At 27.7% G+C, this 57671-nt stretch carries 56 protein-coding genes (1 of these 56 running past the window's edge); 15 read left to right on the top strand and 41 right to left on the bottom strand.

The window, feature by feature from the left end:
• A protein-coding gene (locus KGF38_RS10030) for a TrkA C-terminal domain-containing protein (protein ID WP_021384134.1) crosses the window boundary here: on the top strand, positions 1-188 show its 3' end. It extends 442 nt beyond the left edge of the window; 188 of the gene's 630 nt are visible here — the last part of the coding sequence; its start codon lies beyond the left edge, outside the window; the stop codon is at positions 186-188.
• A gap of 114 nt (positions 189-302) precedes the next feature.
• Here the strand turns inward: KGF38_RS10030 and glpK are convergent, their stop codons facing one another.
• Positions 303-1817 (bottom strand): glycerol kinase GlpK, encoded by a 1515-nt coding sequence (gene glpK / locus KGF38_RS10025; protein WP_054269864.1) that lies wholly within the window; start codon positions 1815-1817, stop codon positions 303-305.
• Between the two features lie 245 nt (positions 1818-2062).
• Here glpK and KGF38_RS10020 point away from each other — a divergent pair, with 245 nt between their 5' ends.
• The 3 genes from KGF38_RS10020 to KGF38_RS10010 all read left to right on the top strand — a co-directional run bounded on the left by KGF38_RS10020 (position 2063) and on the right by KGF38_RS10010 (position 5951).
• Positions 2063-2605 carry a TetR/AcrR family transcriptional regulator gene (locus tag KGF38_RS10020; protein ID WP_054269863.1) on the top strand — a complete coding sequence of 181 codons (543 nt, stop codon included), beginning with the start codon at positions 2063-2065 and terminating at the stop codon, positions 2603-2605.
• 4 nt (positions 2606-2609) lie between these two features.
• A complete protein-coding gene (locus tag KGF38_RS10015) occupies positions 2610-5117 on the top strand; it encodes an MFS transporter (protein WP_227832326.1) in 2508 nt (835 codons plus the stop codon).
• Positions 5118-5552: 435 nt separating this feature from the next.
• The gene (locus KGF38_RS10010) at positions 5553-5951 is read left to right on the top strand and encodes a helix-turn-helix domain-containing protein (protein ID WP_074178926.1); all 399 of its coding nucleotides are present in this window, start codon (positions 5553-5555) and stop codon (positions 5949-5951) included.
• Between the two features lie 206 nt (positions 5952-6157).
• Here KGF38_RS10010 and KGF38_RS10005 read toward each other — a convergent pair whose 3' ends face one another.
• Complete coding sequence (locus KGF38_RS10005) at positions 6158-6379, bottom strand: hypothetical protein (RefSeq protein WP_074178925.1); 222 nt, start codon at positions 6377-6379, stop codon at positions 6158-6160.
• A 19-nt stretch (positions 6380-6398) separates the two neighbouring features.
• Positions 6399-6608, bottom strand: a complete 210-nt coding sequence (locus KGF38_RS10000) for a helix-turn-helix transcriptional regulator (RefSeq protein ID WP_003428146.1) — start codon at positions 6606-6608, stop codon at positions 6399-6401.
• Positions 6609-6904: 296 nt separating this feature from the next.
• Between KGF38_RS10000 and KGF38_RS09995 the strand changes: the two genes are divergently transcribed.
• Together KGF38_RS09995 and KGF38_RS09990 are read left to right on the top strand one after the other, a co-directional pair.
• The gene (locus tag KGF38_RS09995; protein ID WP_054269859.1) at positions 6905-7321 is read left to right on the top strand and encodes a helix-turn-helix domain-containing protein; all 417 of its coding nucleotides are present in this window, start codon (positions 6905-6907) and stop codon (positions 7319-7321) included.
• A gap of 227 nt (positions 7322-7548) precedes the next feature.
• Entirely contained in the window at positions 7549-8004 is a 456-nt protein-coding gene (locus KGF38_RS09990) for a hypothetical protein (RefSeq protein ID WP_021384080.1), read from the top strand.
• A gap of 66 nt (positions 8005-8070) precedes the next feature.
• On the opposite strand, the gene KGF38_RS09985 is transcribed toward KGF38_RS09990, so the two are convergent.
• The 19 genes from KGF38_RS09985 to KGF38_RS09895 form a co-directional block, all read right to left on the bottom strand.
• Positions 8071-8865 carry an N-acetylmuramoyl-L-alanine amidase gene (locus KGF38_RS09985; RefSeq protein ID WP_074178924.1) on the bottom strand — a complete coding sequence of 265 codons (795 nt, stop codon included), beginning with the start codon at positions 8863-8865 and terminating at the stop codon, positions 8071-8073.
• A 1-nt stretch (position 8866) separates the two neighbouring features.
• On the bottom strand, positions 8867-9130 hold the full coding sequence (locus KGF38_RS09980; protein WP_054269857.1) for a hypothetical protein: 264 nt from the start codon (positions 9128-9130) through the stop codon (positions 8867-8869).
• Between the two features lie 256 nt (positions 9131-9386).
• Positions 9387-9740 carry a CD1375 family protein gene (locus KGF38_RS09975; RefSeq protein ID WP_074178923.1) on the bottom strand — a complete coding sequence of 118 codons (354 nt, stop codon included), beginning with the start codon at positions 9738-9740 and terminating at the stop codon, positions 9387-9389.
• 16 nt (positions 9741-9756) lie between these two features.
• A complete protein-coding gene (locus KGF38_RS09970) occupies positions 9757-14988 on the bottom strand; it encodes an RCC1 domain-containing protein (protein WP_074178922.1) in 5232 nt (1743 codons plus the stop codon).
• A gap of 21 nt (positions 14989-15009) precedes the next feature.
• Positions 15010-15996, bottom strand: a complete 987-nt coding sequence (locus tag KGF38_RS09965) for a phage tail protein (protein WP_054269854.1) — start codon at positions 15994-15996, stop codon at positions 15010-15012.
• A complete protein-coding gene (locus KGF38_RS09960; protein WP_074178921.1) occupies positions 15997-16695 on the bottom strand; it encodes a putative phage tail protein in 699 nt (232 codons plus the stop codon). It lies immediately after the preceding gene.
• Positions 16692-17744 carry a baseplate J/gp47 family protein gene (locus KGF38_RS09955; protein ID WP_074178920.1) on the bottom strand — a complete coding sequence of 351 codons (1053 nt, stop codon included), beginning with the start codon at positions 17742-17744 and terminating at the stop codon, positions 16692-16694. Before KGF38_RS09955 ends, KGF38_RS09960 begins: the two co-directional genes overlap by 4 nt.
• Positions 17737-18165, bottom strand: coding sequence for a DUF2634 domain-containing protein (locus KGF38_RS09950; RefSeq protein ID WP_054276344.1), 429 nt, complete (start codon positions 18163-18165; stop codon positions 17737-17739). The genes KGF38_RS09955 and KGF38_RS09950 overlap by 8 nt, the downstream gene beginning before the upstream one ends.
• Entirely contained in the window at positions 18165-18491 is a 327-nt protein-coding gene (locus tag KGF38_RS09945) for a DUF2577 family protein (RefSeq protein WP_074178919.1), read from the bottom strand. Before KGF38_RS09945 ends, KGF38_RS09950 begins: the two co-directional genes overlap by 1 nt.
• A 15-nt stretch (positions 18492-18506) precedes the next feature.
• A complete protein-coding gene (locus KGF38_RS09940; RefSeq protein WP_074178918.1) occupies positions 18507-20060 on the bottom strand; it encodes an NlpC/P60 family protein in 1554 nt (517 codons plus the stop codon).
• A gap of 281 nt (positions 20061-20341) precedes the next feature.
• On the bottom strand, positions 20342-20764 hold the full coding sequence (locus tag KGF38_RS09935; protein WP_054276341.1) for a phage baseplate protein: 423 nt from the start codon (positions 20762-20764) through the stop codon (positions 20342-20344).
• Positions 20764-23226 (bottom strand): hypothetical protein, encoded by a 2463-nt coding sequence (locus KGF38_RS09930; protein WP_074178917.1) that lies wholly within the window; start codon positions 23224-23226, stop codon positions 20764-20766. The genes KGF38_RS09935 and KGF38_RS09930 overlap by 1 nt, the downstream gene beginning before the upstream one ends.
• Positions 23226-23393: a hypothetical protein gene (locus KGF38_RS09925; protein ID WP_054276339.1), complete on the bottom strand. Its 168-nt coding sequence runs from the start codon at positions 23391-23393 to the stop codon at positions 23226-23228. Before KGF38_RS09925 ends, KGF38_RS09930 begins: the two co-directional genes overlap by 1 nt.
• Before the next feature lie 26 nt (positions 23394-23419).
• Entirely contained in the window at positions 23420-23866 is a 447-nt protein-coding gene (locus KGF38_RS09920; RefSeq protein WP_054269845.1) for a phage tail assembly chaperone, read from the bottom strand.
• A gap of 104 nt (positions 23867-23970) precedes the next feature.
• Entirely contained in the window at positions 23971-24399 is a 429-nt protein-coding gene (locus KGF38_RS09915; RefSeq protein WP_003419646.1) for a phage tail tube protein, read from the bottom strand.
• Between the two features lie 14 nt (positions 24400-24413).
• Complete coding sequence (locus KGF38_RS09910; RefSeq protein WP_074178916.1) at positions 24414-25478, bottom strand: phage tail sheath subtilisin-like domain-containing protein; 1065 nt, start codon at positions 25476-25478, stop codon at positions 24414-24416.
• Between the two features lie 4 nt (positions 25479-25482).
• Positions 25483-25926 carry a DUF6838 family protein gene (locus KGF38_RS09905; RefSeq protein WP_054269843.1) on the bottom strand — a complete coding sequence of 148 codons (444 nt, stop codon included), beginning with the start codon at positions 25924-25926 and terminating at the stop codon, positions 25483-25485.
• Between the two features lie 249 nt (positions 25927-26175).
• Positions 26176-26616 carry a hypothetical protein gene (locus KGF38_RS09900; RefSeq protein WP_054276336.1) on the bottom strand — a complete coding sequence of 147 codons (441 nt, stop codon included), beginning with the start codon at positions 26614-26616 and terminating at the stop codon, positions 26176-26178.
• Positions 26617-26726: 110 nt separating this feature from the next.
• Positions 26727-26963 (bottom strand): helix-turn-helix domain-containing protein, encoded by a 237-nt coding sequence (locus tag KGF38_RS09895; protein ID WP_227832323.1) that lies wholly within the window; start codon positions 26961-26963, stop codon positions 26727-26729.
• A gap of 125 nt (positions 26964-27088) precedes the next feature.
• Between KGF38_RS09895 and KGF38_RS09890 the strand changes: the two genes are divergently transcribed.
• From KGF38_RS09890 to KGF38_RS09880, 3 genes are all read left to right on the top strand, one after another.
• A complete protein-coding gene (locus KGF38_RS09890) occupies positions 27089-27409 on the top strand; it encodes an XRE family transcriptional regulator (protein ID WP_054269840.1) in 321 nt (106 codons plus the stop codon).
• Positions 27410-27490: 81 nt separating this feature from the next.
• A complete protein-coding gene (locus KGF38_RS09885) occupies positions 27491-27997 on the top strand; it encodes an ImmA/IrrE family metallo-endopeptidase (protein WP_054269839.1) in 507 nt (168 codons plus the stop codon).
• A 701-nt stretch (positions 27998-28698) separates the two neighbouring features.
• Complete coding sequence (locus KGF38_RS09880) at positions 28699-29454, top strand: peptidylprolyl isomerase (RefSeq protein ID WP_054269837.1); 756 nt, start codon at positions 28699-28701, stop codon at positions 29452-29454.
• Positions 29455-29598: 144 nt separating this feature from the next.
• Here the strand turns inward: KGF38_RS09880 and KGF38_RS09875 are convergent, their stop codons facing one another.
• From KGF38_RS09875 to KGF38_RS09865, 3 genes are all read right to left on the bottom strand, one after another.
• The gene (locus KGF38_RS09875; protein WP_021384091.1) at positions 29599-30027 is read right to left on the bottom strand and encodes a CBS domain-containing protein; all 429 of its coding nucleotides are present in this window, start codon (positions 30025-30027) and stop codon (positions 29599-29601) included.
• A 423-nt stretch (positions 30028-30450) separates the two neighbouring features.
• Positions 30451-30651: a cold-shock protein gene (locus KGF38_RS09870; protein WP_003419624.1), complete on the bottom strand. Its 201-nt coding sequence runs from the start codon at positions 30649-30651 to the stop codon at positions 30451-30453.
• Between the two features lie 182 nt (positions 30652-30833).
• Positions 30834-31988, bottom strand: a complete 1155-nt coding sequence (locus KGF38_RS09865; protein ID WP_074178915.1) for an amidase domain-containing protein — start codon at positions 31986-31988, stop codon at positions 30834-30836.
• A 250-nt stretch (positions 31989-32238) separates the two neighbouring features.
• Between KGF38_RS09865 and KGF38_RS09860 the strand changes: the two genes are divergently transcribed.
• Complete coding sequence (locus KGF38_RS09860) at positions 32239-33060, top strand: pyridoxamine kinase (protein ID WP_074178914.1); 822 nt, start codon at positions 32239-32241, stop codon at positions 33058-33060.
• A gap of 76 nt (positions 33061-33136) precedes the next feature.
• Here KGF38_RS09860 and KGF38_RS09855 read toward each other — a convergent pair whose 3' ends face one another.
• From KGF38_RS09855 to KGF38_RS09820, 8 genes are all read right to left on the bottom strand, one after another.
• A complete protein-coding gene (locus KGF38_RS09855) occupies positions 33137-34528 on the bottom strand; it encodes a sensor histidine kinase (RefSeq protein WP_074179048.1) in 1392 nt (463 codons plus the stop codon).
• Between the two features lie 126 nt (positions 34529-34654).
• Entirely contained in the window at positions 34655-35425 is a 771-nt protein-coding gene (locus KGF38_RS09850) for a lantibiotic immunity ABC transporter MutG family permease subunit (RefSeq protein WP_054269833.1), read from the bottom strand.
• A 1-nt stretch (position 35426) separates the two neighbouring features.
• Positions 35427-36146 (bottom strand): lantibiotic immunity ABC transporter MutE/EpiE family permease subunit, encoded by a 720-nt coding sequence (locus KGF38_RS09845; RefSeq protein WP_074178913.1) that lies wholly within the window; start codon positions 36144-36146, stop codon positions 35427-35429.
• A 1-nt stretch (position 36147) separates the two neighbouring features.
• A complete protein-coding gene (locus KGF38_RS09840; RefSeq protein ID WP_074178912.1) occupies positions 36148-36855 on the bottom strand; it encodes a lantibiotic protection ABC transporter ATP-binding protein in 708 nt (235 codons plus the stop codon).
• 123 nt (positions 36856-36978) lie between these two features.
• A complete protein-coding gene (locus KGF38_RS09835) occupies positions 36979-37515 on the bottom strand; it encodes a hypothetical protein (RefSeq protein ID WP_054269830.1) in 537 nt (178 codons plus the stop codon).
• Between the two features lie 101 nt (positions 37516-37616).
• On the bottom strand, positions 37617-38693 hold the full coding sequence (locus KGF38_RS09830; RefSeq protein ID WP_074178911.1) for a DUF4097 family beta strand repeat-containing protein: 1077 nt from the start codon (positions 38691-38693) through the stop codon (positions 37617-37619).
• Complete coding sequence (locus KGF38_RS09825) at positions 38686-39612, bottom strand: DUF1700 domain-containing protein (RefSeq protein WP_074178910.1); 927 nt, start codon at positions 39610-39612, stop codon at positions 38686-38688. The genes KGF38_RS09830 and KGF38_RS09825 overlap by 8 nt, the downstream gene beginning before the upstream one ends.
• Positions 39599-39931, bottom strand: a complete 333-nt coding sequence (locus KGF38_RS09820) for a PadR family transcriptional regulator (RefSeq protein WP_009889116.1) — start codon at positions 39929-39931, stop codon at positions 39599-39601. Before KGF38_RS09820 ends, KGF38_RS09825 begins: the two co-directional genes overlap by 14 nt.
• A 189-nt stretch (positions 39932-40120) precedes the next feature.
• Here KGF38_RS09820 and KGF38_RS09815 point away from each other — a divergent pair, with 189 nt between their 5' ends.
• Positions 40121-41251 carry an MGDG synthase family glycosyltransferase gene (locus tag KGF38_RS09815; protein ID WP_054276327.1) on the top strand — a complete coding sequence of 377 codons (1131 nt, stop codon included), beginning with the start codon at positions 40121-40123 and terminating at the stop codon, positions 41249-41251.
• A 132-nt stretch (positions 41252-41383) separates the two neighbouring features.
• Here KGF38_RS09815 and KGF38_RS09810 read toward each other — a convergent pair whose 3' ends face one another.
• Complete coding sequence (locus KGF38_RS09810) at positions 41384-43282, bottom strand: glutamine synthetase (protein WP_054269826.1); 1899 nt, start codon at positions 43280-43282, stop codon at positions 41384-41386.
• A 312-nt stretch (positions 43283-43594) separates the two neighbouring features.
• Between KGF38_RS09810 and KGF38_RS09805 the strand changes: the two genes are divergently transcribed.
• Positions 43595-44371 carry a 3'-5' exonuclease gene (locus KGF38_RS09805; RefSeq protein WP_074178909.1) on the top strand — a complete coding sequence of 259 codons (777 nt, stop codon included), beginning with the start codon at positions 43595-43597 and terminating at the stop codon, positions 44369-44371.
• A 90-nt stretch (positions 44372-44461) separates the two neighbouring features.
• On the opposite strand, the gene KGF38_RS09800 is transcribed toward KGF38_RS09805, so the two are convergent.
• Together KGF38_RS09800 and galT are read right to left on the bottom strand one after the other, a co-directional pair.
• On the bottom strand, positions 44462-45214 hold the full coding sequence (locus KGF38_RS09800) for an exodeoxyribonuclease III (RefSeq protein ID WP_054269824.1): 753 nt from the start codon (positions 45212-45214) through the stop codon (positions 44462-44464).
• A 123-nt stretch (positions 45215-45337) separates the two neighbouring features.
• The gene (galT, locus tag KGF38_RS09795; RefSeq protein WP_074178908.1) at positions 45338-46288 is read right to left on the bottom strand and encodes a galactose-1-phosphate uridylyltransferase; all 951 of its coding nucleotides are present in this window, start codon (positions 46286-46288) and stop codon (positions 45338-45340) included.
• 384 nt (positions 46289-46672) lie between these two features.
• On the opposite strand from galT, the gene KGF38_RS09790 reads away from it, so the two are divergent.
• Positions 46673-47869 carry a pyridoxal phosphate-dependent aminotransferase gene (locus KGF38_RS09790; RefSeq protein ID WP_054269822.1) on the top strand — a complete coding sequence of 399 codons (1197 nt, stop codon included), beginning with the start codon at positions 46673-46675 and terminating at the stop codon, positions 47867-47869.
• An 83-nt stretch (positions 47870-47952) separates the two neighbouring features.
• On the opposite strand, the gene KGF38_RS09785 is transcribed toward KGF38_RS09790, so the two are convergent.
• The 3 genes from KGF38_RS09785 to KGF38_RS09775 all read right to left on the bottom strand — a co-directional run bounded on the left by KGF38_RS09785 (position 47953) and on the right by KGF38_RS09775 (position 51213).
• On the bottom strand, positions 47953-48405 hold the full coding sequence (locus tag KGF38_RS09785) for a MarR family winged helix-turn-helix transcriptional regulator (RefSeq protein ID WP_054269821.1): 453 nt from the start codon (positions 48403-48405) through the stop codon (positions 47953-47955).
• Between the two features lie 311 nt (positions 48406-48716).
• Entirely contained in the window at positions 48717-50162 is a 1446-nt protein-coding gene (gene purB / locus KGF38_RS09780; protein WP_054269820.1) for an adenylosuccinate lyase, read from the bottom strand.
• Positions 50163-50304: 142 nt separating this feature from the next.
• Positions 50305-51213, bottom strand: a complete 909-nt coding sequence (locus KGF38_RS09775) for a tyrosine-type recombinase/integrase (RefSeq protein ID WP_054269819.1) — start codon at positions 51211-51213, stop codon at positions 50305-50307.
• A 256-nt stretch (positions 51214-51469) separates the two neighbouring features.
• Between KGF38_RS09775 and KGF38_RS09770 the strand changes: the two genes are divergently transcribed.
• Both KGF38_RS09770 and lepB read left to right on the top strand, forming a co-directional pair.
• Positions 51470-52294: an undecaprenyl-diphosphate phosphatase gene (locus KGF38_RS09770; protein ID WP_054269818.1), complete on the top strand. Its 825-nt coding sequence runs from the start codon at positions 51470-51472 to the stop codon at positions 52292-52294.
• Positions 52295-52333: 39 nt separating this feature from the next.
• Positions 52334-52864, top strand: coding sequence for a signal peptidase I (lepB, locus tag KGF38_RS09765; RefSeq protein WP_054276324.1), 531 nt, complete (start codon positions 52334-52336; stop codon positions 52862-52864).
• 75 nt (positions 52865-52939) lie between these two features.
• Here the strand turns inward: lepB and KGF38_RS09760 are convergent, their stop codons facing one another.
• Together KGF38_RS09760 and KGF38_RS09755 are read right to left on the bottom strand one after the other, a co-directional pair.
• On the bottom strand, positions 52940-54721 hold the full coding sequence (locus tag KGF38_RS09760) for a UvrD-helicase domain-containing protein (protein WP_054269816.1): 1782 nt from the start codon (positions 54719-54721) through the stop codon (positions 52940-52942).
• A 374-nt stretch (positions 54722-55095) separates the two neighbouring features.
• On the bottom strand, positions 55096-57435 hold the full coding sequence (locus KGF38_RS09755) for a diguanylate cyclase (RefSeq protein WP_054276322.1): 2340 nt from the start codon (positions 57433-57435) through the stop codon (positions 55096-55098).
• Between the last annotated feature and the right edge of the window lie 236 nt (positions 57436-57671).

Raw genomic sequence — 57671 nt, 5'->3', positions numbered from 1 at the left:
AAACAGCCGCTCAAACTAAATTTTGGCAAAACACAGGTGCTACAATAGTTGCAATTAAAAGAGGTGAGGAACTTATAATATCTCCTGGCCCGTATATCGAGTTTTTAGATGGAGATATTCTCTTAGTTGTTGGAGACAAACATATTTACAACTCTATACCAATGTTCTTATATGAAAGTGAAAAATAAATCATACAATTTAGTATGATTGTATAAAAAGTGTAAGTAAACAATAAAAAAAGAGCTTCATATTTTACATAAAGCTCTTTTTAAGTTCAAATAAATTTTGTTTTTGACTACTTTTTAAATATCTACTTCATCTTCTTTTTCCCAACTTAAAGCTCTTGATACAGCCTTCTTCCAACCTTTATATAATTTATTTCTCTTATCTTCATTCATATTTGGATTAAATTCTTTTTCTACTGACCATTTTGATGGGATTTCATTACTTCCAATATAGAAACCAACAGATAATCCTGCCAAATATGCTGCCCCTAAAGCTGTTGTTTCTACTATTTTAGGTCTATCTATATCTACATTTAATATGTCTGACTGAAATTGCATTAAAAAATTATTATTACTTGCTCCACCATCAACTTTTAGTGACTTTAATTTCAATTTTGAATCATTTTGCATTGCTTCTAAGACATCTTTTGTTTGATAAGCAATCGATTCCAATGTAGCTCTTATTATATGTTCTTTTTTTGCACCTCTTGTAAGACCTAAGATTGACCCTCTAGCATACATATCCCAATATGGAGCTCCAAGACCTGTAAATGCTGGTACTACATATACACCATTAGTATCCTCTACTCTATTTGCATACATTTCACTATCTTTCGCAGATTCAATTATCTTTAATTCATCTCTAAGCCATTGAATAGATGCACCTCCTATGAATATACTTCCTTCTAGTGCATATGTCACTTTTCCATCAACACCCCAAGCAATTGTTGTAAGCAGTCCATGTTTAGATTTTACTATCTTACTACCTGTATTCATAAGTAGGAAGCAACCTGTTCCATAAGTGTTTTTTGCAGTACCTTCTTCAACACAGTTTTGACCAAATAATGCTGCTTGTTGGTCTCCTGCACATCCAGCAATAGGTATTTTAGCTCCTGATAGCATACGTTCATCTGTATGGCCATAGACATAACTAGAAGGTTTTACTGATGGTAACATGCTTATTGGTATATCTAACTCTCTTAGTATATCTTTATCCCATTCTAAACTATTTATATTGTACATCATCGTTCTAGATGCATTTGAGTAATCTGTTACATGTACTTTTCCACGTGTCAAATTCCATATTAACCATGTGTCTATAGTCCCAAATAACAACTCTCCTTGTTCTGCTTTTTCTCTAGCACCTTCTACATTATCTAATATCCATTTTACTTTTGTTGCTGAAAAGTATGCATCTATTAAAAGACCAGTTTTTTCTTTTATTAGTTCTTCTAACCCTTTATGTTTAAGCTCATCACATATTTCTGATGTTCTCCTACACTGCCATACTATCGCATTATAAATCGGTTTCCCAGTATACCTACTCCAAATAATTGTAGTCTCTCTTTGATTAGTTATTCCTATTGAAGCAATTTCTTCTGGTCTTATTCCTGCTGTTTCTATAACTTCTCTCATTACTCCACTTTGTGAACCCCATATTTCCATAGGGTCATGTTCTACCCACCCAGCTTTTGGGTAAATTTGTTTGAATTCTTTTTGTGCGATTTTTACTATTTCACCCTTTTTATTAAATAGTATAGCTCTTGAACTAGTTGTTCCTTGGTCTAGTGCCATTACATACTTCTTTTCCATCACAGTATTCTCCTTATCACATAATAATATTTAATTTATTAAAAAGAAAAATCTAATATTACATATTTAAGTAAATAATCATACTTAAGTATAAATTTAATAAATTAGATACTTCTAATAAGACACTTATTTTATATCATATCTATATAATAATATTATACATTATAGCTTACATATTGATTAATAAATTTTAAAGGTTTATAATAAACAGTGTTCATAATAATTTTAATAAAAGAGGTGGTAATATGCCAAAGATTTTAGAAAATGTAAAAGAAGATATACTAAAAGTGGCTCGAGACATGATTCTAGAAGAAGACTACTCCAATATTAGTATCAGGAAAATAGCTCAAAGATGTGGTATAAGTGCAGGCACAGTATATAATTATTTTGATTCAAAACAAGAAATAATAGAATACATAACAAAATCGGAATGGGATTTATTGATAAGGCGAATTGAATACTCCAACAAAAATACTGAAGATTATATTAAAAAATTAGATATTATTTTTACAGAAATAAGAAATTTTATAAACAAGGTTCATAATATTCAATACAATGATTTTTTAAACACTTTTGAGACTAAAAGATTTTTTGAAATGAAAAAACATAAAGATGATTTTCATGAGCAGCTTTCAAATAAAATATATGAGGCTTTAGAAAAAGAAAAGTTTTTTAATAATGATACATTAGTATGCAATATAATTATTAAAATGTTTTTTTCATACTCAACATATACTCATATAGAATTTAAAGATTTAAAACCCTATATTGAAAAATTAATACATTAAGGTGGTGTTTGCCTTGAATTCTAATACTAGTATTCAGAACAAGGATAGTAATCCAAAAATATTTTTAGTACTTATACTTTATCTCTTAGGTATATTTATGGGAGCTATTGATACAGGAATAGTATCACCAGCAAGAACGATTATACAAAATAGTCTTGGAGTAAATGAAAAGACAGGAATTTGGATGATTACCATATATACATTAACATATGCATCTGTAATCCCTATTTCTGGAAAATTAGCAGATAAAATAGGAAGAAAATATGTGTATTTAGTTAGTATATTTCTATTTGGTAGTGGTTCATTAATATGTGGATTATCATCATTATTTTCCAATTTCAATATTTTACTAATTGGTCGTGTTATTCAGGCAATTGGTGGTGGCGGAATTATGCCTATTGCTACAGCAGAGTTTGGAACTACCTTCCCAGAGAATAAAAGAGGTATGGCTTTAGGTTTAGTTGGAGCAACGTATGGTATTGCCAATATTTTAGGTTCAAGTATTGGCAGCACAATTCTAAGTATATTTGGAACTCAAAATTGGAAATGGCTATTTTTTGTAAATCTTCCGATTTGCTTAATCATACTTATTGGTGGAATTTTGTGTATTAAAAATAATAAGTCTACATCTACAGAAAAAATAGATAAACTTGGTACATTAATGTTGATATGTATAATTGTATCATTATTGTATGGTCTTATGAATATAGACTTTTTTAACTTTACAAATTCTATGCAAGATATATCAGTTTATCCTTACTTATTGGCATTTATTATACTTATACCTATTTTTATATTTATTGAAAATAAGGCTAAAGACCCTATTTTAAATTTTGAATATTTTTTAAATCCAAGAATACTGATAGTTCTTATTTTATCTTTAATTGTTGGTATTGGAATGATGGGTATGGTATTTGTTCCACAATATGCTGAAAATGCATTAAAGATAAATGCTGGTTCTGGTGGATATTTTGTTGCTATATTGGGATTATTTGCAGGTGTTGCTGCTCCTTTAAGCGGGAGACTTATTGATAAGTTTGGTGCAAAGAAAATACTATTATTAGGGTTTTCTGTATCCATGATAGGGTCTCTTTATCTGGTATTAATTGCACTAAAAACAAATACAGTATTTAGTGTATGTATAAGTCTAATGTTTATGGGCTTAGGTATGGGATTTACTATGGGAACTCCTCTAAACTATATGATGTTATCAAATACAAGATTAGAAGAATCTAACTCAGCACTTGCTACATTGTCTCTGATACGCTCAATTGGAACTTCAATTTCTCCAGCTATAATGATTGGCTTTATAGCACATGCAGGGTTATCTGTACAAGATAATATTATGGACTTAGTTGGAAAACCATCAACACCTAAAATAGTTCAACTTGAAGAACTTGAAAATATGATAGATGATTTAAAGTCAGACCCTGAAATGGCAAAGAATTTAAAAAATGTTTCTATACCAAATATGGATGATACATCAAATATCAACATGGATATGACAGGTGGAAAACTACCAAAATACTTGTTGGATAAGGTTCAGTCAGCAGATACAACCAACATTACCAATATCACAAAGGAAATATCAACAACCATGTTTGATGAAAAAGTTCCATCTGTAATTAATAAAATCCAGACAAATGTACAAAAAGGAATAGATGGAACACAAAGTGGAATAAATGGTATCGAAGAAGGTGAAAATAAACTAAATAGTGGTATTAAAGGAATTCAAACAGGTATTGACAATATGATAAAAGCTAGGGCTGGCATTAATCAAGGAATAGATGGTATAAAAAAAGGCATTGATGGTGTTAATAAAGGTATTAAAGGTATGGAACAAGGTCTTGTAAAGCAAGATAAAGCCATAAATGAATTGACAATTGCTTACAATAAAATACCTACTATACCACAAGAAAATACTCCTACTAATAACGAAAATAACTCAAATGACCAAGAACAAAATAATACTAGTAATTCTAATCCTGACAGCAATAAAAATAATTCTACAGAAAATAAAAATAATAATTCTGGTGATAATAAACCAGATTTAAACGAAAAAAAGGAAAGTTTAAATGCTCAAATACAACAATTAAAAAAAGCAAGAGCTGAATTAAACACAAAGCTACAGAAAAGTAAAACTCAAAAGAAACAATTGAATAAAAAACTCAAAACAATGGAAAGTCAAAAAAAGGAACTTCAAAGTAAGCTAAATGATTCTATAAATAAAAAGAAAGACATGGAAAAAGGCCTTGGCACTATGGAACAACAAAAAAAATCACTTCAATCAGTTTTAGCAAAGACACAAGAAGTAAAAACTGAAATACCAAAGGCTTTTGATAAATCAAAATTAGATTATATAAATTCTATAGAAAACAATAGAACAAAAATAGAGAATACACTTCAATCTACTCTAAACTCAGGGTTTAAACAGATGTATATAACAGTATTCTGTATAAATTTACTTGCATTCGTAATATTGTTATTCTATAAAGAAAATAAAACTAGATAAAAGAGTGTTATAGTATTATATTGTAGATTTATCTTATATCTTAAATATGTTGTCTTAAATGTTAAATTCATAAATTTTTTTATAATTGATTAACATAAACTACAATATAATACTATTTCTCTTTTACTGTTTGTCATTTTTATAATCAGTTAAAAAATAACATTAGTTTATCAAACCAAATTTATAGATTAATTTACAAACCCTATTCTTAACTCTTTCACCTTTCATACCTAATTACGTCTATCAAAAAATATATACAAATCAAAATAAACCACATCTTTTCAACTATAATATGTTAAAATCATAGTATGAGCATATTAATTTAAGCCAAATGTCAATTAGACTTTATTTTGTTAGTTTTTTACATATAAATTTTGATATCTTTATTTTAAATGTCATTTTGACCTTGACAATAAAAAGAAAGGAGTGTATTTTGTGGATACTTTAGGAAAAAGAATTGCTTATTTAAGAAATTCCAAAAAACTTACTCAGCGTAAACTTATGAATATTTTAAAGTTTGAAAATTTAGGTAAGTATGAAACTGGAGATAGAAAACCTAATTGTGATATATTAATGTCAATAGCTGATTATTTTGATGTTACTACTGACTGGCTTCTATATGGCAAAGAAAAAGTAAACTCTAACAATAGTGTAAAAGAAAATAAGGAAGATTACCTACATGTTACTGATGATGAGATGAAGATATTAAATCTATACAGACAATTAAATGAGCGTGATAAAATAAAAATAGAAGGAATACTTGAACTTAAGATATCTGAATATAAAGACTTAAAAAAGCATTCCTCTAATACTAATGAAGATAAAATGGTTTAAACATACATAATTTGATACGATTTTACATCATCTATTAACTTTCTTTTTTTGTAACAGACTACTAAAATATGGATATTAAGTTATTTAAAAATAAGCATAATCTAATTTCAATAATATTTAGATTACCTATCCATATTTTAGTTTATGTATTTTGAACAGTGTTGTACATTCCTATATATTATTTATGTTCCCAAGAAATGTATTATTCATGTTTTCAACTCTTCCAGCATCTTTTTATATACAATTGTGCATCCTTTGTAATTACCCTCTTTAAGAAGGCTTGAGCATGTACTAGAGTATATAGTTAAGATATCTAATCTTTCCATATTTAAACTTTTTATACCATTGAGAGCCGTAATAAAATCGTCAATCGCTCTACAGCACTCTATTACTCCATCCAAATCTGATTTACACATAAGAATACTCACCTACTTCACACACTATTTGCTAATCATCTTCTGAATATTCTATATTAAGCAATTGATAAATTGATGATTTATACTTTTTACCTGTCCTTCTGCCATTTAGAATGGCTGACAAATAGTTTTCATTAACACCTATTTTCTTTGCTAATTCTCTTTGAGTCATATTTAATTCAATAAGTCTTTGTTTAACTTGTACTCCTAAAAAAGGTATCCATTTTTTTCGAGCATCCATTTATCAAGTTCCTTTCTAAGTGATTTATACTTCCTTTTGTTTTTTAGTTTACACACCTTCCTATATTTAGTATATTTTTTTGATATATACAAATATTAAGTACATAAATTTATTTGATACTAAATAAGATTTTTTGATTACTTTATGCTAAAATTAGGATGTAATTTCGTATCATTAAATTAATTATAAAGTCATTTTGACCTTAAGTCAATGTTTTTCATGTCATTTTGACCTTTATTTTGCAGCTATTTACATTTTAGAAAGTCTTTTTGACATTAATTGAATGGAGAGTGTTTATGAATACTTTAGGAGAAAGAATTGTTTATTTAAGAAAAACAAAAAATCTTAAACAATATGAATTAGAAGAAATGTTAGACTGTGATAATTTAAGTAAATTTGAGAGAAATATTAGAAAGCCAAATTATGAAATATTAAAATCTATAGCTGAGATATTTAATGTTTCAGTGGACTGGCTATTAAATGGAACTTCTTCACAAGAGCCAGATTTAATTTGTGATTTATCCTCAAATTATCCACTTAATAGTATAAACTCTAATGAAATAAATCTTTTAAATAATTTTAGAAAGTTAAGTGATTATGATAAGGCCAAAATAGAAGGTATGATTGAATTAAAACTTCATGAATATGAAAAAGAGAAAGATTTGAAAGAAACTGAATATAATAAAAATAAGGATGAGAAAATAGATAAATAATTTTTATGTTGCTTTTGATACGATTTTACATCATTTCTTAGTTCTAATATTTTTATTTCATTTATTTTCTTTTTTATAGTTTTATGATAAAATAATTAGTATATTTTGCTTTACTTGAATGTAATTATTTATACAAAAGTCAAACATAATATAAATGTGGTAAATTTTTAGTTTCAAGTAATATCTCGTTATTATAACTAAATATTTATTAAAATTAGGAGGATAAAATGGGCTTAAGAGACAAATTCGCGCAATCATTTGCTAGATCAAAAACTATGAGTGGCCCTGAGAAAAAGGCTAATGAAATAATGGGTAAATTGCTTCTTAAGAAAGCTATATTACCTATCGTTTTAATGTTCGTGATAATAATCGCTGGAGCTATGCTTAAAATTAATTCTTGGGTTACACTTGGCATAAATTTAGTTATTGCTGTTGGTGCTTTCTTCTACATAAGAAATTCTAGTAAAAAGTATCAGAACTTCAAACCTTATGTTGGCAATTTGATTAGTTTAGAGAAAAAAGGTAAAAAAGAGTATGTTGCTATTATAAAACAAGGTAAGTTACCAGTTAAGTTACAAATAGCTTATGGTGGTGAGGACCTTGAACATATTAAGAAAAATCAAATGGTTCAAATAAGTTATAATCCAGATGCTAAAATAGCTATTTTGGTTAATAGACAATAATTTAATAAAAAAAGAGGTAGCATAATGCTACCTCTTTTTGTTTTGTCTGTTTATTTTTTATTTATTTTAAATATATCTTCCTAAATATTTTAACACAAGTTCAAAAGTCTCTTTTCTGTCTTTTCCAATAAATTCAATATACTTATTAACATCTTTATTTATTGTTTTAGAAGCTTTCCCTCCTATGGAAAATATATTAGTTGCTATTTCATTTTTATAGTCTTTTACATCGATTAATATACTGTTATTTATATAAAACGACATTATGGTTGCAATTGCTTTATCCACTGCTCCAGAATATAATATTATATTTTCAGATTTTTCTTGTGAAATATCTTCTTTTATATCTTTGTTTAAAATTCCTTCTGCTATTAATTTTGCAATTGTATGTTTGCTTCTAATATAATAGTCTGTATCTTCTTTACTATCTACAAAGCAAGTTTCAATTAGTATTGCTGGTGCTTTTGTATGATTAAGCCAGTATAGACCTCTTGTATCTTTTTTTGACCCTCGATTTTTAAATACAGTTGAAAGCTTTGAGTTTACTTTTTCTGCATATATTTTTCCATTATCTGTCTTATATATTGTTTCTGTTCCCATAGGATTTAGGGTTGTCTTATTTGCATTAAAATGGATTTGTACTGCTAGGTCTATATCTTGTTTGTTGGCTATTTGACATTGCTCTGACAAATAGTTATCTGATTTATCAATTTTTCCAGTATAGGTTGTCGCTCCTCCTAGTTTTAGCCATTTTATTATTAAGTCTGTTAGGATTCTATTTTCCTTTCCCTCATCTATATACCCAACTGCTCCAGTTCCTTTTCCTGACAATGTATGTCCTGGTACTACTGCTACTTTCATGTTATACACCTTCTTTTTGTAACATCCCCTTTATATCAGTTACATTTTCTTTAATTTCCTCTACATCTGTTTTCATTGTTCCCATTTGAACAAGTACATTCTTATTTATTTCTTGCTGTTGTGTGGACAATTCTATAAAATTTTCTACAGTCTTTTTATACATGTCTCTATCTTCCTTTTTCTCCTGCATAGTATTTTTAAATAATAGAGCACATAGTATACCTATTGCCCCTAGGCTACTCAATTCTGTTATTAATTTCTCCATTATATCCTCCTGTTGTCTAAATTTTCTACACTTATAACTTTAATTTTTGTTATATTTTCATGTCATACAATGTTATATTTTAAGTACTATTATTTTAATTTTTAGTATTTTAAATTGTAGATATATTTTGTAGATTGATTAGGTATACCTACAATTTACTAATATAACAAAAAATAAGTACAAGGCTTACTTATTGAAGTTAAGACCTTGTACTTTATATAAAAAAAATAACTAGTATATAGTTATTCTGAATTTATTATTCAACTGGTATTTCTAATTCTTTACATCTAATTCTAACCTGCTCTCTAATTACTGCTGGTACTTCTTCTATTGTTTTCTTTCCTCTTAGAATCAATGCTACATATACTTCTACCATTCCACTCTCACCACCAGATTTTGCTACACTAAAAGTACTTATATTATTTAGTTCATCAACAGGATTTTGATTTAACAACATCTCATATATTTCTGCATTTGCTATAAAGTTGCTTGTTATATCATCATCTTGCTTTATTTGACTTATACTTATCTCAGAGATATCTTTATGTTGTACTTCTACTTTTCTACCTTGTTTGATTTGCTCTATTTTATTTTTATCAAATTTAAACAATTTTTACACCTCCATTTTAAGCTTGTGGCTCGTTGTTTTCAGCATCATATCTAAAAATCATAGATGGACGTTTTATAGCTGTCCATTTATCTCCTTTTTCTACTATGATTTTAGGTTGAGCACTTTTTATATTGGCTTCTTCTAATTCATATATTTCTTGATAACTTGAGTCTGATTTTTTAATTTCAACTAGTTTCATATCTTTGAATAAGTCAGATTTATTTATTTTTACTTGAACCTTAGTTTTATTTATCAATTGATATATAGGGTCTCCAAGATTTAAATCTTCTTCAAGTCCTCTATCTAGTGTAATCGTAATATCTTGTTCATTAGATGTTGTATTGACTACCTTATACATTCTATTTCCTATCATAACATAAGAGTCTTTAATTATAGAATTACCAGTACTCTCTTTAAAAATAAATAAAGATGCATATAAATCATCACCTTTACAATAAGCTCTAAATAATATTTTATTTTCTCCTATTTTAATTTTATCTGTTGGTATCTCAAATGATATCTTCTCAGTAGTTAAATCACTTACAGATTTTATGCTTTCTCCATTTATAAGCATCTCTATTCTGCTTATATCTTTATTTGGGTCTTGTATTTTTATCTTAATTGATGAAATTGACTTTTCAGTAATTTCTATAGCAGCATTTGTTGTTCCTACTTCTGATATAATATATAATGTATTGTCTGTTACAAGTACATCCTTCACTGTATTTACATCTTCAGAAATAGGTACTATAGTAAATTCTTTTAAAAACTCTACTGGTTGTTCAATCTTATAAACATCCCTATTTTTTCCAGTGACCCACACTGAATTATCATTTTTAAGTACTAATATATGGTCACTTCCATATGACTTTATTTCTCTTATATCTGCTAGTGCTTTTGTGAAGAACTTGATTATAGTATTTTCACTATCACTTCCCAATCCCAGGGCACCCTTGTCATTATATCCTTGTACAAATAATTCATTCCCTGTAGTTACTACTAAGGTATAGTTTTTACCACAATGTACCTCTTTACAGCTAGATACAGTTGTAATTCTTTGTAATTCACTAACTGGATTATTATGACCTATACCTAACTGATATTCAGAATTTTTCCCAATTGACCAAAGGCTATCATCAGATTTTATAAAATAAGTAAAGTTATCTCCACATGAAACATGTTTTACATCTGATACATTAATCTGTACAAATTCATCTACTTGATTTATAGATAAATCTTGTAATAGCTCTCCATGATAGTTTGTACCACATCCGTACATTGTTCCATCATTAAGTAATATAATAATATGAGTTTTAGAAATAGACACCTCTTTTATATTTTCATATGGAAGTTCAGTATAAAGGTCTCCTTTATATAAATTTCCTAATACAAGACCATAGTCAATATCTTTTGTAGTTGGTATAACTATCTTATTATTTAGAAGTATGAAGTTGTGTCTATTTTTAATAGATGTTATATCGCCCATTACAAAGTTCATGTGTTTATAGTTAAAGATTCGATTATCATTATTTCTACTATCGTACCTATTTCCAACACCTAATTGTCCAGAATTATTTAAGCCACAAATATATATATCATTAGTATCTTTTATTGCTATATTTGCATATTCTAAAGGAAGTATTTTCTTTACTCTTGTATTTGTTTTTACAAATGTATCTCTTTTAGTTACATCACCAACACCTAATTGCCCATAAGCATTTGAACCTGTGCCATATAAATCACCATTATCACTTACATAATATCCACATCTATAACTCATACCTATGTCTTTTGCTTTTGATGCTATTTTTTTAATCTTTTCTGGTGTTTCACTTCCTGTACCTGAACCATTACTACATTTACCTGCAGTATATACATCACCTTCGCTTGTAAGTAAAAGTACTGCATTATTTCTATTTGGAGCTACTTTTACTACATTTGAAATTGGAATTTCAGAAAATGCACTTTGGTTGCTATTACTATTTAGTCCTAGGCAATAGTCAGTATTTAGCCCTGTACTATATGCAGTATTATAGATTGTTATTATATAAGTATTTATTTCATTTGGTATGACTTCTTTTACATTTTCCATACACTTTATAAAACTATATTGGTCAGTAGTATTTCCCATACCTAATTGTGAATTATTATTGTATCCACAACAATATGCAATATTTGTATCTTTTACAATGAATGTTGTTGTATCTGAGCAGTATACATCCCTTACATTAGTTATGTTATTTACAGTAAATGTTAGTACATCTGGATGATTACTTTCACTTCCTAGACCTAGTTGCCCATGAGTATTTTCTCCACATGAATATAGTGTGTTATCATCTTTAATTGCATGTGAGTGAGTAGTGCCTAAGACTACATCTCTTACATTTTGTATGTTTACTTTGGTAAATGTATTTCTATTTACTATATCACCCAATCCTAACTGTCCTTTGGTATTTAATCCTGTAGAGTATAGAGTTCCATCATTTTTTATTGCAAATGTTGTGTTCCCATCTATACTTGTTGATATTTTCTTTATATTATCAAGATTTATTTGAGTGAATTTATTTCTATTTATTGTATCTCCTAGACCTAATTGTCCAGAACTATTGTTTCCTGTGGCATAAGCTGTTCCATCATTTTTGACTATAAACATTGTATTTCTTGATGTTGTAATTTCTTTTATATCATCCATAAATATAAATGAGTTTGATTGTTCAGTTATATTTGTGAATTTTTTTACTGGTTCATTGTTATATTCTCCTATACCTAGTTTGTTATTTTGATTCATTCCTGTTACATATATGTTATTATTTTTATCTACTACTACTACTGTATTATTTTTTATAATTATATCTTTTATTTCTTTTAATCCTGTATCATAATTACTTGTACTGTCTATATTTATTAAATTCCCAAATTCTCCATTATTAGCTTTCCCATATCCTTTTAATAAACTTTCTCCAGAATAATTTTTTAGTATAAATTCATTTCCTAATACTACTGCACCATTACAATTATCATCAAGATAACTAGACCAACTTTGGCTAGTTTTCCCATAGGTCAAACAACTTCCTGTGCATCTAAATGTAGAATTATTTTTTAACAAAGATAAAATATTTTTATTATTTCCTATAATACTTTTTGAACTATCAAATACTGAACAACGAATTAGTTTATGCGTCCATTGATAGCAAGTATATTCTCCCCCATCTGAACTTGTATGATATACACCTGTGCTATTACTAAATCTTAATCCATATTCTGGAGTTATTTGAGAAGAACTTGTAAATTTCATATTATTTTCACCAATACAATAAGCTCGGTCACTTTCGTCAAAAAACATACATCCATGATAAAAAGCAAATAAATTTATTAATTTAGTTTGAGTTGTATTATAAAATTCTAATGTTCTATATGATATATTCCATGTATTATATCCATTACTCTGATATGATGAGCTAGTACTAGGTGCCGGATATCCACCACTACCATTGTAAGAATATCCTATAGTCTTTGCAACCCCAGTTGAATCTAGTATATACATAGTATTACTCCATGTAGCTATTTTTTCTACATTACTAACTCTAGTATCTTTAAATGGATAATTTTTACTATTACCATAAACTATATAAGACTCATTTCCCCAAGCATATAATTCCTTTGAATGATTTAATGCTACAATATAATTACTTTCTACACAAAATTCTTTTACATTTTCTATCTCAATTTTTGTAAATATATTTCTATTTGTATTGTCCTTTAATCCCAATATACCAGAACTATTGTATCCACAAGAATATAAAGTTCCATTATTCTTAAGCACAAAAGTAGAACTTCCGCTTCCCTTTACATCCAAAACATTATCTATATCTACCTTAGTCATAACTGACCTATTAACATTATCTCCTAATCCTAACTGTCCATAATTATTTAACCCACAAGCATACAATGTTCCATCATTCATAACAATAAACATATTGCTATCTGTTAATTCTATCTTCTTATAATCCTGAAAATTATCACTTAACTTTACATTTAAAAATTCACTATTATCTTTAGTAACATATAAATAATCATCATTAACCAATAATCCTGAATAATTATCTAAATTTGAAGATTGTACCTTTGAAAACTCATATAAAAAAGTTGTATGAAAGAATGAACCAAGTTGACCTGATAAATTACATCCACATACAAATATCTCTTTTGAAGCATTTATTAAAAAATTAGATTGAGAGCCACACTTAATATCTTTTATATTTTCTAAATTAATCTTAGCAAAAGTATTTCTTGCTGCTACATCTTTATTGGCATTTGCTAGTTGACCATAATTGTTTTGTCCTGTACTAAATAAAGTATTATCATATTTCAATATCATCGTATGATTATTTCCACAAGAAGCGTATTTAACATTATTTATATTCGAAAGAGTAAATACAATAGAATTATTATTATTTCCTGTACCAAGCTGACCATAACCATTAGCACCTGTAGTATACATAGTTCCATCATTTTTAATAAGTATTGTATGACTACTACCACATGCTATTTGTTTTACATTGTCCATACCTTCTATTTTATTAAAGACACTTTTATTCAAAGTACTATTAATTCCCAATTGACCACTTGAATTTAACCCACAAGCATGTGCTGTTCCATCCATTTTTATAATGAATACAGATTGATTATAAGTTACTACATCCTTTACACTATCTATATTTACTTTAGTAAAAGTAGCCCTATTATTAGTATCACCTAATCCAAGTTGACCACTTGAATTTAACCCTACTGAATATAGAGTTCCATCATTTTTAAGTACAAAAGTAAAGTCATAACCACATGCAACAGATTTTACATCATCTATTGGTAATTTAGTAAATTCATAATATACTGTAGACTCAATTACTCCCAATTGACCTACATTACTTGTTCCTGCTCCATATGCAAATCCATCTTTAGTCACTGCTACACTATGCTTTGAGCCACAAGATACATATTTTACATTGTCAATCTTTACTTTGCTAAACATCCTTCTTTCTGATGAATCTTTTCCCACACCTAATTGAAAACCTGTGTTGTCTCCACAAGCATATAAGTTACCATCTGACTTTAATCCAAAGGTACTATTACTTATACCAGCAAAAAATTCTACGAAATCATAATCGTTATATCTTTTATCAAAATCATCAACCAGTATGTTCTTATCGTTAAAATAAGCACCACGTTGTAAAAGTTTATTTTGCTTCATTATCAAAACTACCCCCTTTATTTATCTTATTTCATATGAATACTTATTTAGAGTTATATCTTTTTGTTCTTTTAAATAAGTATTACTAGATTTTGTCTCAACAAAATTATTGTCCATATCATGTATATATCTAACTCTATTTGCACTAAATGGTAATACCACATCTCTAAAAACCACATTACCAACTTCGCCTGTTATACACTTTCTATTTAAATCTAATTTTAGACCTTCTATAGCTACTATGTTGTTTCCATTTGCCAATGTATCATACCAGTAACCAGCTTCATCTACAGTTACTTCTGACTCTAATTCTAAGTATATTAATATATCTAATACTTTTTCAGATAATTTGTTATAGCTATTTTTTAGAACTGATATATCAGTTTGTATCTGACCACTTATAACATCGTCAAAAGATATATTTTCTATTTTTTTAACTACTTCATTTATAGCCCCTGATAAATTTTTAGAATCTGTAGTTAATATATTTACATCCCCAATTTTTACTTTTATTTCTTTTATATTATTATTAAACTTATCATCCAAATCTTGAATATCCTTTTGAGTCACAAAAACCAGCGTTGGGTCTACTTCTAATGTCACATTTGAAGTATTAGACAATTGTAAAATCATCTTTACAACTAAGTCTTTAATACTACCATCTTCAGCACGTGGCTTATACGTCTCTGGATATTTTCCTATAGCTATTATATTGTTCTCATTATCCAAAACAGCAGCTTCTCTTATCATAAATCCACCAACTGTTCCTGGTAAAATAGTCTCTATAACTATCCAATTAGGATTTTTCTCATCAATTCTTAAAGAATTTATATTTCCTTCCCAAACTACATTCTTTAAAGCAGTTTGTTCTTCTGTTGGCTCATAATATTCTCCATTACTATCTCCAACTTGAAACTTTGTCAATCCTACAAGTTCTCCCAGCGCAGTTGCATTTGCTATTTTTTCTCTACCAATTTTGGTTAATATTATATAAAATTTTTCTTCCAACTATACCACCTCCTGTTTAGGATAAACTACTACATTTTCAACTCCTGTATCATTTGCAATAGCTATATTAATCTTACAATTACTTTCAATATACTTAATACTTAAAGGATAAACCTTTATTTCTTCTCTACTTAGCATTCCAGCCCCACAATTTATAACAGCACTACATTTTATAATTGGTTCAAAATATGGATGAACTTTTACTTCCTCACTACAAACCATACCTCCACCACAATAGACCATACTTTTATCTAGTATTATGGGCTCTAAATAGTGTACTAAGTGAGCAGGTTTTACTTTTTCAATCATATCACTACAATCTAAAAGAGTTTTATAGTCACAATTATTTGCTATAAAACTCAATACGAATGTAAATTCATCACTATAAACTTTTACATCTGCTTCTGATTTTGTATATGCCTCACATATATTTTTTATAACTTCAATAGTACTAGTACCTCTGCTCCTCATTTTGGCTTTTATATTATTACGTCTTGCTTCAAAACCAAGGTCTTTCTTTTCAATGCAGAGTATATCTTCCCACATATCTAATCCCCATGTTGCAGTGTCAACAAATAATTGGTCAAAAGTATCATCAATATCTTCTTTAAGAATATTTAACTCTATATCATATGCGCCTTGTATCTCTTCTACAATGCGATTTCTATCAAATGATGGTAGTTTATCAATTAGTTTCATTGATTTTCCACCTCACTAAAATCAACAGATGTTACACTTGGTATTTTATCTTCATTAATAGTTATATTATCTGTGCTTCCATTTATAAGTAAGTTACTTAAATCATGCACACCAGCAGTATTTATAAGTATCCCCATGACTTTTGTATATATTATTTCTCCTCTAATCTCTCTAAAATATGAATTTATACTTTCTAAGAAAGATTCTTTGACATTATCTAATGTATATCCATCTTCTAGTTTCATTACTGCACTTATATTTATTTCTATTGGTAATGGTGTTGCAACTGTTACAGTTGGTCCAATAGGTTTTTCTTCATCTATATGTTGCTGACATCTTTCAATTGTTTCTGTATCAACAGCTTGATTGTTTTTACCAAATATCAAAACTTTAATAGTTCCTGGACCATCCCATCTTGGATAAACCTTCACATTATAGACTCCATCTACCTCTAAAGCCCATTCTTCATAGTGAGCTTTATTTCCACTTGTAGCTTGATTTTTCTGTATTTTATAAAATCTTTCCTTTAATTCTTCATCTGTCTCTATATCTGTACCACCTTCAAAACTTTTAGTGTTAATAATCTTAATTACTCCAGATATATTATCGGTTAATTTAAATTCACAATTTGTAGGTAAATTATATCTCTTACCAACTTCTAGAGCTTGAACTGGGCTATTATCACCTTCTTCACTACCAATAGTTACATCTTTTATTACTACAAATAGTAAATCTCTGTATGATATTACTGTGCCATTAGTTATTACAGTTCCTTTCTCTCCAATGAACTCAACTTCTCCATTTGACTCAGTTCCCAACTTTCTATATACACCAAATTCATTAACTCTTTTATCAAGAAATTGGTTATATGTATCTTGTATAAAAGCCATTTTATGTATTTTAGAAAGTTCCATATACATTTTTGCGAGTTCTAGATTATTTCCAGATACCATGTTGTTTATAAAAGAACCCTCACCTTTATAAATATCAAGCTTGATATTTTCAAGAGTTCTATTTTTTATTACTTCATATGTCTGGTCACTATACATTTAATTCCACCTCCCCATAGATAGTGGATACTTTTACATTTGCACTTAATATGTCTCTGTTAAAGTTAGCACTTTTTACATTTACTTCTAATATATATGGATTTATTAAAAGAGCTTCTTTTATAAATCTGCTAGCTTCACTTTCTGTAAGACCTTTTGTATACTTTTGTCCTATAAGTTCTGAAAGCTCTGTACCATACTCTAAAGAGTATATCTCATGTTCATACCTATTTGTTTTTATGCACTTGTATATCCAAACTTTTAAAGCTTCTTTTTTCTCAACTATTTTAAAATCACTTTTTTCTAAAATAGGTTGGTCTTTTTCAAAATCCCATGCTACTTCACGAAAGATTGGTAGCTCTTCTGCTTTAGGTAAGATATAATCTTCTGGTACACCTATAAAAGGGAATATTGTACTCATTATAAGCTCACCAACTTACTTACAATAGCAAATTTCTCACCTATTCTAAACATTATTACTGTGTCTCCAGATTCAAAAGTATCTATAAAGGGATTTTTTATTTCATGTTTATGTTCTTGACTTGTTTCTGTATCAAATAATTCTATCTGTCTATCAAGCATCCAACTATCTATTAAGATATCTTCTTTTTCTAATATAATGTTATTTGTTTCTATTTTTAAATCTGGTAATTTATTTTTAACTTTTCCAATAAAAAAAGAAGGTTGATTATGATACTTTCCTTCTTCTCTTATTATTCCTATAAATTCATTAATCGGATTTGCCATTATATCACCACCTTTTTATAAATACCTTCTAGCTGTTATATAATTTTTATTGTAATAGCTACCATTTAGGCTAGATACTTTAACTACATCACCAGTCTTTGGCGAGTGAATAAACTCTCCATTACCTATAAATATACCAACATGGTTTATTGTACCTTTAGGCCCTTCACTAGAAAAGAAAACTAAGTCTCCTGGTTGTAAGTTTTTCTTTTCAACTGATTTTCCTAAACGACCTTGTTCTCTAGATACTCTAGGTATCTTTATTCCCAATGCATTTTTATAACACCATTGAGTAAATCCGCTACAGTCAAATGTATTTGGGCCAGTAGCTCCCCAAACATACTTACATCCTTTTTTAGAAAATGCAAGATTTATTAATTGTTTAGCTTTTCCAGTTGTATTAGATGAATAACTTCCACCAATAATTATTTTTCCATTTTCCTTAAAATTGTCAGATTCTTTTTGGTTACCAAATAGAATGTCTATATGATATTTTCCATTTTTCTCTATGATTATTTTTGGTCCATTATCATTTACTGTGTAAATTCCATCACGGTTTTTAGTACCTATTATTTGTATCTTATCTCCATATTTTAACCTTGGATGTTTAGAAAGAAAGTCTTTACTATAATGAGGTTGGTCATAGACATCTACCATAGGTGCTGCACAAGTTTTTTTAGATGGGTCTAATTTTTTTTCTCTACAATCTGTGTCTCCACCTTCTGCTTTGGTAGGACAATAACCTGTAAATACAGCTGAGAATTCTGTTCCTCCTGTATAATCATCTCCACCTAAATTACTTTCTTCCTTAGGTTCATCTTGTCCTACTGACTTTTCATCCATAAGATTTTGAAAGTTAAGTTCAAGTTCAATTTGGTACTCTCCATTTTGCCATGTATGTTTATCTGTATCTATATAAAACAATCCCACAAGCTTTGTATAAGAATCTTTAACTTTTACACCTCTGCCAGTTATACAACTTACATCTCCATAACCTCTAAGAGAACAGCTTTTTTCTATCCCTTTAAATTCACTATCCACATCTACATCTTGATTTTCTTGTTGCTGAATTACTTTTTGCATTATTACGTTTACTTCTTTAAAAACTTCATTATCTATTTTTTCACTAATTTTACTTCCATATTGGTCTACTACTATCACCTTATTTTTTACATTTTCCATACTTTCTGAAAAAGTAGTATTTATAATATTAAATCCCTCTTCAAACATAACACTTAAAGTTATAGTTCCTTTTTCAATAACATTAAACTTATCTAAATTAGCTTCTATCATGTATTTTTTCTTAGTCTTCTTACTTGCTTCTGTATATGCACTCATTATGGTATCATAACCAGTTACACCTATAAACATCTTTGTGTACTTGACATTGGTCTTTGCTATTGTCCCAACTGCAAGTCTATTTTCAGCAAATACTTGTTTTGCTATATCTTCAACTAACTTGTCTTTAAAATTACATGATACTTCACTTTGTGTAAGTAAAAATCCCATGTCTTTAGATACAAAACTAATTTCATTACTACTTGAATCTTTAGACCTATTAATTATCATTCCTCTAAAGAGTTCTTTCTCATCTACATAGAAACAAATCGTACTAGCTATTGGTATATCTATCTGTTGAAAATTTACATCAAAAGAAGATTGGATTATTGAAAATTCTAGTGTTCTTGATGGAGATTTATAATCACCTGACCAAGAGACTTTATTTACTATATCAGTAATATCATAGATACTTCCATTTTTTATGTGTACCCAAATTTTAATAATAAAAAATCACCTGCCTTTTCATTTAGCTCTGTCAGCAGTTATTTATAACTTATTATCCATAATAGTTATTGTTTTGGAGTTACTTTTGGTATTTTTATCCTTTTATATTCCTTTAAATCTAATGTAAAATATACATCTCTAGTTCCATCTTTTTCTTCATAACTAAAACCCTCAATTATGACTTCCATATTTATATTGGTTTCTGTAATTGTAAATCTTAGTATAAAGCCTTCCTTCATCCATTTTTCAATCTTATTTACACAGTCATAAGGTGATGGAAAACCTGTATAATCACAAAAAGTATAGTCTTTATTTGGAAAAAAACTAGATATTGAAATACTTTTAAGAGCTACACCTCCAAAAGTGGCTATTTCACCTATTTTGAGTATACTAGAGGAATTTACAGCAGCTTTTCCATTAATACTAAAAGATGATGGAAATACTGGAAATCTAAATCTATCTTCTGCTTGTCTAAGCCACATTTCCATTATAATACCCCTCCTAATTGTGCTATTTTTATACTTGAAACTAATTTTGATGTAACTTTTTCTATATCAGCTTCTTCTCTAATTACTATTGTGTCAGCTAATTTTGCTATGCTTATGTTTCCACCACTTTTTCCACTTCTATATTGATTTGCTTCTTGTTTAGTTAAGACCATCTCACCCTCATGAAGTCTTGTTGAATAATCATTATAAGGTACATAGTTTAATCCAAATGCGTTTCCTCCAGATTTACTTGTCCCCGAGTTCCAATCATCAATTATAGATCTAACTGTATCAATAATTGGGTTTTTATTAATTTTTTCAACTAAATTTTGCCACCATTTACAAACATCTTTTATAATATTGCATATATCATTAAATAGATTAAAAAGACCTCCTAAGACTGGTTCTACAATAATCCAAGCATCCTCTAAAATTGGTCCTATCGTTGCCCAAACTGTTTCCCAAATAACACCCAGTGTCTCTATAAAATTGTTTATTTGAGGAGCATATTCACCTAAAAAAGAAAAAATTCTCGTAATAATAGGACTAACAGCCTCAACTACAGGTCCAATTAATTGAAATGCTGTAGTTACTATTGTTCCAAATATACTTATTAAGCCTTGTGCAACTGGTGATTTATTATTTATATTATCTAATAAATTATTTACTAAGTTTACTACTGGAAATAATGAATCTATTAATGCAGTAAAGTCAATATTTTGCATTAACATACTTCCTGTGTTAACAATTGCTTTTGGTGCATTTCCTATCATTGTCGCTGCATGATTCTCAAAATTTTCTTGTTTATTTTCAGACATCATTTTTCGCTTTTCAACTACATTAGAGATTCGATATTGACTAGAATCAGAAAACTCTTTGCCACTTTTCATACTTCTAAACTGCATTTGGTCATATTTGTTACCAATAATTATCTCACCATTCATTACATTAGCTATCTTTTGTGAAAAATCACTTAAATTTTTGAATGCTTTTTTTATAAATGTATCAATTTTATTTAAACTAAGCTTCAAAACACCATCAAATGGTTCCATCATATGTTTTAAACCTAAATCGATACTGGTCTGTGCACTAGCTATCAAACCTGGTATTGTTTTTGCCATTTTCCCAGCTAATGCACCCTGCTTTTCAGTTATACCTTTTATAGCTTCATCAAATGTTTTATAATTTTCTCCTACTAAAGTATTAATAGCCTCCATATTTCCTCTTGAAGCACTCACAAAAGCTGCTGATACATCTTGGTCGCTAGTTGTATCCATATTGAAAGCTCTAACACCTACCATAGCTTTAGTTATGTCATCAGCTTTATCACGATTTCCATTACTAAGCATCATTGCTTTAGTTCCCATTGAAATAACTTCTTTAGGGTCAAAAGGGGTACTTAATGAAAAGTTCTCTAAATCACTATAATACTTATCAACATAGCTCACTCCCGCTCTACCAGTATTCCTCTGCATTATATTTTCTAAAAGTACTTTCTGATTTTGTTCTTGGCCAACTAAGTCAACACCCTTTTTCATAGCAACACCTATAGTAGCTCCATTTGTCAAGTCAGATATCTTCCCTTTTATTGAACCAAGTATTCCACTTGCCATATCCTTTACAGCTATTGCACCTTTCCATACCGTACCTGCAAACAATTTCAACTTAGGAAATACTCTACTTATAATGCTACTTGCCATATCTTTTATAGCTATTACACCATTCCAAAAAGAACCTTTAAATAACATTAACTTAGGTAAAATTCTACCTATAACACTACTTGCCATATCTTTAATATTAACAATACTTTGCCAACGATTTTTAGTTAGATGTTTTAATTTTTCTAAAAGGCTACTTACCACTTTCTTAGCAGTATCTTTTGTTTTTATTACAACTTCCCATATCCTTCCACTAAGCTTTTTTAATCCTCCAAGTACTTTATCAATAGCTTTCTTTGCACTAAAACTTTCTATCTTTAACCTTATATTAGAAGCAATGCTCTTTAATAAACTTATTTTTGAATTAGTTTTTTCTATTTCATCACTTTTAGCTTTAAATATTAATATAATTATAAGATTTGAATTCAACTCATTTTTCTTTTGAATCAACTTACTAAAATAATTAATAATCATAGCTATAGTTACTGCTAATCTCATAATACTACCGTTTAAACTCCCAATAGCTCCTGAAACAGCATTAATACTAGAACTTAATTTTGTAATAGTAGAACTTACACTACTAGCAGCAACCTGAACTTTTCTTAAAGAAGAATTTAAACTGTTTACTCTACTACTTGCACTTCCAATAGAATTATTTATACTATTAGCCATTACATTAGTTGAAAGCGAAACAGCCACAGTTGCTCTCCTAAAATTGTCAGTTACTGATATAATTTGATTCATTTTTGGTGTGTAATTGTCTGTAAGATACATATTTATACCTTCTTCTTTTACATTCCCCACTATATATCACCTCCTGTCAAAGGACAAACTCCATATCCATGTTTCATTTTTTCAACTTCTTCCTCAATTTCCAAGGCGAAAAAAGCTTCAATAAGCTTTAATTCGCCTTTATCCATTGCATAAAAAAGGGACGGTCTAATACCTTTTTTCTTCCAATAATAATACATTATTGTAGTCTTGGTATCCGTCCCTATTAGTTTTTTACCTCTTCTATAACTGCATTTTTACCATAACCCATAATATCTTGAAGTATTCTATATAAGTTAGTAATTTCACCTGGCAGTAATAATTTTCTTGCCAATTCTTTTGGAGTTGGGGCCTTAAATTTCTCCATTAACTCCTTATTTTTAAATAGAAGCTTTCCATCCAAATCACAAATACCTTCTATTACTGTAAGCATCTGCATCTCTGGTAAATCTATATCTGTTTTCATATTTTCATCAATTTTAAGGCAAGTGTTTTGTATTTCTTCATCCTTACTTATTGTTAAAGCTCTACACATTACCTTAAACTCTTGACCAAATATATTAGATAATCTCTTAAGTTCAACTATCGTACTTGGTCTTTCTAAATTTTCTGTATCTGTATTTAAAAGTAAGTCTACTATATTTACATTCTTTGATAATCCATTTTCACTCATTATTATTTGCTCCTTTATCAATCAATTTCTATTAAATAACTACATATATCCATTAACTAAACATATTTAATAACCATCTATATTTAACAATTATCCAAGTAAAACTAAATTATATCAAGAAAGTCATATTCAGTAAATGTGAATGGAGCTTCTATCTCTCCTTTTACTCCAACTTCCCAATCAGCTAAAGTTAAATCATCAAATGCTATATTCTTTACTGCTATTCTTTCTGCCCCATAAGAATCTGGATCATTTAATTTAGATATAGCAACAAATCTGGGTTCAGAACCTCTCTTTATCTTTTCGCCAATTAATTTGTGCATTCTTGAGCTGACGTGATATAAAGTTATTGAACCTTTTCCTTTGTATCCCATATACTTTGTATCAGTACCCATTTGACCTGCTATTATAATATCTTCTTTTGTAAATTCCATCTTTGCTTGAAACTTCTTTACTTCTGCTACTTTATTTCCATCAAGCCAAAGCTCTCCCCAAGTACCACTCATTACATTTCTAGCTTCCATATTTGCCATATTAATTAATCCTCCTATATCTCTATTGATAAATCTATATCTTCCATAGCATCAAGTACCTTTATTTTCGCTTTTAAAAATACTTTAGAACCTGTATTAGCTTCTTTTATTTCCTGTAAAGTCATATAAGATAAATCTACTCCCTTTGATTTCAAGTACGATTTTTGTGCTTCAAAATCTATTTCAACTGTAGAATTAGATTCTATAAGTGCAGATTTTTCTAGCTCTTCTAAATAACTCTTTATAGCCACTATCAACAAGCATTTGTTGTCATAACTGTTAGTAATCTTTCCTATATAGTCATCTATTATAACCTTTCTTATATCACTTTGTATAATATCTAAAGTATCAACTATTTTTATCTTTTGGAACAGTTCTCCTTTTTCTTCTGTTAACTCAGTTAAAGAATTTACTCCTCTAGCAATTCTTATAGCCCCTGCTTCCTTAATAAGTGTAAGCTCTCCTTTATTAACCTTTGATTCTGCATCAATTTTAGTCATCTTAGGTATATCAACTACATCGCTAAGCTTAGTATAAGTTACTGACTGACTTAAAGGTGTCCCTGCTATAATACCTGCCACTCTACTTGTAAACTCATCAACACTATATTTCTTGTCTCCAACTAGTACATCTTCTGTAGTAAAATTAATTATACCTTCATGATTTCCTACAACTTTTCCTAATATAGCCTTAACTTTAACCTTATCTGTATCTCTAAGTTTAATTATCCAATTTTTTATAGCAGTCTTATCAACTTCTACTGCTTTAGGCATACATAGATAATTAAATTCCTTAGTCTCTAAAAAATCTAATGCAGTTTGAATATCTGCCTCTCCATCTATTACATAAGCTAATAACTTATTTGGAGTATTAACATTTCCCATCAAAGCCAAATTTATATATTCTTTATTTTCAGCAGATAAATCAGCTGGTATATCCTCTTTTTCATGTATCTCATTAAAACCTAGTGCTTTAGTGTCTTTAAGCACCATTGCAATTATTCCTCTAGCTGAACGTTCTTTAACAGTTGTAGCTAACTCCTTAAATGATATATTGATACTTGGTAATCCTATAGCCATACTATCACTCTCCTAAATTCAAATTGATTTCTTCCATATTTTCATATACTACTTCTTCTTCATATACACTATCAAGATAGTTTAATGTGATTGAAAAGTTCAATGTATATATTGACTCCTCTTTTTTGATACTTTGTTCTAGTTTTGTTATATTTAATTTTCTATCTGTTATCTTTATATTTCTGTTGAATAGCTTATTTAATTCGTCTGAGACTTCATACATTCTAATACCGTTTGATTGTGGTTTTGGCAAGTATTTTATAGAGATAACAATATCTTTGTTATTTGTATTTAACATTATAGGTGTACAAATAACTGACAATATACTTACAAAAAAACAAGACCCTTCTGAGCCTTGCACACTTTCATCATCAATAAAAACACTTTCAGTAAAGTTTTTTTTGAGAGTCTCAATAATTGTTTCTATTATTTCTTTGTATTTAAGCAAACAATCACCACTCTATCACTAAATATTTTTGCTTAATCTGATAATCTTACTATAAATGATATAAGTCATTTTTAAATACACATCTCATTTATTCTTATCAAGTATCTTCTATATTTTTAGGTAATATCATTCTTTTCAACTCATCACCTCCTTCAATATGGATTTCTTTCACAATAACATTATCTCACATATTTTATAGTCTATTGTTGTAATGGTGTATATAAAGTGTTGAAGATTTGTCCTATTTTTTTATAATATCTCGTTCAATTTAAATATCATCTTTTTCTTTAAGTTATAGCAAGAGGTTCTATCTAAATGTAATTTCATAGAAATATACGTCATATTATTTTTTGTCTTACTATTGTAAAAAAGATTAAAAAATTCCGTTTCCATATCATTTAGGCATGTTAGAGCATTTTCTATCTTTTCTTTTTCTATTTCTATATCTTCTTTTTCCATCTTTAACTTTCTTAATCTCTCTTCTTTTTTTACAACTTCATTTTCAACAGAAGAACTTATATTATATGTAGCACTAGTTTTTTCTTTATACACCATTGCTCCACATCCAGAGTATTCATTCTCACATCTTTTTATATCCAAATTAATGTTCTTTATCTTTATATCCAAATATTTATAATTATGTAATCTTTCATCTGTTTCTTTAAATAATATCTCTTTTTTGTTTTCCATAGTATTTCTCCTTTTTATAAGCTTATTATTAACTTCTAATTTGCAATAATCCCTTTACTGTATATCTTTTTTACTAATCCTATAACATTCAAGAACATTTTGTTCTATAACTATATAAAAAAAACTTCATCTATATTTTGTTCTAAAATATTAGAAATTTTCTTAGCCATAAGAAGTCCAGGATTTTTTATACCTCTTTCTATTTGAGATATATAGTCATTTGTAATTCCTGCCTTTTTAGCAAGTTGAATTTGTGTCATACCTTTACATTTTCTATAATATTTCAAATTGTTTTTAAACATAATCTTCATACCTCCATCACTATTAAGAATATTTTGTTCTTCCATATTCACATTATATAGAATTATTTGTTCTTTATCAATAGATTTTAGAAAAAAACATTCTTTTTATGCTTTCATAGTTTTATTTTTTAGAACAATTTGTTATAATCTATACATAAGGTGGTGTTATAATGTTTGCCAAAAGATTACGAGAACTTAGAAAGGAATTTGGATTGACTCAAAGAGAACTTGGCGAAAAAGTAGGAGTTTCTCAGAGAGTCTTAGGATACTATGAAACAGAAAACAGATTTCCTGATGAACATATTTTAAATAAATTAGCTGATGTGTTTAATGTGTCAGTTGATTACCTTCTTGGAAGAACCTTAGTTAAGGAAAATATTGACACAGTAGCTGCACATAGAAAAAATCCACATGAAGAATTACCTGAAGAAGCACAAGAACAACTTAATGAGTATATAGAATTTTTACTAAATAAATATAAAAAAAAATAAACCACATGATGAGCAGTCTATTTTTCTGCTCTTTTAATATAATTTCAAAACAAACATACATTCTATTTTAGGGGGATTTTTATGAATAATTTGGATAAGCTCTTTGAATTAGCGTCTCAAGAAGAGATAATAATTCATTATACCACTTATATTGCAGGTGATTTAGAAGGGCTCTATATAAATAAACATGGTATGAAAATCATATCATTACTCAGTAATTTAAAACAAAATACAAAAAAACTTACATCTATCTTAGCTGAGGAGCTTGGTCATCATTTCACTAGCTTTGGATACTATGTATCTTCTTATAACGATTATTATACAAAAATCGTTATAGATAAATGTGAAAATAAGGCCTTAAAATGGGCCTGTGAATTCTTAATTACTGAGGAAGATATAATAAACATAATTAATTCTGGCATCACTTGCGTTTACGAAATGGCAGATATATTTAATGTAGATATTAATTTTTTTCAAAAAAGATTGGAATTCCTATCATTAAAAAAACAGTCTTTATCACTTGGAAGCAATAAATATCTAATATTAACCAACTTGCCATATTTCTACATATTTGATCCAATTTCATAATAAAAATAATAGCAATTTCAATTAATCTAACAGTAAAATCTATATATTTATTTTAACAAATTTTGGTTTCTATAAATTCAATATTAATATATAATAATGGTATTACATTATTTAAAATTCTAAAAACAAATATATGCTTTTGTTAAGAAAGGTTGTTTGATGAATGTATAAAGAAAAGTTGTTTGATAATTATTTTAAGTTCTTAGCATTATTTTTTTGGCCAATTATGTGGTATAAGTGGATAGTAATTTCAAATGGAACTATTGAAAACATATTATTTACCGTATATGCAATTGTCGCAATTGGTTTCATCATTTTATATTCAGTGTTTATGATAAAATATAAAGACATTACACAAATAGATTTCTTTTACAGGATAAGTACTCTACTTGCTTTTATATTTACTCTTTTTAGCTTTTTAATATATCCAAAGAGTTTATCTTTCCTATATTTAAAGATAATTTTTACTGGGATATATTTTTATTACTCAATGGTAAAAACACTTAAATTTAAACATGAAGAGGGTGTGGTAGGTATTATGAGCTCACTTTTATTGATTGTAATAACTTTGTTCTACTAAATTTAATTCTATTTGACTTAATATGACTTTAAATATTAGACATCTACATTGTTTTCTGATATTATTTAAGATGGTAGTTTTTATATTAATAATGAAATACACTATAAAGGAGTTAACTATTATGGAAAAAAAAGTTTTAGCAACAGTTGGAGAAAAAGAAATAACTAATATTGATATTGAAAATGCATTAAAATCATTAGACCCTTATCAAGCTATGCAATTTAAAACTGAAGAAGGTAAAAAGCACTTGTTAAATGATTTAGTAAACCAAGAATTATTCTTATTAGATGCTAAAGACGAAAAATTAAATGAAGAAGAAATATTCAAGTCAGAAATGAAAAAGATAGAAGAAAATGTATTAAAGCAATTTGCTATAAATAAAGTTTTATCTAGTGTTAATGTGACAGAAGATGAAAAAGTAGAATTTTTCGAAGCTAACAAGAGTTCTTTCTCTAAGCCAGAAAGTGCAACTGCTAAACATATATTAGTAGATAGTGATGAAAAAGCTAAAGAAATACTTGCTCAAATAAAATCAGAAGAAATATCTTTTGAAGATGCAGCTGTTAAACATTCTTCTTGTCCATCTAAAGACATGGGTGGTGATTTAGGAACATTCGGTAGAGGACAAATGGTTCCTGAATTTGAAGAAGCTGTATTCTCTATGGCTAAAGGTGAAGTAAGTGAGCCAGTTAAGACTCAATTTGGATATCACATAATAAAATTAGAAGACCTTCAAGAAAGCACAGAATCTTCATTTGATGAAGCTAAAGCTGAAGTTGAAAAAAGTTTATTATACCAAAAGCAAAATGAGGTTTATGGAAATAAAATAAATGCTCTTAATGCTAAATATGGAAACCTTGTAAAATACAACGATTAATCGTAAAACGGCGTATAAAAAAAGCTGTCTTTTCACAATTTTTATTGTAAAAGACAGCTTCTTATATTAAAATTTTAATTTTTAATTTCAGATTTTTATTCTTTTATTATAAAGAACTTAGCTTAAAAAATTTCAATAAGATTTTTAATTATCATTAGCTAGATTTTTATATCCTCGTATTATCTCATAACAATAACCTATAACATCTCTTCTTTTTATTATCCCAATAAATGTATCTTGGTCATCTATAACAGGAATAAAATTTTGATTTAAAGATTTTATAACTAAATCTTCTATATCTGCATTGATGGAAACAGGAGAATTATCCATTTTTCTATTAATATCTGTCACAGGAACATCTTCCAATCCTTTTAAGTCCAGATTTAAGTCGTTTTTTAATGTCCATAAAAAATCACCTTCTGTTATAGTCCCAATGTATTTACCATCCTTACTTATTATTGGAATTGCAGAGTATTTGTGATATTCCATTTTTTCTAGGGCTTGCCTTATAGTGTAGTCTTCATATATATATGCCACTTCACTTTTTGGTGTTAGAAAGAATAATATGTTCATTACACTACCCACCGTTACTGAAAACTTATAAATATTATTGAATATTTATAATGTTACTTTTTTGCAGTAACTTTCTCCTTTCTTATTTTCTAAGTATTCTTAAATACTATACGCTGTAACAAGCGTTTTTCCTTTGGTCATTTTAATCTTGTTTATGCTTTATTAATATTTTTATATGGTCTATCAGTATCACTTATTCTCTTTTTAGCAAAATTAACTAAAAATCAATTGACTTAAACTTAGCCATAATAAATTTACTCTACAATATCAATTTTAACATATTTATCTTATTATTAATGCTTTTATTTTAATAAATTTAATTTATTTTGCAATTTATTTTATTTACAAAAAATGAAAAAACCGCTAAATGATTAGCGGCTTATCTCTCATATTACTAGAACACTAATATATATGAATTTTTAATTATAATCTAACTACGTTAGCAGCTTGAGGACCTTTAGCTCCATCTACTACTTCGAATTCAACACTTTGTCCTTCTTCTAATGTTTTGTATCCGTCTCCAGTTATAGCTGAGAAATGTACGAAAACATCTCCTTCACCTTCTACAGATATAAATCCAAATCCTTTTTCATTGTTAAACCATTTAACTACACCAGTTTTCATTAATAAATCCTCCTAAAAAAACACAATTATTTAGCTACTCTTTTCTGTAACCTTAGTACTACTCTATCATATATAGCTATGTTTGTCAATTATTATTATTTTTATACATTAATAATCATTTTTTTTACTTTATAATATTAAGCCATTATTCTCTTTTATACTTTATTTTTCTTTATAGATTTTTAATAATTTATTTTTATTATATGGAATCTTATGGACTTATCACTCCAACCTAAATCCCATGGAACCAGCATTCTATCAGTATTATGACATGTTACCAAAGGATATCCTCTTGAATCTAATCCTGTTACTGTTGAAACATGTGTTATTCTGCCTTTTTTCTCATATCCGACAAAATCTCCTGGACGTAGATTATAAGCCTGTTTATAAACTTCTTCATAGGAGCCTTTTGCTATTAATGAACCTCTTCCGCTATAGAGAGAATAATTTTTAAAGGCTTGTGCATTTACCCATGCTTTTGTACCTGCTCTTTCACTATAATTCCAAATTGAGTTCTTCTTAAACCTTCCACTTTCAAACATTATCTGTGATGCAAAATTTGCGCAATCTCCACCTTCTGGATTATAATCTCTATAGTTTGGATTAAATTTCATACCATGTTCCTCATCAGCTGCTGCTCCACAGTATTTGTGTGCATAATCTATAGCCTTTTTTTGCTCATCTGTAAGTTGTAACTCTACACCATTTTGTTGACCAATATAGTTTCTTATATCATCAGATTTTATGTTTTCTAAATTTAAAGAATCTGCAAAAGGATCTGTATACCACTCTTTAGTTATGACATACTGATTATCCATAATTTTTACATTTAGATAATGATATGTACCTATTCTAAAGACATTTTCTTTGTCCTTTTGATTTTCATATGAATATTTATACTCAGTCGATACAGAGCAGATTATACCATATAGGTATTTTTCTTTTTCCTTTATCTTTTTAACCTTAACCCTTGTTTTTATGTCCTTAAATTTTACACCTTGTTTACTGGACCAATTCTCTAAATACTTCATCTTCTTTACTTCATTTTCATAAGCCCAAAGACCAAACTTTTTATCTGTCTCATAAAGACCTTTTAAAATATTTTCATTTTTCTCTAATATTGCCTTATTTCTGTAATCAAATAAGTTTTCAAGCAATAGTTTATATTGGTCTTTTACATCATCACCTTCAACAGTTGCAGATTCTATGACTTTTTCTTCCATATTTTTAATACTTAAATCATTAACTAGAAATACACCTGCTGTAGTAGCTAAAGACAAAAATACAAATGCCATTATACCTTTGATGTACTTATTCTTATTTTTCAGTATTTTCAAAGCTACACCTCCCAAATAGTACACCTTACAAATGAAATTACAAAGAATATTCTGTCACATATAATAATTTTCATATTTAATAATTCTCTATTCTATTATGTCCAATATTAAAAATTAATTGTATCGATACACTGTTTTTTTTACAATTTTTTATTTTATAATCAACTTTTTTCTTTTTTTTATAGTAATATATATGTATATAAATATTTTGGCATCATTATAATTAATACATACTAATGGAGGGTTTTTTATGCAAAAAAAAGTCGCAGCAATTAATGACTTATCTGGAATAGGAAAATGTTCATTATCAGTTGCTATACCTATACTTTCAGCATTAAAGGTTCAATGTTGTCCATTTCCAACAGCTATACTTTCAAGTCAAACTGGTTATCCTGAATTTACTTTTTTAGATTGTACTGATGAAATGGTAAGATATTCAAATGTTTGGAAAAATTTAAAAGTCAACTTTGACAGTATATATAGTGGTTTTTTAGGTTCAAAACACCAAATCGAAATAGTGGCTAATTTTATAAATGATTATCCTAATGCTTTTATCGTAGTTGACCCTGTTATGGGTGATAATGGAGTAATGTATCCAATCTTTACAGAAGAAATGAGACAAGAAATCAAAGAATTAGTTAAACATTCAGATTTAACTACGCCTAATTTAACAGAAGCTTGTTTTTTAACTGGAAATGACTATACAAAAAGTGACTATAATAGAGAAGAACTTATACATATTGCAAAAGCTGTATCTGATTTAGGACCTAGCAAGGTTGTTATTACTGGTATATTAGAAGATGATAATATATTAAATTTAGCCTATGATAGAGATAATGACCATGTATTTTTTACATCAGTTAAATACAATAACTGCTCTTATAGTGGAACAGGAGACATATTCACATCTATCCTTTGTGGTATGTTAGTAAATAAACACGACTTAGGAGTGGCTGTTAATACAGCAACAGATTTCATATATAAAACTATAAATTATACATCTCAATTTGACACTGATAGAAATGATGGAGTTATGTTTGAAAACTTTTTATCAGATTTAACTAGTATATAAATTTCAAAAAAATTATCCATTTTATAAATACCTATAGACCACAAAATCTAGGTATTTACAAAATGGATATTATTTATTAAATCATTGGTATTTCAATTGTTACCATAGCGCCTCCAGTTTTTATAGAGTTTTCAATATTTAAAATCCCATTATGTTTTTGTACAATATTATTTACAATATAAAGACCCATGCCATAATGAGATTTAGAGTTTCTACTTAAATCTCCTGTATAAAATTGTTCTGTAGCTTTTGACAAATCTGCTTTAGAAAAACCACTTCCACAATCTGTAACCACAAATTTTAAGTATTTATTACTTAGTGATACACTTATGTATAGTTTGCTCTGGCTTGGTGAATAATCTATAGCATTTGAAATTATATTCATAATGGCTCTAAATAATAATTCTTTATCTATAGTTATACTTTCAGGCAAATTATCTTGTTTAGAAAACTCAACATCTAAGTTTTGTGTACGAGCTAATGCTTCTATTTGAATCAAGACATCTTCTATAAATTCACTTACATTAATTACTTCTTTATTTAATACATAACCAGCCTCTGTTTTTGATATGTCTATTAGTGTATTAATATATTTTTCTATTTGGGTGACACCTTTTGCTATGTATTCCATGTACTCTGATAACTCTGGATTTTCATTTATTTCAATTAATAAATCAGTATTTCCATGTATAATAGTCAATGGTGTTTTTATATCATGTGCTAATGCAGATATCTGTTCCTTACGATTCTCTTCTAACATCCACTGTTTTTCTAAAGAATCTTTTAAAGCTGACTTCATTTTATCCATAGAAAAAAGAACATTATTGATTTCACAAATTTTACTAGATTCTACAATAAAATTTAAATCCTGCTGTTCTATTTTTTCTGTAGTATTTTTTAAAAGTTCCATTTCAGCATTTAATTTTTTGCCAAATAATTTTGATAGTATAATAATTTCAATAAGAAATATTATACTAAAAATAATCATTCCTAATAGTTCTGGCTTTGGTAAATATGTCCTTAAAGTTGGAGAAACAAATTCTACTACTATACTATAACGTATTATGCAAACTTCATTTTCTCTGGACAATTTGATATAGTTTTTTGATGACTTGATAGTCCTTCTTTCAAAACCTTGCATTAAATCCCATACTTCTTTTGACTCATCCTTATTGAAAGTTCCTGAAATTACTTTGCCATTTAAAGTATACACTCCATACTCACATGAATCTGGAATTAAATCTTTAGTTACTTGTTTACTTGAAATAATTTTATCTTTATTTTCATAGATTTGTTTTTCCGTATAATTGGCAGGTAATATTATATTTAATGATAATAATATAGGAAATGATAATATCAATATAGATACTAAGACAACGGTTATAGCAAAGAATAAAGATAAATATCTTACAAAAACGGTTCTAAGTGTTACAACCTTTTTATTATTAGACTTTTTACCTACAAGTATCCTCACCACCTCCTCCAAACTTTAATTAGTTTATAGTTAATTACAAACTAGCTTTTGATTTGATTATTTTTATCACTAGACTATATTCTAACATAATAATATGAGTAAATAGTAACTTTTTTATTTTTATTCTTCAGACTTTTTACCCTCCCATTTAGAAAACCATATACATAAAATTATAAATGCTAAAATGGTTACAAATCCACATACTAATCCTATTGATTGATATTCTTTAAATGATTCAACTTTAATATATTCAATTGTCTTAGAACTTGAAAAAGATGACCAAATACTTATAAATCTAACACCCCATACACAAGGAATATAAGGCCAAATTCTAGTACCTAATCCAGTTAATAACACTGCTGAAAGTAAAGTTTCTACTATACCCACTCCAATTGAGGCTCCTTTTCCGAATCTTAAACTTAAGAATAAATGTAATATATATACAAATAAATTACTCCCAACTAAAATTAAAATTGAAATCACATAAAAATCTAATGTAAAATAAACCTCATTAGAAATACTAGATACACCAAATTTAAAACCTAATACAGATACTAGTGTCGCTCCAAAACCAAGGCATATTAATATTATATACTTACTTATAAGTGTAAGATATTTTGGATTAGATGATGTTAACATATGTTTATAACTTCCTGAATAATATTCTTGTTCAATACATAATGAACACATAATACTTGATAATAAAGGAAAAGCTATTGCTATAACTTGTAAATATGCAGCTATCTTTGATATATCATCAGCACTTGAATACTTATAATATCCTAAACACAGTCCCATACCTATCAAAGCAATGCAAAAGTGCATTAGTATTATAAAAGTTCGCTTTAATTTTATTAAATCAGAAAAAAAAATTCTTACTAGTTGTTCCATATTACTTCACCTCTCTATTATTAAACCAAGCATTTGTAACTAAAGAAAGCACTATAAATAAAACAAGAGATATTAACACTCCTGGCAAAATTACATTACTATTTAAAAACTCACTTCCTTCTGGTACAGGAAGTCCATTTGGTAGAATATGCAATACAGGAGCCATTAATCGTGTAGTAATTGAATACGGAAATATGTACCATATTTCTGTAGTCGAAAAAACTGCAACACCAATAATAGTAAAAAACATGTTTATTATAATTGTAATAAACAAACCAAATTTTGAAGCTAAAAACATACAAAGAGGAATCTGCCACATAAATAATAAAACTAATAATATGGTTCCAATAATATTTTGACTTATTGAAATAACTTCCTTATATACTATCCCAACAAGAACTATACCTATCATAAAAATAATTGATGTTATAAAACAGCAGATAATGCAATAAAGTATTTTTCCAGTCCAAACATCTTTTTTTTCAATTGGTAATGATAAAATACCACGATACTTCTTTTTTTCATCTTTTTGTACTATTAGGGAAGAAATCAATGTTAATGCCCCTGGAAGAAACATAGTATACCACCAATTGTAAACACCATTTTGTCCTCCACCAAATAAAAATACAATAATTATAGAAAATACTGGGGCTATCCATATCAATCTAATTCCAAAAGTTCTTTTCATTTTTTGAAATTCTGCTCTAACTAATTTTTCCATATTAATTTCCTTTCTTTCTATTTTCAGCTACTACTTTCATAAAAAGCTCTTCTAAGTTTTCTTCTTTTGATATCTTTCCTTGATAACCTATTACTCCATTAGAAATTATTCCTATTTCATCTACAATTTGCTCAACTTCAGATAAAATATGGCTTGATAAAATAACTGTAATTCCTTCCTTTGGAAAAGAACGAATCAATTCTCTAAGCTCTTCAATACCAATAGGGTCAAGACCATTTGTAGGCTCATCTAAGATTAAAAGTTTTGGGTGATTTAATAATGCAATAGCAATGCCAAGACGTTGCTTCATCCCTAGAGAAAATTGACCTGAACGCTTTTTAAAAGTATCTCTTAAATCAACAATTTTTAAGACTTCTTCAATACGAGAATCTGGTAGGCCTAATAAAGTAGTATGAACTTTTAAATTTTCTCTTGCTGTTAAATTTTCATATATAGCAGGAGACTCAATAAGAGAACCAATATATGCTAGGTCTTTTCTAGTCCATTTATGTCCCTCAAACATTATTTTTCCTGAAGTCGCATTTAAAATCCCAGTTATCATTTTTAATAAAGTAGACTTTCCAGCTCCATTTGGCCCTAATAATCCGTAAATAGAATTAGGTCTAATTTTTATTGAAATATTATCAACTGCAACCTCATTCTTAAACTTTTTAGTAACTCCCCTTAACTCTAAAATATAATTACTCATAATTTTCATCCTTTCTTTTATCGAACTTGTTTACAAGAATCATTCTAAATCATAAATATAAGGATTTTATAAGGATTAAAAATTAATAAAAAAAATGATGTGTTTTTTTAAACACATCATTTTTTATATTAACTCTATTAATTTTCCATTATAGTATATTTCTACTTCTTCAATCCAGATACTATCATCATCTTCTTGGATGACATTTTTGATAATATTGTTTATAGTATATTTTATATTTTGTTCATTTAAATAATCGTCTTTCCAAGAAACCCTACTTTTTTTATCTGGTTCTATTAAACTTATTCTAACGAGTCTGTCTTTTTCCTTAACTTCTACTTCCATATCTAAACCATTAAAATATTCATTTGATAATGTATCTAAGATTAATTGTAACTTATCTTTAAGTGTACTTTCTACATCAATTTGTAAGTATTTTACTATTTTATCATCTTTTGAAATTATCTCTATGGGTATTTTAGTAGTAGTCTTAGGATTAATTATTTTACTAGTTGCTTCTTCTTCGACACTCTCATCCTTCTTTACAACTGCTGACTCATTAGAATCAACCAATTCAACTGTGCTGATGCTATAATCCATACATGCTGTACTCGATAAAGTAGTAGCAATTATTAAAAAACTTACTGCTATTTTATTCATAAGTATCCCTCTCCTAATTCTCTTTCGATACTTATTATACCATAGTATAGATTATATTTTTATACTTTTAAGCCAATTTATCAATTATTGTAGTAAATTTTTTACAGTTCTAATCGATTTGAATTTATTTTTATAGTATATTCTTGTTCTAAATTCGACATATTTTTATTCAAAAGCCCTTTTATTTCTCTAATATTTTTATACTTATTACTATGTTCATAGTCAGACGAATCATTACTATATTCTTCATCGCTACTATACTCTTCATCATTATTAAATTCTTCTATTACTTCTTTTGCCTTTATATCACAATTAAATTTATACTTATCTACTGGTAAATTAAGACTTACCTTAGAATTTGGAACTTCTATATTCAGATGCTTAGCAATTGGCAAATTAGAATCTAAATTAAATTCATTATCATAATGTGAATTTCTACTTATTTTTTCATTTATATTTACATTTTCAGGTATATAATCTTCTACATTATTGATAAACACATCTTCATATTCTGAAGATATATCTAATGATTCTGATTCTATATTTACATTTTTAACACCTAAAATTGACTTTGTTAATAAGTCAATATTACTATTAGATATTAAATTCAAAGTCTCTAATTTATTTACATTATTTTCTGTTATAACTCTTCCAAAGCTTCCATAAGAAGTCTTATATGTTATATTATTTGAAGCTACATTATCATATACCAATAAATATGAACTTACACTTGATACATTTACGTCTACATTATTTGGTACATATATTACAAGTTCTCTATAATCATGTGAAAACATATTATCTATAGATGTATTTAGTAACTGGTCGAAATTTTTAATCCTTTTAAGCTGATTTTCATATTTTCTTTCACCTTTTACCACTAAAGTTTTATCTTTTAAAGTAACATTATACTTGTAAAACTCATTATTTCCTTTTGTTGTTACACGCACATCTTCACTTGCATGTTTCTTTATCGTAATATTTATATTGTCAACAGATACATCTAACTTGTCAATATTTACTTTTTCTTGATAAAGTTTATTTTCTTTTTTAAATTCAGCTTCCTTTTCTAGCCCAAAGTTTATTAAGCTTGGCATAACTAAAATACCTGACCATGTCGTTCCAATTATGCCTATTACCAATAATACTGCAGCAAATATGGCAAGTTTCTTATTCATGTTTATCTTCTCCTTTCTTATCATCTAAATCTTCAAAATCCTTATACATTGCCTCAAAGTTTATACTATCATCATAATCATCAGTTTTTTTAATACTTTCTTCTTTTGTATTATAATAGTCATTACTATATAAATCTTCATTAATATCTTTATTCAAGTCTTCATCTCTTAAAATATCTTTATTTCTTTTTTCCATTTTTTCATTTGCATTTATATAAATATTTTTTCTCTTTATCCAATTTATATAGCTACTTACCAACTGTTTCCCTAATTTTATAACAAACAGTAAAATTTGCCATGCAAGTATTTCAAGTCCTACAAATGCTATAATCGCAAATATACAAAACATCGTAATATCTGGAACCATTGTTATAAACTTAATCACAAATGGAATTGATATAACAAAAGCAATCAATGTACATATTAATCCAATAGCGACAGATACAATTGCACATACGAATGCGAATGCTGGAATAATTAAGAATAAAGATAATGCTACTAATAATACCTTTATAACTTGCCTAGATAAACCTCCAACACCTTCTTCTATACTTGGTGTAAGCTTATCATTTATATTTTCCTTTGATTTGTTGTATTTTTCTTTAGCCTCATCTTTTAAGATAGAATAACCCTTTTTCATATCTGACTTAAATTTACTAAATTTATCGTTTAAAACATCTGTATTTATTATTTTTTCTTCTTCAGTATCTTTTTCTTTAGTCTGTAAGATAAGTTCTCTTGCTATAGATTTTGGTGAACCAAGTGATGCTATTATCTCCATATCACTCTTTCCTTCTATAAGACCATCTACAAAATACTCTTCATAATCTCTCAATATATCATTAACTTCGCTCTCAGAAAAATCTTTTTTTAGATAATCCTTTAAAATTTCAAGAAACTCAGTTTTATTCAAGTTCATTACCTCCCTCATCTTCACTTATTAAAATCTCAACAGCCTTTACAAATTCTCTCCACTCTTCCATTAGATTGGATAAATTTTCTTTTCCTAGTGAAGTTATTCTATAGTATTTTCTAGCAGGACCTTCATTAGATTCTAGTATATATGTTTCGAAATACAAATCTTTTGTAAGTCTTCTTAGAATAGGATATATTGTTCCTTCATTTACATCTATTACTTTAGAGATATTATGTACTATTTCATATCCATACATATCCTTTTTAGATATTAGTGCAAGTACACAAATTTCTAAAACACCCTTTCTAAATTGTGTGTTCATATACTCCATCCTTTCTTTAAATACACAGTATTGTGTTTTACAAGGTACTATGTTAAAACTTCTTATATTTTCATAATAACACAGTACTATGTCTTACACAATAGTTATTTTTAAATATTATTGTTGATTAAATTCTTCTATAAATGTATAATACTCTAATCAGATATATTTTATGAAAGTGGTGATAAATTGGCTAAAACGAAAGAAGATAAAACAATATTAATCTTAACTGCTCAATTTGGTGCTGGCCATATAAGTGCTGCAAAAGCAGTAAAAGAATGCATTATTGAAAAATATAGTAACTACAATGTTGTTATACAAAATTTTATAAATGCAAGTATACCTATGATGAATAAGCCTATGGTAAAACTTTATGAGAACAATACAAAATATACTCCAGGATTATATAATTACTATTATTATTTTAAGAAATCGTTTGATTCAAGACATGATTTCTCTCATAAATTATATACACCTAAACTTTCTGAGTATATTTCTGATATAAATCCAGATTTAATTATCTCTACATTTCCACTAGCAGCTGCTTGTGTAAATAATTTTAAGATAAAAAATCCTGATATAAATATACCAACACTTACAGTTATAACAGACGTTGTAGATAGTATGGAGTGGGTTTTTGAGCATACAGATTTGTATTTTGTTCCATCTCCTGAAATAAAAAATAGATTTTTTCAAAAGGGGATAAATCCAGACTCTATAAAGGTTACTGGTGTTCCTGTAGATAAGAGATTCCAAATTGAAAGTAAAGAACTCTGTCATGATAAATACAGATTACTACTTCTTGGAGGAGGACGAGGTCTGTTCGATATAGATGAGGATTTTATGCATTGGATAGATGAATTTATTGAAGAACATATTGATTCTATAGAAATTACAATAGTTACAGGCAAAAACAAAAAATTATATGACACATTAACTTATAAAAAACCTTTAAAAAATATAAAAGTACTTGGATTTGTAAATGATATGTATAATCTAATAAGAGAATGTGACTTAATGTTAACTAAACCTGGAGGAGCAACTATATTTGAAGCTATCCAGTCACAAACTCCAGTACTTGTAAAAATGCCAAAGGTCGGACAAGAGATTGAAAATGCTAAGTTTATAATAGATAAAGGACTTGGGATGATTTATAGTGATGACTTAGACCTTAAGAATATATTTTATAAATTAGTATCAAATGAATTTGACTCTATAATAAACTTTATGAAGAAAAATTTAGAAGAGTTTAAAACAGTCATTCACCCAGATGAAATTGCTGATTATATCTCAGAATTAATAGATACTCATTACAATTAGTATGTTATTATAAAACTTAAAATAATAAAACCAAAGGCAATCAAGTATGCTTTCATATTTGAGATTTTACTCAAAATGACCTAAGCATACTCGATTGCCTTTATAATATTAGAATCAAGTTACTAATTTATCTTAGTATATATTTTTCTTGTATTGCATATACAGTTGTTGTATTTCTTCCATACTTCTTTTTAATTCTATTTGTAAATCTGAAGCAGTCTGATAATCTTTATTTTCCACAGCTTCTCTTACTCTAGTAAATAGAGATTCTCTAGTTAAAGTGTCCTTCATAATGTTGAACTTCAAATCTGATATTGAATTCCAAACGACTTCATCAAGTGCATCCATATTTTCTTTTGTGTGTATTTTGACAATACTTCTTATCTTTTGTATTCCAGCCTCTATTATTCTAGTTTTTAATTTTTTTTGCCACTTATCTATTGCTCCAACCTTAAATGATTCTATTATACTATCAGTAAATACATCACCTTGTTTTAAAGATTTTAATTTTGAAGCATATATTTCTAAATTTTTCATATTTTCATAAACTGTAGCTGGAGGAGTTCCAAATCTTGCATTTCTTTCTTCTAAGCTATAATGCTCAAATACATCATTTTCATCTCTATATGCTCTATCTTTTTCTAAATAGAATCCTTCTTCACCTACATTTTTAGACAATTCTTTTTCAAGTTCTTTTGTACTAAGACCACTCTTAGCTGCTGCTTTTATACCATCTAACATTGTCTGATAACACCCTGCTATTACTAGATATGTATTAGATAAAGGACTTGGTGATCTTAATTCAAATCTTACAGTCTTTGGATTTTTCATGTCTCTTATTAATCCAACAAGTACTGACCTATTTCTTGATGGAATCTCATAACTATGACCTAAAGATGTAACTATGCATACAGGTGCCTCAAATCCAGGAACTAATCTATTAAATCCATCATTAGAAGCTGTTACAATTGGATTTAATACTTCATAATTGTAAAGAAGTCCCATAAGGGCCCCATATCCTAGTTCACTTAGATAATCTTCTTTTAAATCTTTTGGGGCAAATAGATTTCTGATACTTCCATCTTTTAGTCTTGCACTTACTCCTACATGTGTATGTCCACCACTTCCTGCAACTCCATGAATTGGTTTTGCTTTAAACGTAACTTCTAGTCCATGTGATGTAAATACATCTTCTATAACGTCTCTTACTAATAATTCATTATCTGCTGCTTGTAATGGTGTAGAAAACTTCCAAGAAACCTCTAGTTGCTCCATAGCATGATTTGTTCTTCCATCTATACTAATAGAACTTTGTATCCCTCCAACCTCTTTATGAGCCATTTCAGGGCTTACACCTAGTTTTTGAAGTATTATCAAACTTTGCTCTAAGCAAGTTCTTATGATACCATGAGTTCTTTTCCAGTATTGCTCTTTTAGGCTTTGTGATACATATAATTTCTCTAAGTCAGCTTTATCTTCAGGAGTATTAACCCAAAACTCAAGTTCTGTAGCTGCTGTTAACATTATTTCTTCTATATCATCTACTGAATCTATTCCTATGTTATTTAATACATGTGGGTATTCTCTAAATATCTCAAACATAGATTTTTTGAAATACTTGTCTGCTTTTTGAAGCACTCCTCTTGAACATACTTTTTTGTTATCATGTATTAAAAATGCAGGTATCTTTAATGTTCCAACAGGTAAACCTACTTCTTCGTCTATATATTCCATATTGTAATCTACATACCAATGACAACTTTTATCTGGCATTAAATCAACTTTTGCATTATTTAATGTCGCTATGTTATAAAGTTCAACACTCGAACCATCAGTCTGTATAGCTGATTCTAAAAATTTATCTATATCTTCTAAAAATATTTCTACAGGAATCTTTTCATCTGTTGCATTTCCCCCTAAGTCAACACCCATTAAGGAAACAAATCTTATATTTTTATTGTTTTTTAGGATTTCTCTTATTTCTTCATTAGTATGTTTATCTTTCTCTATTACATATAATAGACTATCCATTTTTTCACTCTCCCATAATTTTTATGTAAATTTTATTTTGTTAAATACAAGATAAAATTCATTTTAACTTACATTTATGAATTTTTCTTGCAAAATATTCGTATTTTATTCGTGTTTTTATTTATATTATTATATATCAAGTACAAAAAGTTCGCAATATTTTTTATTGGAAAAAATATTCTACATACAATAGTTTAACATTTTTATAAATATGGGGTATACTAAAATAAAAGTATTTTTGTTTAAAAATTTAATTTGACTTATAATATAATCTATAGTAGCAATAATAAAAAAATTTAGGAGATAAACTTTATGGAATACATAATTTTCGATTTGGAATTTAATCAAGGATTTGATAAAAAATTTAACAAGACTGTATCCAATGAAAGGTGTCCTTTTGAAATCATACAAATAGGAGCAATTAAATTGGATTCTAAATTCAATATAATAGATACATTTAATAGCTATGTGAAGCCTACAATATACAAAGAAATACACCCTTTTATTAGTCGCATGACTAATATTAAAGATTCTGATTTTAATGGTTCACCTACTTTTCCTGAAGTTTACAACAAGTTCATAAAATTTATATCATCACAAGACCCTATATTATGTGTATGGGGAGCTGGAGATTTAAAGGAATTGTACAGGAACATTAATTACCATAAGCTAGCATCAAATACCTTACCTAAGTCTTATATTAATATTCAACAGCATGCATCTAAATATTTCAATAACCCAGCAGGAAAAAGTATTGGATTACAAAATGCTATTTCCTTATTGCAACTCGATGAAAAAATGTCTTATCACAACGCTTTAAACGATGCATACTATACTGCTAAGGTCTTTATTAATATATACAATCCAAGTATAGTGCCAGATATATATGTGTATACAAGCATTAGACCTAAAACTATAAAATATTCTAATAAAAAGAAAGTTGATTATGATAAGTTATTTGATGAATTTAAGAAGATTTTAAATCGTGAATTGAGTAAAGATGAGAAAAGAATTATTAACTTAGCTTATAACATGGGAAAAACAAATCAATTTGCATTAGAAAATGCTACTCAAAGAAAAAACAAATAGAATTTACTTAGGTTAAAAATAGGCATGTAGATTAAAACATAATCATCTTTAAATGTATATCTACAGCCCAATTTTTATCCTTATTAATCTTTATTTTATCTCTAATTCAACTGGACAATGGTCTGAACCTAGTACTTCAGTGTGAATGTTTGCACCTATCAATCTATCTTCTAATTTCTTAGATGCACAAAAATAATCTATTCTCCATCCTGCATTATTTTTTCTTGCATTAAATCTATATGACCACCAACTATAGACACCTTCTTTATCAGGATTAAAGTATCTATATGTATCTATGAACCCACTATCTAATAGTTTAGAAAATTTTTCTCTTTCTTCCTTAGTAAAACCTGCATTTTTCATATTATTTTTAGGATTTTTTAAATCTATCTCTGTATGTGCAACATTCATATCCCCACATACAATTACAGGCTTCTGATTATCTAATTTAACTAAATAGTCTATAAAATCATCTTCCCATCTAGTTCTATATTCTAATCTCTTCAACTCAGATTGAGAATTTGGTGTATATACAGTGACAAAATAAAAATCTTCAAATTCTAGAGTTATGACTCTACCTTCCTTATCATGTTCTTCTATATTTATTCCATACATTACTTTTAAAGGCTCTTTTTTTGTAAATATAGCAGTACCTGAATAACCTTTTCTCTCAGCATAATTCCAGTATTGAAAATATCCTGGTAAATCTAATTCTATTTGTCCTTCTTGTAATTTAGTTTCTTGTAAGCAAAATATATCTGCATCAACCTCTTTGAAAAAGTCTAAAAATCCTTTCCCAACACAAGCTCTTATTCCATTAACATTCCATGATATAAATTTCATATTATACTCCTCATCTAAACAGTAAATTTCGTTTAATTTTTTCATTTGTTTTTATTTTAACAACATGACACTATAATTTTATCTAAAAATTACTATTTACTTAATACCTTAAAAATATATATTTTAATCAATTTTTAATTTTTTTGTTAACTCTTCAGGGATTATTGAGGAAACATACATATTTGTTCCAAGCTCGAATCCTCCAAAATTATATTTTCTTGGGATTATATGCATATGAACATTAAAATATGATTTTGTTTCAATATTTGTTGGATGAGTGTGAATACATAAGTTAAATGGAATATATCCATTGACATGGTACAGTTTCTTAAATAACTTCTCAAATATCATGGAAAGTTCTTTTACATTATTATCATTTAACTCATCAAATTTTATTTTATCTTTAAATATTACTCTTACTTCTCCACTATATTTAGTTGCATATGGAACAAGCACTATAAAAGCTTCTCCATTATAAACAACTCTTGTATTTAAATTTATTTCATTTTCTATTAAATCATCATACAAAGAGCTATTATTACTATCATAATACTCTTTTGAAACTAGTAATTCATTAGTAATTTCAGGAGGAATAAAAGACATAGACAGTATCTGAGCATGTGGATGCATTAAAGATGCCCCAGCTTTTCTCAAGAAGTTTTTAAAGATACTAACATACTCTACTTTGTCATTTTTCGACATTTCTCTAAATCTGTCTCTATACATAAAAAAAACATCTTCAAATTCTTTTTGATTCATGTTATAAAAATTACTATTATGTTTATCACTCTCTATCATCACTTCATGAATACCATATACATCTCTTGCCATATCATCAATTATAGGAAATTTATTATAAATAGACTTCACAAGCCATCCTTCTTCACCCTCTATTTCAAATAGTGTATCAGTTGCATAAGCCTCATTTCCCTTACAAAATGGGCATCCTTCTTCATATTCCTTAGTCTCTTCATCTTCATTTGGTATATCTGCTGTATCCAAAGGTCTTTTCAATCTATCAGTAGCAAATATAACAACATCATTAGTAATTGGATCTATTCTTAATTCTTTCATAATTAACACCTCTTAGTTAATAGCCTTTAATATAATTATATGATATTTATCGTATCTGTTAAATAAATTTATAATATTTTTTATAAATTTGCGTATTTACCCTTATATATTTTTATCTATAAATAGAAGATTATAACAAAAAATTACTATCCATACATCAAAACATTATCTTATCATAAATTAATTTACTGATGTATAATTTATTGGCATGGACACAGGTATTTCACTGTAATTTGTTAAAAGTTTATTTTAGAGCTATATTAATTTTTTTTGATGATTTTTACCTATAAGTATGTTATTATTATCTTGTAAAGATGTCTTGTATTCAAACATACAATTTACATAATACAATATACGTATTTAAATTAAATAGGGGGTATTAAAATGAATTATTCAAACAGAGTTAGTGCAATGCAGGCCTCTCCAATCAGAAAACTTGTTCCATTTGCACAAGCAGCAAAAGATAGAGGAATCAAAGTATATCACTTAAACATAGGACAACCAGATATAAAAACTCCTAAAGGGTTTTTTGATGCTGTTAAAAACTTTGATAGTGAAGTCTTAGAATATGCTACATCAGAAGGTATTCCAGAATTATTAGAAGCACTTCAAAACTATTATAAAACTTATGATATGCATTTTGAAAAAGATGAATTACTAGTAACTAATGGTGGTAGTGAAGCTTTACTTTTCACTATGATGGCAGTTTGTGACCCAGGGGATAATCTATTAGTTCCAGAACCATTCTACACTAACTACAATGGATTTGGTCAATGTGTAAATGTAGAAGTTAATGCTGTTACAACAAAAGCAGAAAACGGTTTCCACCTTCCATCTAAAGAAGAAATAATGTCTAAAGTAGATGATAAAACTAAAGCTATAATTCTTTCTAATCCAGGAAATCCAACTGGTGCAATCTATACAAAAGAAGAACTTAATATCCTAGCTGAAATAGCTAAAGAAAAAGATTTATGGATAATAGCAGATGAAGTTTATAGAGAATTTGTTTATGATGGACTTGAGTACACAAGCTGTGGTAACTTAGAAGGTGTACAAGATAGAGTTATCATAATAGACAGTGTTTCTAAAAGATACAGTGCTTGTGGTGCTAGAATTGGTTCTATCGCTTGTAAAAATAAAGGTCTTATCGCTCAAATACTTAAATTATGTCAAGGAAGACTTTGTGTTCCTACATTAGAGCAAATAGGAGCTGTTGAATTATACAAAACTCCAGTTTCTTATTTCAAAGAAGTTAATGAAGAATACAAAAAAAGAAGAGATGTATTATACAATGAATTAATGAAAGTTGATGGCGTTATATGTAAAAAACCAACTGGTGCTTTCTATATAGTTGCTAAATTACCAGTTGAAAATGCAGAAGATTTCACAATCTGGATGTTAAAAGAATTCAACAAAAACAATGAAACAGTTATGGTTTGCCCTGCTGAAGGATTCTATGCTACTCCAGGTTTAGGACGTGACGAAATAAGATTGGCTTACATCCTAAATGAAACTGACCTTCATAGAGCTGCTACATTATTAAAAGAAGGTTTAGAGCAATATGTAGCTTTACACAAATAAATTATTGAAATATTAATTTATATAAATTTAATGATATAAAAATATCCCCTTTTCAGATATTATTTGAAGAGGGGATATTTTTTCTATTTAAATTCTTCTTTATTTAATATATATTGAAGAGTATTTATTGCCTCTAAATACTTTCTTCTATCCTCTTCAGTCAATTTAGAAAGCTTTTCTCCTAGACCATCACTTAATTTATCCATAAAATCAGAAGCTATATTGCCCCCTTCTTCAGTAATATCAATTAAATACTTTCTTCTATCAACTAAGTCTCTTTCTCTTGTTACATATTTCTTTTCAGTTAAATCATCAACCATACTAGTTAAACTGCCTTTTTCTATATTTAATTTAGAGCATAAATCAGTCATACTTATTACTCCATAATTTTTTATAAATACTAATGCTCTTAATTGTGTTTTATTTACATTATAGTCTGGTGCAAATTTTTTTAGGTCCTCTAAGTATAGGCTAGAATAAATCTTAGGAAATGTTTTTACTAGAAAACTTATGGTATCTTTTACTACGTAGTTCATACAATCACCTCGGTTGTTTTTAAATTTATTAAATTATCTAAATAACTTTATTTCAGTTTACATTAAAAATATTGCAAGCACAATAGTTTTTACTGAATGTTTAAATTTAATTAGTAATCTTATTATTTTATTTAATTTTATTTATATTATTCTTATTAAACACTATTTATATAGCTATTTTCTTTAATTCATGGTATAGTAAATAAGGAAGAACTCTTCATAGCGATGAAGAGCAGACGCTAGCCCATTAAAATGGCTATCTTATTTATAAATAAGATAGCCATTTTTGATTATATTTTATCTGTATACTTCTATACTCTTAAATCCACATCTACTTTTCCTAAATCTTCTTTATAATCTTTTATAGCTGGTTCTACAACTTCATTTGCAAACTCCACAACTTGTTCTGGTGCTCTACCTATAAAGTTTTTTGGGTCCATTATAGATAATATTTCTTCTTTGCTCATTTTAAATGAATCATCATTCATTATAAGCTCAATTAGATTATTATCCTTACCTTCATGTTTAACTCTATATGCAGCTTTCATAGAGTATTCTCTTATTATCTCATGTAACTCTTGTCTATCTCCACCTCTTTTTACAGCTTCCATAAGTATTGTTTCTGTAGCCATAAAAGGAAGTTCCTCATTTACACGTTTATTTATCATATTCTCGTATACTACTAAACCATCAGTTACATTTATGCCTATTTCAAGTATTGCATCTGCTGCCATAAAAGCTTGAGGTATAGCTAATCTCTTATTAGCTGAATCATCTAATGTTCTCTCTAACCATTGAGTAGCTTGTACCATTGCAGGACTTAAAGATTCAGAGATTATATACTTAGATAAAGATGCTATTCTCTCACTTCTCATTGGATTTCTCTTATAAGCCATTGCTGATGAACCTATTTGATTCTTTTCAAATGGCTCTTCTAATTCCTTTAAACTTTGTAAAAGTCTTATATCATTAGTCATTTTATGCATACTTTGAGCTATCCCTGATAATATACTTATCACTTGATAGTCTAATTTTCTAGTATATGTTTGTCCACTTACTGCATAAGAAGAATTATATCCCATCTTTTTGCAGATTTTTTTATCTAACTCTTTCACTTTTTCATGGTCTCCCTCAAATAAGCTTAAAAAACTTGCTTGAGTACCAGTAGTTCCTTTAACTCCTCTTAATTTCATATTATCTATTCTGTAATTCAAATCTTCCAAATCAAGTATTAAATCTTGAGCCCATAAACAAGCTCTTTTACCTACTGTTGTAAGTTGTGCTGCTTGAAAATGTGTAAACCCAAGAGCTGGCATATCCTTATACTTAAGTGCAAATTCTTTTAAATTATTTATTAAGTTTACAAGCTTTACTCTTAGAAGTTTTAAAGCTTCATTCATTTGTATAACATCTGTATTATCTCCAACATATGCAGATGTTGCCCCTAAATGTATTATTCCTTTGGCTTTTTCACACTGTAAACCATATGCTTTTACATGAGACATTACATCATGTCTCACTTCTTTCTCTATTTTTCTAGCTTCGTCAAAATTTATATTATCTATATTAGCTCTTAGCTCATCTAATTGTTCTTCAGTTATATTTATTCCTAACTCATGTTCACCTTCTGCAAGAGCAACCCATAGTCTTCTCCATGTAGAAAATTTAAATTGTGGAGAAAATATATAGCTCATATCTTTGCTACAGTATCTATCTGTAAGTGGATTTGAGTACGTAGTATATTTATTATCTATCATTATTTAGCACCTTCCTTAAATCTTTTGTCATGTGATTAGTGTGTACAAATTAGTACATAAATAATTATATATAATTTCACGAACTATAACAAGGCTTTTTTATTTTTTGTTCACATTTATATATAGTATTTTTTATTTATTACTATTTTTTATTTATATCTAAATTATCTTTTTCAATAAGATAATCCACTATTTCGCTATCGACAAAATTTAATACATATTTATATCTAATTGCATAGTATTTGTCACTCCAACCAAGTTGATTTTTTACATCACTTTCATCTGCTCCAAGTCTTAAACTTATTGCTGCAAATGAATGTCTAAAGTCTCTTGCTGAATATTGAGAAAGCCCTGCTAAATCTAAAGCTTTTTTGACTATAAGTCTGACATTTCTATCTGTTATAGAATTACTTTTTTGAGTAGTAAAAATAAAGTCATCATTAGGTATTATTACCTCAGGAAGCCCAGAATAATTCCTATAATCTTCTAATAGTTTAAAGAAGTATGGATGCAACTTAACTACCCTCTCTTTTCTTCCTTTTCCCAGTCTCACGTACGAGTTATCGTTTTCATCTACCATAAGGTCTTTCCACTTCAAGCTAACCAATTCATTTAATAAACACCCAGTAGTAACTAGACAGACTATTATTACTCTATCTCTTATATTTAATTTTGGTAAAATACCTATAAGTTTATTTATTTCTTGTATACTTAGGACATCATCTTTTGTTTTTATTCTTGTTACTGTTGGTTTCTCTACATACCTAAATGGATTTATATCTATGTATCCTTCTTTCTTTAAGAAGTTATAAAAACTATGTAAATAACTATATATCTTTTCACAAGTTGATTTTGCATATTTGGTCTGTATATAGTCTACAAAATTTTTACAATCTTCTTTTGTCGCATAAATCAATTCTTTCCCTTTTAAGAACTCTTTAAACAGTATAACCTTTGATAAATAATCGTGTTTTGTATTTGGGTTTAATTTTGTAGAAAAAACATTAAAGGTTTCGTACTCATAATCATCTAGTATTTTTGTACTATACATAATAACTCCTTTCCTTCTCATAAAATAAAATCGTTATACTTTTACTATACCATATATTTCCCCTTCAAATATACCCCTTATTCAATAGATAAGCTCTAACTTTACTTTGTTAAATTATGAAGGTTTTATGAAAATATCAATCTTCCATTGTGCACTACACAGTACTATGGTATTATAAGTTAGTAAAAGGTGGCATTTTTTTGTTAATATATGAATAAAATATGCTACTATAAATTTGTATTGGAGGTATTTTGGTTTGGAAACATTTAGTTTGCTTGAAGTTTTTAAGGCAGTCATTTTAGGAATAGTTCAAGGAATCACAGAATGGCTACCAGTAAGTAGTACAGGGCATATGATATTAGTTGATGAGTTTATAAAATTGAATTTTTCAGATACATTTATAAGTACATTTTTGGTTGTAATTCAATTTGGTTCAATATTAGCAGTACTTGTTATATTCTTTAAAAAGTTAAATCCTTTTGATAGCTCAAAGAATATTAAACAAAAAAAAGAAACAGTTCGCTTATGGCTTAAGGTTATAATTGCAGTTATACCATCTGGAGTTATTGGAATACTTTTTGAAGATGATATAGATAGATTATTCTTCAATTCAACAGTAGTTGCTATTGCTCTTATTGTATATGGTATAATAATGATAGGACTTGAAAAGAGAAATAAAAGACCTAAGTATAAGGATTTTTCTCAAGTTACATATAAGTTAGCTCTTTGTATAGGATTATTCCAATGTTTAGCTCTTATACCAGGTACATCTAGGTCTGGTTCAACTATAATAGGTGCAGTGTTACTTGGTGCTTCTAGATATGTAGCTGCAGAATTTTCATTCTTCTTGGCTATCCCTACAATGCTTGGAGCTAGTGCATTAAAGCTTCTAAAAGCTGGATTTGGATTTAGTGGATTTGAATGGCTTATTTTAGGTGTTGGTTCTATAGTAGCATTTATTGTTTCAATTGTAGTTATTAAATTCTTTATGGACTATATCAAAAAACATGACTTCAAAGTCTTTGGTTATTATAGAATAGTCTTGGGTATAATTGTTCTTGCTTATTTCTTTCTATTCTAATCTATTCTAATTTAATAACAAATGATAAGGAGAAAAATTATGAGTGTTAAAAAAGAAATATTTGATTGGGCTAAGTCAATAGCTATGGCTATTGTACTTGCATTTGTAATCCTACAATTTATAAGACCTTCTATTGTCAGTGGAGAATCGATGTATCCTACTTTAGACGATAAAGACTATCTAATTTTAAATAGAATATCATACAGAGTTGGTAAACCTGAGAAAGGCGATATTGTCGTTTTTAAAACCAATTTAGTTGACGGCGATACAGGAAAGAAAAAAGACTTAATAAAAAGAGTTATAGCTACTGAAGGTGACAGTATAAAAATATCAGATTCCAAAGTATATGTAAATGGAAAGTTATTAAATGAACCATATATACACAATAATTACACTTCTGGAGATATAGATACAGTTGTTCCAAAAGGTAAACTATTTACGATGGGAGATAATAGAGAAAACAGTAATGATAGTAGATTTCCTGATGTAGGTATGGTTGATGAGGATGAAATTCTTGGTAAGGTTATGGTAAGACTTTTACCTCTTAATAATATTGGAAAAGTGGATTAAGAAAATAAGAGACTGAATTGGTAAAATTTATTTTACACATCTCAGTCTCTTTTAATTTACTTATAGAAGTTTTTTCTAGTTCTCTTTTGATTCTGTGATAATTCTTATTATATCACTTGCATCTTCATTAAAAGTTGTTACTATACTTAAATAATCAGTTGCTCTACTTATAGCCAAATAAACCTTATTTAAATCTCCCACAAAGTCATTTACTTGGTAATCTTGCTCTGTATCATTTATAGTTTGATTGTATAACATTTCTAGCTCACATATTATCACTGCTTTGTATTCCAAGTTCTTTATAGAATATATATTTGCTATTGTAGTTCCTACCTTCTTACTTATATTTGTCAGATTGTCTTCTGCACATATATAAGGAATTTTTGCTTCTTCTAAAGCTTTTTTTAGCATGTATTGAAAATAAATAGTTTTTCCACTTTTTAACTTTTTCTTATTGTAAGGATATACAATAGCAACTTCAGAATAATCAAGCCCCTTTTTACCTATCAGGTACTCAATTTCCCATATTACAGAACTTATCTGGTCATCAAGGTCACTTACCTTTATTATATCAACAGATTTATTACCACTTCTAAGTGCTTCAGTATTAAAAAAAGTATTAAACTTTGTATTTGGTCTTAATTCATTAATATATGAGTTAGAATTATTTGAAAATTTATTTGAAAAATCTACAATTTCTTTAGCTTGTCTATAATTTCTGCTTAAGATAAGCTTATCATCAAACTCTATATTGCTATATAACGTTTTAAATATATTTAATCTATTAGAGATATTCAAAGAATTACAAGAACACACATTAAATATAAATTTGGTTTTATATAAAAACTCTCTTATAAAATCTATCTCATAATCTAAAAAACTTTCTGCTTCATCTACGAAAATAGCTTTAAACATATTTTTATTTTTTATAATGTTCTGTGCTTGTTTTACTAGATTATTAAAAGTTTTTTCATAATCATTTTTTAACATATTGTAGTCTACAATTAAGTTGTATTTTTTAGCGAGTTTAAATATAAAAGAACTAAATGTATGGACTTCTAAATTATTATTATCTTTATACAATAGCTCTATCCTCTCTCGAAGCTCATTGCATAATTGCTTTGTATGTGTAAATATGATTAATTTATGATGTGGATATACTTTTGCTAGCTTTATAGCTCTTGAAAGCATAATTGCTGTCTTTCCTATACCAGAACCACCTTCAATAAGTGTATTTCCATATTTAATAGAAACAGCATCTTTAATTTGAACTTCTTCCATCATAGTTGCTGTATACTTATAGTCATCATTATAGAAAGAAATCTTTTTAAATTTTTCATTTAAATGAAGTTTATCATTTATTATATAGTACTCTGAGCATATATCTAATAAAAATAAATTTAAATTTATTTCATCATTTTTTTCACTAAGAAATTCATCTAGTGAACCTTTATTCATTATATCTTGAAGCTTATTTTTATCTATTATATTATTATTAACAAATTCTCCAAACTCATATGCTTCTTCTACTTCAACATATGGCATAATGTAAACGTAATTATAGCTTATATTTCTATTCTTTTGTCCCATTTTTAGTTTCAAAAGCTCATATTCCTCATTCATAACTTCAAGTAACTCTTCTTCCAAAATAAAAAATATATCTTCTGTTGTATCCATAAATTTTATAAATAAAATTTTTCCATCTTTGACATACAACAAATCAGTATTTATTCCTTTAAAAGGAGTAACTTTTGGCACTACTTTAACGTCCTCATTGATATCTCCGTAAAATAATTTCTCGAATTCTTTCAATTTTAGGGCGTCTAACTGAGAGTTTATATTTATGTATTGGCTCACTTACATTACCTCCTTCTGTTATACTTAATTATACCATTTTGAACTATATTTTTATATATACTTTTTATAGGCAAATTTAGTAAATAAATTCAAAATAAATACAAATAAATACAAAACTTTTGAAGAAAAGTTGTAATAAGTATAGATACTTATTCTTATAAAATGTTTTATGTAAATAATAAATTTCATAATTAATTTTTAAAATGATAAGTAATGTCTTTAAAATGCCAAACTTTATCGTCTAAAAACATAAAAATTTATTATTAAAAAATTTAAAAACCTGCCAAAAAACTATCTATTTTTATTAGCAGGTTTTATTTATAATCTTTACATGTTGATACTATTATATTAATTTTTTTATTTTACTATAATGTTTAATTTTTATCTTCTGATATAATATTAAGATTTGATATATCTGTATAAATCGCATAAAAAACAGGATAACGATTTTGATATAATTCGTTTACAAACTTACCTTGCATTCTTACAGGAAAAACATGACCATCTGTATGGCAGAAGCGGAAAACTACTTCAAAAGTTTCTCTTTTAGAAATTGCTTTTTCCAATGTATCAGTTACTATTTGCAAGTCATCTTGTAATACTGGTGAAAGAACATCAAAATCTTCAGATGAAACAGATTGTGCAGAATATCCAGTGAATTCAAGCATTTTTTGATTAAAATAAAGTAATTTCAAATTCTCCATGCAAGCAAATTTGACAACACCATCAGTAGCCATTTCTAATAATACCTTTATATCTCTAGGGTCTATGTGAAATGACATGCTATCAGCAGAATCATCTGAAAATACATGATAAGAATTTTTTCCATGACTTTTTGCATAATAAAGTGCTTGGTCTGCTTTTTCATATAACTCAGAATATACATAACCATGTTCAGGATACATCGCTACCCCAATACTACATGTAATAGAAAACTCCATGTGTCCAGCAAATCTTTTTTGGTTAATTTTAGAACAAAAACGCTCTAATTTATCTACAAGTACATAGTTATTGGTGTTAAAGTTTTTTATTAATACCACAAACTCATCTCCACCAATACGCCCTACAATATCATCCTCACGAAATTGAGATTTCAACTCCAATGCAAACTCACTTATAATAAAATCTCCAAATGCATGACCATACTTATCATTTACATTTTTAAAATCATCAATATCAAATATTAGAAAAACATGTTCTGAATCTTGATTATTTTTATTTTCTAAAAATGAACTAATAAATTCCTCTGTTACCCCCTTATTGTAAAGACCAGTAAGAGAATCACGTTGAGAACGTTCAAGGAGTAACAATTCTCTATTTTTCTCTTCATCTATATTTTTACGATAAGATATCATACGAACAGATTCATCTGATGTCCAAAAGAAAATTCGTGCATTAATTCTAATCCAGTGATAATTTTCCTCGTCTGTCTTAATTAAAAAATCATAGCTAATATTATTAATTCCACTATTATAACACTTAAGAACATTTTCTGGTAAGAATGTATCTAAATACCCCTGTGCATACTCTTCTTTTATTTGTTCTTTAGCAATTGTATGTAGTGCTTCATCATATGGTGTATTAATATCTAACCCAAAATCATGAAAATATCTATTTAAATCTTCACAACCAGCTCTATTATTAGTGACATCAATCTCAAAAATATTTTCATAAAGTTCTTCAGTAGATTGACTCAGCAACTTTTGATATTCTAATTTCTGGGATACACTAAGCTTCATTATTTGGTTCTTATACTTCTTAAGCACACGTGTAATTGTAAAAAGTACAAATATTATAATCAAAATTATAATTGCAATTCCTTTTAGAAATTGTGTTTGAAATTGCTTACTCATTATAGTCAAATCATTTTCTAAAACAAGATGCCATTTTAAACTAGATATATATTGACATACAACATAACTTTTTGATTTTTCAGATGAATTCCAAAAACTCTTTTGTTCTTTTTTATTATTTAGTATTAACTCTTTTGAATCAGATAAATCACTACTAGAATTTTCAAAAAAATTTATATGCTCATAACCAGTTTTATCTGATGTTAATTGTACAAATCCTTTATCATCAATTAAACGTGCTACAACATCGAATTTATCATCATATTCTTTAAGCAACTTTTGTAATGAATTAACCTTTAATCCAACTCCTATAATTCCCATAGTTGAACCATCATTATCTTTTATCTTACAGTTTACAAACACTGTAATACTATTATTACTTGCTTCATCATTATCAACATTTAATGAATATTCCTCATTATTCTTTAGGAAATCATAATACCATTGATTCTCAGAATTCTTATCACTAAGATTTCTATCAAGACCATTAAAATGATAATAATTATTCGTTTTGGTCGATACTAGAAAAACAGAATCATATGAGTACTTATTCCTGTATGCATTCAAGTAATCTTGTAGTTTATGAATAAACTCTTCATCATTTAAATGTTCTTTCTCTCCATTTAAAAAGTTTTTTAATAAACTATCATTTGCCATGGTAAGAGACACATTTATAGGCTCTGAAAGGATTTTATCTATCTGATAATAAATACCTTCAGCAGCTAATGTAGATACATGCTCAATATCATTTTTAAAAATATTAGTATTAGATTGATATCCAATTACAGAAGTAGCTACAAAACCAAGAGTAATAATAATACAAACAACAATATTTGTATGTAAAAGTGTATTTTTTTTCATAATCTGTCCCCTCTTTAACCCTCACTTTGGCTTCATTGTATTTTCACCTTCTTTAAATATAATTATTTCAAGTATTAAACTTTTTAAAACTTTAAATTTTTTATATTAATCTATTACTTTTTATAAAACAACAGAAATATACAAATATATCATACAAAATTATTTGTTAAAATACTAAAATCATTCTACTAATATAAATGAATTATATTAGTTTTATTATTAATATATATTAATAT

The sequence above is a fragment of the Clostridioides sp. ZZV14-6387 genome, from assembly GCF_020657835.1.
GTDB classification, from domain to species: domain Bacteria; phylum Bacillota; class Clostridia; order Peptostreptococcales; family Peptostreptococcaceae; genus Clostridioides; species Clostridioides difficile_A.
This window is presented reverse-complemented; position numbering and strand designations above follow the sequence as displayed.

Coding starts and splice junctions, on each gene's coding strand:
- KGF38_RS09920 (WP_054269845.1), bottom strand. CDS start 23,866: ATGAGTGAAAATGGATTATCAAAGAATGTAAATATAGTAGACTTACTT.
- KGF38_RS09935 (WP_054276341.1), bottom strand. CDS start 20,764: ATGGAAATGTGGCTTAGACAAGCAGAAGATAGATTTAGATTTCCAGTA.
- KGF38_RS09755 (WP_054276322.1), bottom strand. CDS start 57,435: ATGAAAAAAAATACACTTTTACATACAAATATTGTTGTTTGTATTATT.
- KGF38_RS09950 (WP_054276344.1), bottom strand. CDS start 18,165: ATGAGTACAATATTCCCTTTTATAGGTGTACCAGAAGATTATATCTTA.
- KGF38_RS09885 (WP_054269839.1), top strand. CDS start 27,491: ATGAATAATTTGGATAAGCTCTTTGAATTAGCGTCTCAAGAAGAGATA.
- KGF38_RS09820 (WP_009889116.1), bottom strand. CDS start 39,931: ATGAACACACAATTTAGAAAGGGTGTTTTAGAAATTTGTGTACTTGCA.
- KGF38_RS09900 (WP_054276336.1), bottom strand. CDS start 26,616: ATGGAAAACAAAAAAGAGATATTATTTAAAGAAACAGATGAAAGATTA.
- KGF38_RS09955 (WP_074178920.1), bottom strand. CDS start 17,744: ATGTATAGTGACCAGACATATGAAGTAATAAAAAATAGAACTCTTGAA.
- KGF38_RS09890 (WP_054269840.1), top strand. CDS start 27,089: ATGTTTGCCAAAAGATTACGAGAACTTAGAAAGGAATTTGGATTGACT.
- KGF38_RS09985 (WP_074178924.1), bottom strand. CDS start 8,865: ATGAAAGTAGCAGTAGTACCAGGACATACATTGTCAGGAAAAGGAACT.
- purB (WP_054269820.1), bottom strand. CDS start 50,162: ATGATAGATAATAAATATACTACGTACTCAAATCCACTTACAGATAGA.
- KGF38_RS09990 (WP_021384080.1), top strand. CDS start 7,549: ATGGGCTTAAGAGACAAATTCGCGCAATCATTTGCTAGATCAAAAACT.
- KGF38_RS09790 (WP_054269822.1), top strand. CDS start 46,673: ATGAATTATTCAAACAGAGTTAGTGCAATGCAGGCCTCTCCAATCAGA.
- KGF38_RS09805 (WP_074178909.1), top strand. CDS start 43,595: ATGGAATACATAATTTTCGATTTGGAATTTAATCAAGGATTTGATAAA.
- KGF38_RS09970 (WP_074178922.1), bottom strand. CDS start 14,988: ATGAAGCAAAATAAACTTTTACAACGTGGTGCTTATTTTAACGATAAG.
- KGF38_RS09845 (WP_074178913.1), bottom strand. CDS start 36,146: ATGGAAAAATTAGTTAGAGCAGAATTTCAAAAAATGAAAAGAACTTTT.
- KGF38_RS09925 (WP_054276339.1), bottom strand. CDS start 23,393: ATGTATTATTATTGGAAGAAAAAAGGTATTAGACCGTCCCTTTTTTAT.
- KGF38_RS10020 (WP_054269863.1), top strand. CDS start 2,063: ATGCCAAAGATTTTAGAAAATGTAAAAGAAGATATACTAAAAGTGGCT.
- KGF38_RS10000 (WP_003428146.1), bottom strand. CDS start 6,608: ATGGATGCTCGAAAAAAATGGATACCTTTTTTAGGAGTACAAGTTAAA.
- KGF38_RS09915 (WP_003419646.1), bottom strand. CDS start 24,399: ATGGCAAATATGGAAGCTAGAAATGTAATGAGTGGTACTTGGGGAGAG.
- KGF38_RS09895 (WP_227832323.1), bottom strand. CDS start 26,963: ATGGAAGAACAAAATATTCTTAATAGTGATGGAGGTATGAAGATTATG.
- KGF38_RS09840 (WP_074178912.1), bottom strand. CDS start 36,855: ATGAGTAATTATATTTTAGAGTTAAGGGGAGTTACTAAAAAGTTTAAG.
- KGF38_RS09775 (WP_054269819.1), bottom strand. CDS start 51,213: ATGTATAGTACAAAAATACTAGATGATTATGAGTACGAAACCTTTAAT.
- KGF38_RS09940 (WP_074178918.1), bottom strand. CDS start 20,060: ATGATAATTAATAGGTCTAAAGATTCAAGTAGTAATGAAATTAGTTTT.
- KGF38_RS09960 (WP_074178921.1), bottom strand. CDS start 16,695: ATGAAACTAATTGATAAACTACCATCATTTGATAGAAATCGCATTGTA.
- KGF38_RS09870 (WP_003419624.1), bottom strand. CDS start 30,651: ATGAAAACTGGTGTAGTTAAATGGTTTAACAATGAAAAAGGATTTGGA.
- glpK (WP_054269864.1), bottom strand. CDS start 1,817: ATGGAAAAGAAGTATGTAATGGCACTAGACCAAGGAACAACTAGTTCA.
- KGF38_RS09860 (WP_074178914.1), top strand. CDS start 32,239: ATGCAAAAAAAAGTCGCAGCAATTAATGACTTATCTGGAATAGGAAAA.
- galT (WP_074178908.1), bottom strand. CDS start 46,288: ATGAAAGAATTAAGAATAGATCCAATTACTAATGATGTTGTTATATTT.
- KGF38_RS09810 (WP_054269826.1), bottom strand. CDS start 43,282: ATGGATAGTCTATTATATGTAATAGAGAAAGATAAACATACTAATGAA.
- KGF38_RS09980 (WP_054269857.1), bottom strand. CDS start 9,130: ATGGAGAAATTAATAACAGAATTGAGTAGCCTAGGGGCAATAGGTATA.
- KGF38_RS09825 (WP_074178910.1), bottom strand. CDS start 39,612: ATGAACTTGAATAAAACTGAGTTTCTTGAAATTTTAAAGGATTATCTA.
- KGF38_RS09785 (WP_054269821.1), bottom strand. CDS start 48,405: ATGAACTACGTAGTAAAAGATACCATAAGTTTTCTAGTAAAAACATTT.
- KGF38_RS09875 (WP_021384091.1), bottom strand. CDS start 30,027: ATGAACATATTATTCTTTCTAACACCAAAAAGTGAAGTGGCATATATA.
- KGF38_RS09835 (WP_054269830.1), bottom strand. CDS start 37,515: ATGAATAAAATAGCAGTAAGTTTTTTAATAATTGCTACTACTTTATCG.
- KGF38_RS09800 (WP_054269824.1), bottom strand. CDS start 45,214: ATGAAATTTATATCATGGAATGTTAATGGAATAAGAGCTTGTGTTGGG.
- KGF38_RS09850 (WP_054269833.1), bottom strand. CDS start 35,425: ATGGAACAACTAGTAAGAATTTTTTTTTCTGATTTAATAAAATTAAAG.
- KGF38_RS09830 (WP_074178911.1), bottom strand. CDS start 38,693: ATGAATAAGAAACTTGCCATATTTGCTGCAGTATTATTGGTAATAGGC.
- KGF38_RS09995 (WP_054269859.1), top strand. CDS start 6,905: ATGAATACTTTAGGAGAAAGAATTGTTTATTTAAGAAAAACAAAAAAT.
- KGF38_RS09910 (WP_074178916.1), bottom strand. CDS start 25,478: ATGGCTATAGGATTACCAAGTATCAATATATCATTTAAGGAGTTAGCT.
- lepB (WP_054276324.1), top strand. CDS start 52,334: ATGAGTGTTAAAAAAGAAATATTTGATTGGGCTAAGTCAATAGCTATG.
- KGF38_RS09880 (WP_054269837.1), top strand. CDS start 28,699: ATGGAAAAAAAAGTTTTAGCAACAGTTGGAGAAAAAGAAATAACTAAT.
- KGF38_RS09945 (WP_074178919.1), bottom strand. CDS start 18,491: ATGGCAAATCCGATTAATGAATTTATAGGAATAATAAGAGAAGAAGGA.